The sequence below is a fragment of the Haloplanus sp. XH21 genome (assembly GCF_023276355.1).
Classification (GTDB): domain Archaea; phylum Halobacteriota; class Halobacteria; order Halobacteriales; family Haloferacaceae; genus Haloplanus; species Haloplanus halobius.
This window is the reverse complement of sequence record NZ_JALLPL010000001.1, coordinates 1,615,338-1,668,658: the sequence shown is the minus strand read 5'-3', so window position 1 is coordinate 1,668,658 and position 53,321 is coordinate 1,615,338. Positions and strand designations below refer to the sequence as shown.

General features: G+C 65.6%; 62 protein-coding genes (2 of these 62 cut by a window edge). 33 read left to right on the top strand and 29 right to left on the bottom strand.

Features of this window, described 5'->3' with window-relative positions; all coding sequences use genetic code 11:
* Positions 1 to 90, bottom strand: partial view of a DUF5827 family protein gene (locus MXB53_RS08620; RefSeq protein ID WP_248896970.1) — the 5' portion only. 192 nt of this gene lie to the left of the window's left edge; only the first 90 of its 282 coding nucleotides appear in the window; the start codon lies at positions 88 to 90; its stop codon lies off the left edge, out of view.
* Between the two features lie 71 nt (positions 91 to 161).
* Entirely contained in the window at positions 162 to 761 is a 600-nt protein-coding gene (gene sod / locus MXB53_RS08615; protein ID WP_248896969.1) for a superoxide dismutase, read from the bottom strand.
* Between the two features lie 121 nt (positions 762 to 882).
* Here sod and MXB53_RS08610 point away from each other — a divergent pair, with 121 nt between their 5' ends.
* Positions 883 to 2,073: an MFS transporter gene (locus MXB53_RS08610; RefSeq protein ID WP_248896968.1), complete on the top strand. Its 1,191-nt coding sequence runs from the start codon at positions 883 to 885 to the stop codon at positions 2,071 to 2,073.
* Here MXB53_RS08610 and MXB53_RS08605 read toward each other — a convergent pair.
* On the bottom strand, positions 2,052 to 2,702 hold the full coding sequence (locus MXB53_RS08605) for a DJ-1/PfpI family protein (RefSeq protein WP_248896967.1): 651 nt from the start codon (positions 2,700 to 2,702) through the stop codon (positions 2,052 to 2,054). The two genes, MXB53_RS08610 and MXB53_RS08605, sit on opposite strands and share 22 nt — an antisense overlap.
* A 74-nt stretch (positions 2,703 to 2,776) precedes the next feature.
* Between MXB53_RS08605 and MXB53_RS08600 the strand changes: the two genes are divergently transcribed.
* Genes MXB53_RS08600 through MXB53_RS08590 form a run of 3 tightly spaced genes read left to right on the top strand, consistent with a single transcriptional unit; the run spans position 2,777 to position 5,534 of the window.
* Positions 2,777 to 4,000, top strand: coding sequence for an HD domain-containing protein (locus tag MXB53_RS08600; RefSeq protein ID WP_248896966.1), 1,224 nt, complete (start codon positions 2,777 to 2,779; stop codon positions 3,998 to 4,000).
* Positions 4,001 to 4,031: 31 nt separating this feature from the next.
* A complete protein-coding gene (locus MXB53_RS08595; protein ID WP_248896965.1) occupies positions 4,032 to 5,045 on the top strand; it encodes an amidohydrolase family protein in 1,014 nt (337 codons plus the stop codon).
* 36 nt (positions 5,046 to 5,081) lie between these two features.
* Positions 5,082 to 5,534: a universal stress protein gene (locus MXB53_RS08590; RefSeq protein ID WP_248896964.1), complete on the top strand. Its 453-nt coding sequence runs from the start codon at positions 5,082 to 5,084 to the stop codon at positions 5,532 to 5,534.
* On the opposite strand, the gene MXB53_RS08585 is transcribed toward MXB53_RS08590, so the two are convergent.
* Positions 5,531 to 6,463: a biotin--[acetyl-CoA-carboxylase] ligase gene (locus MXB53_RS08585; protein ID WP_248896963.1), complete on the bottom strand. Its 933-nt coding sequence runs from the start codon at positions 6,461 to 6,463 to the stop codon at positions 5,531 to 5,533. The two genes, MXB53_RS08590 and MXB53_RS08585, sit on opposite strands and share 4 nt — an antisense overlap.
* Positions 6,460 to 8,295 carry an acetyl-CoA carboxylase biotin carboxylase subunit gene (locus MXB53_RS08580; RefSeq protein WP_248896962.1) on the bottom strand — a complete coding sequence of 612 codons (1,836 nt, stop codon included), beginning with the start codon at positions 8,293 to 8,295 and terminating at the stop codon, positions 6,460 to 6,462. The genes MXB53_RS08585 and MXB53_RS08580 overlap by 4 nt, the downstream gene beginning before the upstream one ends.
* A 95-nt stretch (positions 8,296 to 8,390) precedes the next feature.
* Here MXB53_RS08580 and asd point away from each other — a divergent pair, with 95 nt between their 5' ends.
* On the top strand, positions 8,391 to 9,425 hold the full coding sequence (asd, locus tag MXB53_RS08575; RefSeq protein ID WP_248896961.1) for an aspartate-semialdehyde dehydrogenase: 1,035 nt from the start codon (positions 8,391 to 8,393) through the stop codon (positions 9,423 to 9,425).
* A gap of 9 nt (positions 9,426 to 9,434) precedes the next feature.
* Here the strand turns inward: asd and MXB53_RS08570 are convergent, their stop codons facing one another.
* Positions 9,435 to 9,614, bottom strand: a complete 180-nt coding sequence (locus tag MXB53_RS08570; RefSeq protein ID WP_248896960.1) for a hypothetical protein — start codon at positions 9,612 to 9,614, stop codon at positions 9,435 to 9,437.
* 91 nt (positions 9,615 to 9,705) lie between these two features.
* Between MXB53_RS08570 and MXB53_RS08565 the strand changes: the two genes are divergently transcribed.
* Positions 9,706 to 10,338 carry a CFI-box-CTERM domain-containing protein gene (locus MXB53_RS08565; RefSeq protein ID WP_248896959.1) on the top strand — a complete coding sequence of 211 codons (633 nt, stop codon included), beginning with the start codon at positions 9,706 to 9,708 and terminating at the stop codon, positions 10,336 to 10,338.
* 15 nt (positions 10,339 to 10,353) lie between these two features.
* On the opposite strand, the gene MXB53_RS08560 is transcribed toward MXB53_RS08565, so the two are convergent.
* The 6 genes from MXB53_RS08560 to MXB53_RS08535 all read right to left on the bottom strand — a co-directional run bounded on the left by MXB53_RS08560 (position 10,354) and on the right by MXB53_RS08535 (position 17,966).
* Positions 10,354 to 10,899, bottom strand: a complete 546-nt coding sequence (locus tag MXB53_RS08560) for a hypothetical protein (protein ID WP_248896958.1) — start codon at positions 10,897 to 10,899, stop codon at positions 10,354 to 10,356.
* The gene (locus tag MXB53_RS08555; protein ID WP_248896957.1) at positions 10,889 to 11,326 is read right to left on the bottom strand and encodes a hypothetical protein; all 438 of its coding nucleotides are present in this window, start codon (positions 11,324 to 11,326) and stop codon (positions 10,889 to 10,891) included. The genes MXB53_RS08560 and MXB53_RS08555 overlap by 11 nt, the downstream gene beginning before the upstream one ends.
* Positions 11,327 to 11,379: 53 nt before the next feature.
* On the bottom strand, positions 11,380 to 13,101 hold the full coding sequence (locus tag MXB53_RS08550) for an Nramp family divalent metal transporter (RefSeq protein ID WP_248896956.1): 1,722 nt from the start codon (positions 13,099 to 13,101) through the stop codon (positions 11,380 to 11,382).
* A gap of 203 nt (positions 13,102 to 13,304) precedes the next feature.
* Positions 13,305 to 13,688 carry a cyclophilin-like fold protein gene (locus MXB53_RS08545; RefSeq protein ID WP_248896955.1) on the bottom strand — a complete coding sequence of 128 codons (384 nt, stop codon included), beginning with the start codon at positions 13,686 to 13,688 and terminating at the stop codon, positions 13,305 to 13,307.
* A gap of 128 nt (positions 13,689 to 13,816) precedes the next feature.
* Positions 13,817 to 16,828, bottom strand: coding sequence for an FAD-binding and (Fe-S)-binding domain-containing protein (locus MXB53_RS08540; protein WP_248896954.1), 3,012 nt, complete (start codon positions 16,826 to 16,828; stop codon positions 13,817 to 13,819).
* A 214-nt stretch (positions 16,829 to 17,042) separates the two neighbouring features.
* Positions 17,043 to 17,966 carry an acetamidase/formamidase family protein gene (locus tag MXB53_RS08535; RefSeq protein ID WP_248896953.1) on the bottom strand — a complete coding sequence of 308 codons (924 nt, stop codon included), beginning with the start codon at positions 17,964 to 17,966 and terminating at the stop codon, positions 17,043 to 17,045.
* Positions 17,967 to 18,303: 337 nt separating this feature from the next.
* Here MXB53_RS08535 and MXB53_RS08530 point away from each other — a divergent pair, with 337 nt between their 5' ends.
* The 6 genes from MXB53_RS08530 to MXB53_RS08505 all read left to right on the top strand — a co-directional run bounded on the left by MXB53_RS08530 (position 18,304) and on the right by MXB53_RS08505 (position 23,502).
* Positions 18,304 to 19,617 (top strand): urea ABC transporter substrate-binding protein, encoded by a 1,314-nt coding sequence (locus MXB53_RS08530; RefSeq protein WP_425601198.1) that lies wholly within the window; start codon positions 18,304 to 18,306, stop codon positions 19,615 to 19,617.
* A gap of 9 nt (positions 19,618 to 19,626) precedes the next feature.
* Positions 19,627 to 20,508: an urea ABC transporter, permease protein UrtB gene (gene urtB / locus MXB53_RS08525; RefSeq protein WP_248896951.1), complete on the top strand. Its 882-nt coding sequence runs from the start codon at positions 19,627 to 19,629 to the stop codon at positions 20,506 to 20,508.
* A 1-nt stretch (position 20,509) separates the two neighbouring features.
* The gene (locus tag MXB53_RS08520) at positions 20,510 to 21,607 is read left to right on the top strand and encodes an ABC transporter permease subunit (protein ID WP_248896950.1); all 1,098 of its coding nucleotides are present in this window, start codon (positions 20,510 to 20,512) and stop codon (positions 21,605 to 21,607) included.
* Entirely contained in the window at positions 21,604 to 22,365 is a 762-nt protein-coding gene (locus MXB53_RS08515; RefSeq protein ID WP_248896949.1) for an ABC transporter ATP-binding protein, read from the top strand. Before MXB53_RS08520 ends, MXB53_RS08515 begins: the two co-directional genes overlap by 4 nt.
* An 8-nt stretch (positions 22,366 to 22,373) precedes the next feature.
* A complete protein-coding gene (locus MXB53_RS08510; RefSeq protein ID WP_345779724.1) occupies positions 22,374 to 23,072 on the top strand; it encodes an ABC transporter ATP-binding protein in 699 nt (232 codons plus the stop codon).
* Between the two features lie 61 nt (positions 23,073 to 23,133).
* Positions 23,134 to 23,502 (top strand): VOC family protein, encoded by a 369-nt coding sequence (locus MXB53_RS08505; protein ID WP_248896947.1) that lies wholly within the window; start codon positions 23,134 to 23,136, stop codon positions 23,500 to 23,502.
* A gap of 99 nt (positions 23,503 to 23,601) precedes the next feature.
* Here the strand turns inward: MXB53_RS08505 and MXB53_RS08500 are convergent, their stop codons facing one another.
* Complete coding sequence (locus tag MXB53_RS08500; protein ID WP_248896946.1) at positions 23,602 to 24,516, bottom strand: HpcH/HpaI aldolase/citrate lyase family protein; 915 nt, start codon at positions 24,514 to 24,516, stop codon at positions 23,602 to 23,604.
* Positions 24,517 to 24,754: 238 nt separating this feature from the next.
* On the opposite strand from MXB53_RS08500, the gene gatE reads away from it, so the two are divergent.
* From gatE to MXB53_RS08485, 3 genes are all read left to right on the top strand, one after another.
* On the top strand, positions 24,755 to 26,623 hold the full coding sequence (gatE, locus tag MXB53_RS08495) for a Glu-tRNA(Gln) amidotransferase subunit GatE (RefSeq protein ID WP_248896945.1): 1,869 nt from the start codon (positions 24,755 to 24,757) through the stop codon (positions 26,621 to 26,623).
* Positions 26,624 to 26,646: 23 nt separating this feature from the next.
* Positions 26,647 to 26,943, top strand: a complete 297-nt coding sequence (locus MXB53_RS08490) for a phosphatase PAP2 family protein (protein ID WP_248896944.1) — start codon at positions 26,647 to 26,649, stop codon at positions 26,941 to 26,943.
* A 309-nt stretch (positions 26,944 to 27,252) separates the two neighbouring features.
* Entirely contained in the window at positions 27,253 to 27,684 is a 432-nt protein-coding gene (locus MXB53_RS08485; RefSeq protein ID WP_248896943.1) for a MaoC/PaaZ C-terminal domain-containing protein, read from the top strand.
* Here MXB53_RS08485 and MXB53_RS08480 read toward each other — a convergent pair whose 3' ends face one another.
* Positions 27,685 to 28,452: an RNA methyltransferase gene (locus MXB53_RS08480; RefSeq protein WP_248896942.1), complete on the bottom strand. Its 768-nt coding sequence runs from the start codon at positions 28,450 to 28,452 to the stop codon at positions 27,685 to 27,687.
* A complete protein-coding gene (locus tag MXB53_RS08475; protein WP_248896941.1) occupies positions 28,449 to 29,027 on the bottom strand; it encodes a DUF8114 family protein in 579 nt (192 codons plus the stop codon). The genes MXB53_RS08480 and MXB53_RS08475 overlap by 4 nt, the downstream gene beginning before the upstream one ends.
* Before the next feature lie 94 nt (positions 29,028 to 29,121).
* On the opposite strand from MXB53_RS08475, the gene folP reads away from it, so the two are divergent.
* The 4 genes from folP to MXB53_RS08455 all read left to right on the top strand — a co-directional run bounded on the left by folP (position 29,122) and on the right by MXB53_RS08455 (position 32,684).
* A complete protein-coding gene (gene folP / locus MXB53_RS08470) occupies positions 29,122 to 30,267 on the top strand; it encodes a dihydropteroate synthase (protein WP_248896940.1) in 1,146 nt (381 codons plus the stop codon).
* 120 nt (positions 30,268 to 30,387) lie between these two features.
* A complete protein-coding gene (locus tag MXB53_RS08465) occupies positions 30,388 to 31,065 on the top strand; it encodes a 6-hydroxymethylpterin diphosphokinase MptE-like protein (protein ID WP_248896939.1) in 678 nt (225 codons plus the stop codon).
* 144 nt (positions 31,066 to 31,209) lie between these two features.
* Positions 31,210 to 32,145 (top strand): RsmB/NOP family class I SAM-dependent RNA methyltransferase, encoded by a 936-nt coding sequence (locus tag MXB53_RS08460; RefSeq protein ID WP_248896938.1) that lies wholly within the window; start codon positions 31,210 to 31,212, stop codon positions 32,143 to 32,145.
* Complete coding sequence (locus tag MXB53_RS08455; RefSeq protein WP_248896937.1) at positions 32,142 to 32,684, top strand: DUF7122 family protein; 543 nt, start codon at positions 32,142 to 32,144, stop codon at positions 32,682 to 32,684. Before MXB53_RS08460 ends, MXB53_RS08455 begins: the two co-directional genes overlap by 4 nt.
* Positions 32,685 to 33,121: 437 nt before the next feature.
* Here the strand turns inward: MXB53_RS08455 and MXB53_RS08450 are convergent, their stop codons facing one another.
* A complete protein-coding gene (locus MXB53_RS08450) occupies positions 33,122 to 33,346 on the bottom strand; it encodes a hypothetical protein (RefSeq protein WP_248896936.1) in 225 nt (74 codons plus the stop codon).
* 64 nt (positions 33,347 to 33,410) lie between these two features.
* Between MXB53_RS08450 and MXB53_RS08445 the strand changes: the two genes are divergently transcribed.
* Together MXB53_RS08445 and MXB53_RS08440 are read left to right on the top strand one after the other, a co-directional pair.
* The gene (locus MXB53_RS08445; protein ID WP_248896935.1) at positions 33,411 to 33,644 is read left to right on the top strand and encodes an alpha/beta fold hydrolase; all 234 of its coding nucleotides are present in this window, start codon (positions 33,411 to 33,413) and stop codon (positions 33,642 to 33,644) included.
* A 48-nt stretch (positions 33,645 to 33,692) separates the two neighbouring features.
* Positions 33,693 to 34,907: a cation:proton antiporter gene (locus tag MXB53_RS08440; RefSeq protein WP_248896934.1), complete on the top strand. Its 1,215-nt coding sequence runs from the start codon at positions 33,693 to 33,695 to the stop codon at positions 34,905 to 34,907.
* Here the strand turns inward: MXB53_RS08440 and MXB53_RS08435 are convergent, their stop codons facing one another.
* Positions 34,908 to 36,443: a DUF790 family protein gene (locus MXB53_RS08435; protein WP_248896933.1), complete on the bottom strand. Its 1,536-nt coding sequence runs from the start codon at positions 36,441 to 36,443 to the stop codon at positions 34,908 to 34,910.
* A gap of 239 nt (positions 36,444 to 36,682) precedes the next feature.
* Between MXB53_RS08435 and MXB53_RS08430 the strand changes: the two genes are divergently transcribed.
* Positions 36,683 to 37,069: a hypothetical protein gene (locus tag MXB53_RS08430; protein ID WP_248896932.1), complete on the top strand. Its 387-nt coding sequence runs from the start codon at positions 36,683 to 36,685 to the stop codon at positions 37,067 to 37,069.
* Here MXB53_RS08430 and MXB53_RS08425 read toward each other — a convergent pair.
* Positions 37,066 to 38,415 carry a DEAD/DEAH box helicase gene (locus MXB53_RS08425; RefSeq protein WP_248896931.1) on the bottom strand — a complete coding sequence of 450 codons (1,350 nt, stop codon included), beginning with the start codon at positions 38,413 to 38,415 and terminating at the stop codon, positions 37,066 to 37,068. The two genes, MXB53_RS08430 and MXB53_RS08425, sit on opposite strands and share 4 nt — an antisense overlap.
* A 52-nt stretch (positions 38,416 to 38,467) precedes the next feature.
* Here MXB53_RS08425 and MXB53_RS08420 point away from each other — a divergent pair, with 52 nt between their 5' ends.
* Both MXB53_RS08420 and MXB53_RS08415 read left to right on the top strand, forming a co-directional pair.
* Entirely contained in the window at positions 38,468 to 38,632 is a 165-nt protein-coding gene (locus MXB53_RS08420) for a hypothetical protein (RefSeq protein WP_248896930.1), read from the top strand.
* Positions 38,633 to 38,682: 50 nt separating this feature from the next.
* Positions 38,683 to 39,804 carry a pyridoxal phosphate-dependent aminotransferase gene (locus MXB53_RS08415; protein ID WP_248896929.1) on the top strand — a complete coding sequence of 374 codons (1,122 nt, stop codon included), beginning with the start codon at positions 38,683 to 38,685 and terminating at the stop codon, positions 39,802 to 39,804.
* Between the two features lie 242 nt (positions 39,805 to 40,046).
* Here MXB53_RS08415 and MXB53_RS08410 read toward each other — a convergent pair whose 3' ends face one another.
* Both MXB53_RS08410 and MXB53_RS08405 read right to left on the bottom strand, forming a co-directional pair.
* Complete coding sequence (locus MXB53_RS08410) at positions 40,047 to 41,228, bottom strand: redox-regulated ATPase YchF (RefSeq protein WP_248896928.1); 1,182 nt, start codon at positions 41,226 to 41,228, stop codon at positions 40,047 to 40,049.
* Between the two features lie 79 nt (positions 41,229 to 41,307).
* Positions 41,308 to 42,159, bottom strand: coding sequence for a polymer-forming cytoskeletal protein (locus MXB53_RS08405; RefSeq protein ID WP_248896927.1), 852 nt, complete (start codon positions 42,157 to 42,159; stop codon positions 41,308 to 41,310).
* Positions 42,160 to 42,253: 94 nt separating this feature from the next.
* Between MXB53_RS08405 and MXB53_RS08400 the strand changes: the two genes are divergently transcribed.
* Positions 42,254 to 42,451, top strand: coding sequence for a DUF5800 family protein (locus tag MXB53_RS08400; RefSeq protein ID WP_248896926.1), 198 nt, complete (start codon positions 42,254 to 42,256; stop codon positions 42,449 to 42,451).
* Here the strand turns inward: MXB53_RS08400 and MXB53_RS08395 are convergent.
* From MXB53_RS08395 to MXB53_RS08370, 6 genes are all read right to left on the bottom strand, one after another.
* Positions 42,448 to 43,173, bottom strand: coding sequence for a dolichyl-phosphate hexose transferase (locus MXB53_RS08395; RefSeq protein WP_248896925.1), 726 nt, complete (start codon positions 43,171 to 43,173; stop codon positions 42,448 to 42,450). The genes MXB53_RS08400 and MXB53_RS08395 overlap by 4 nt on opposite strands.
* 42 nt (positions 43,174 to 43,215) lie before the next feature.
* Entirely contained in the window at positions 43,216 to 43,965 is a 750-nt protein-coding gene (locus MXB53_RS08390) for a ribonuclease H-like domain-containing protein (RefSeq protein WP_248896924.1), read from the bottom strand.
* Positions 43,966 to 44,027: 62 nt separating this feature from the next.
* Positions 44,028 to 44,177 (bottom strand): hypothetical protein, encoded by a 150-nt coding sequence (locus MXB53_RS08385; RefSeq protein ID WP_248896923.1) that lies wholly within the window; start codon positions 44,175 to 44,177, stop codon positions 44,028 to 44,030.
* Positions 44,178 to 44,481: 304 nt separating this feature from the next.
* Complete coding sequence (locus MXB53_RS08380; protein ID WP_248896922.1) at positions 44,482 to 45,321, bottom strand: VOC family protein; 840 nt, start codon at positions 45,319 to 45,321, stop codon at positions 44,482 to 44,484.
* A 30-nt stretch (positions 45,322 to 45,351) separates the two neighbouring features.
* Positions 45,352 to 45,843, bottom strand: coding sequence for a DoxX family protein (locus MXB53_RS08375; RefSeq protein ID WP_248896921.1), 492 nt, complete (start codon positions 45,841 to 45,843; stop codon positions 45,352 to 45,354).
* A complete protein-coding gene (locus MXB53_RS08370; protein WP_248896920.1) occupies positions 45,843 to 46,544 on the bottom strand; it encodes an SDR family NAD(P)-dependent oxidoreductase in 702 nt (233 codons plus the stop codon). Before MXB53_RS08370 ends, MXB53_RS08375 begins: the two co-directional genes overlap by 1 nt.
* 62 nt (positions 46,545 to 46,606) lie before the next feature.
* Here MXB53_RS08370 and MXB53_RS08365 point away from each other — a divergent pair, with 62 nt between their 5' ends.
* The 5 genes from MXB53_RS08365 to MXB53_RS08345 all read left to right on the top strand — a co-directional run bounded on the left by MXB53_RS08365 (position 46,607) and on the right by MXB53_RS08345 (position 49,749).
* Positions 46,607 to 46,948, top strand: a complete 342-nt coding sequence (locus tag MXB53_RS08365) for a winged helix-turn-helix transcriptional regulator (protein WP_248896919.1) — start codon at positions 46,607 to 46,609, stop codon at positions 46,946 to 46,948.
* A gap of 16 nt (positions 46,949 to 46,964) precedes the next feature.
* Positions 46,965 to 47,258 (top strand): SUI1 family translation initiation factor, encoded by a 294-nt coding sequence (locus MXB53_RS08360; RefSeq protein WP_248896918.1) that lies wholly within the window; start codon positions 46,965 to 46,967, stop codon positions 47,256 to 47,258.
* Between the two features lie 218 nt (positions 47,259 to 47,476).
* Positions 47,477 to 48,169, top strand: coding sequence for an SOS response-associated peptidase (locus MXB53_RS08355; RefSeq protein ID WP_248896917.1), 693 nt, complete (start codon positions 47,477 to 47,479; stop codon positions 48,167 to 48,169).
* Between the two features lie 183 nt (positions 48,170 to 48,352).
* Positions 48,353 to 48,736 carry a DUF5805 domain-containing protein gene (locus tag MXB53_RS08350; protein ID WP_248896916.1) on the top strand — a complete coding sequence of 128 codons (384 nt, stop codon included), beginning with the start codon at positions 48,353 to 48,355 and terminating at the stop codon, positions 48,734 to 48,736.
* 38 nt (positions 48,737 to 48,774) lie between these two features.
* Positions 48,775 to 49,749 (top strand): tyrosine-type recombinase/integrase, encoded by a 975-nt coding sequence (locus MXB53_RS08345; RefSeq protein WP_248898092.1) that lies wholly within the window; start codon positions 48,775 to 48,777, stop codon positions 49,747 to 49,749.
* Positions 49,750 to 49,849: 100 nt separating this feature from the next.
* On the opposite strand, the gene MXB53_RS08340 is transcribed toward MXB53_RS08345, so the two are convergent.
* A complete protein-coding gene (locus MXB53_RS08340; protein ID WP_248898091.1) occupies positions 49,850 to 50,194 on the bottom strand; it encodes a cupin domain-containing protein in 345 nt (114 codons plus the stop codon).
* Positions 50,195 to 50,314: 120 nt separating this feature from the next.
* Between MXB53_RS08340 and MXB53_RS08335 the strand changes: the two genes are divergently transcribed.
* The gene (locus tag MXB53_RS08335) at positions 50,315 to 51,232 is read left to right on the top strand and encodes a thiamine-phosphate synthase family protein (RefSeq protein WP_248896915.1); all 918 of its coding nucleotides are present in this window, start codon (positions 50,315 to 50,317) and stop codon (positions 51,230 to 51,232) included.
* Between the two features lie 38 nt (positions 51,233 to 51,270).
* Here the strand turns inward: MXB53_RS08335 and MXB53_RS08330 are convergent, their stop codons facing one another.
* Positions 51,271 to 51,900 (bottom strand): halocyanin domain-containing protein, encoded by a 630-nt coding sequence (locus MXB53_RS08330; protein WP_248896914.1) that lies wholly within the window; start codon positions 51,898 to 51,900, stop codon positions 51,271 to 51,273.
* 95 nt (positions 51,901 to 51,995) lie between these two features.
* Here MXB53_RS08330 and MXB53_RS08325 point away from each other — a divergent pair, with 95 nt between their 5' ends.
* Positions 51,996 to 52,424, top strand: a complete 429-nt coding sequence (locus MXB53_RS08325; protein WP_248896913.1) for a universal stress protein — start codon at positions 51,996 to 51,998, stop codon at positions 52,422 to 52,424.
* On the opposite strand, the gene MXB53_RS08320 is transcribed toward MXB53_RS08325, so the two are convergent.
* A complete protein-coding gene (locus MXB53_RS08320; protein ID WP_248896912.1) occupies positions 52,421 to 53,020 on the bottom strand; it encodes a response regulator transcription factor in 600 nt (199 codons plus the stop codon). The two genes, MXB53_RS08325 and MXB53_RS08320, sit on opposite strands and share 4 nt — an antisense overlap.
* Before the next feature lie 267 nt (positions 53,021 to 53,287).
* Here MXB53_RS08320 and MXB53_RS08315 point away from each other — a divergent pair, with 267 nt between their 5' ends.
* A protein-coding gene (locus MXB53_RS08315) for a winged helix-turn-helix domain-containing protein (RefSeq protein WP_248896911.1) crosses the window boundary here: on the top strand, positions 53,288 to 53,321 show its start. It continues 302 nt past the right edge of the window; 34 of the gene's 336 nt are visible here — the first part of the coding sequence; its start codon is at positions 53,288 to 53,290; the stop codon falls past the right edge of the window.

Here is a 53,321-nt window from a genome sequence, read left to right as displayed (position 1 = left end):
GGTGTACATCTGATCCGGATCGAGCAACTCCTCGGGAGTGTAGAACTCACAGGGGAAGATGTCCTCGAACGACTCCTTGGGACGTGGCATGGTGAGCAAGAGGCGGGCGAGTGGCTAAACGGTTGTCGTCGGCGTCGCGAAAAAAATCGTGCGGGTTGTCGCTACTCGAACAGCTCGACGGCTTCTTCGTAGCGGTCGGCGGGCTCCTCCCAGTCGACGACCTCGAAGAAGTTGTCGACGAAGTCGCCGCGGGCCGGGCCGTAGTCGTGGTAGTAGGAGTGCTCCCAGACGTCGAGCGCGAGGATGGGGTGGGAGCCCCAGAGCGCGCCCTGGTCGTGCTTGTCGACCACGACGTTACGAAGCTGGTTCGAGAAGCTGTCGTAGACCAGCAGCGCCCAGCCGCCGGCCGCGCCGGCAGCGGCTTCGAACTCGCCCTTCCAGGCTTCGTAGGACCCGAAGTCCTCCTGGATGCGGGCCGCGAGCGCACCGCTCGGCTCGCCGCCACCGTTGGGCGACATGCAGTTCCAGAAGAGGTCGTGCAGGATGTGACCGGAGCCGTTGTGGGTGACGTTGCGCATGGCACCCGGCGAGGAACCGAAGTCGCCCTCGTCGCGGTTCGCTTCGAGGGTCTCCTCGGCACTGTTCCAGCCGTTGACGTAGCCCTGGTGGTGGGTGTCGTGATGCCAGTTCAGCACCTGTTCGGAGATGTGCGGTTCGAGCGCGTCGTAATCGTACGGGAGTGGGTCGAGTTCGTAGCTCATGAGATAACCTCCACTGAAATAATCGCTCGGCACGCTGTTAAACTTTGAGGAAAGGTACGCTAACACGCCACATTCGATCGGATGGACAGGGCCTTATGCCGGGGCGGCCGACGGCGTGACGATGCGTGGATGGCGCGGGGTCGGACTGGTCTCGGGATGGCAAGCCGTCGCCAGCCTCTGCTTTTATGCTATCTTCGCCGCGACGGCGTTCGTCAGGACCGATTTCGGTCTCTCGCGGACCCTCGTCGGCGTCACGATCACGGTGACGATGCTCGGCTACACGCTGTTGCTCTTTGCGATGGGTGCGGCCGTCGACGGCTACGGCGAACGCTCGGTGATGATCGGCGGACTACTGGCGCTCGGCGTCGGCGCCGTCGGCGTCGCCGTAGCTCCCTCCTATCCGGCACTGCTGGTCGCCCTCTTGTTGATCGGCGGCGCGTACGCGACGGCCATGCCCGCAACCAACCGCGCCATCCTCGCGGTGGCGCCCGCAGGACGGCGAAACTTCGCGATGAGCGTCAAACAGGTCGGCGTGACCGTCGGCAGCGGTGTGGGCGCCCTGCTCATCACGATGGCGGCCGCGACCCGCTTCGGCTGGCGCGGCGGGTTCTGGGTCGTCGCGGCCGTCGCCGTCGCCGTCACGGCCGCCTTCGCCTACGGCTACCGTCTCAGCGGTGGAACCGGAAGCGTCTCACTCCCCGACGTTCGGGGGCTGGCCGCCCGTCCCGACTACCGCGCGCTGACCGCCGCCGGCTTCTTTTTCGGCGCCGCCATCTTCACCACGACCGGCTACGTCGTTCTCTATCTCACGGAGTCGATGCGAACCGCGGCGGGCCTGGCCGGTGCGGTCCTCGCGCTGGTGCAGTTGACCGGGAGCGTCGGCCGACTCGGCGGCGGCGCACTCGCCGACCGCCTCCCGGTCGGCGGGGCCCGAGCGAGCGCGCTCGTCCTCCTCGGGCAGTCCGTCCTCGGCGCTTGCTGTCTGGTCGTCGTGACGCTCGTCGAGTCGCCGGTCGCCGCCGCCGTCGGCTTCGGCGTTCTCGGTCTCTTTCTGTTCGGCATCCCCGCCACCTACTACGCCTGCATGACATCGCTCGTCCCCGCCGACCGCGTGGGTGAGGCGACCGCTGGCGGCCAGCTCACGATCAACGCGGGCGGCCTGCTGGCGCCGCCGGTCTTCGGCTACCTCGTCGACACCGGCGGCTACGCGGCTGGGTGGCTCACGCTCGCCGCTGGCGTCGCCGTCGCAGCGCTCCTGATCGCGCGGCTCACCCAACTGACCGACGCCGCTCACGACGAACGGGCTCGCTGACGGTCGTACTCCAGCCCCGTCGCGACGGTCTCGGCCGTCTCCTCGTCGACCAGGCGCTCGATCAGGTGGAGCGCCAGGTCGAGGCCCGAGGTGATCCCGCCGGCGGTCACCACGTCGCCGCCGTCACCGGACTGCGTCCGGTTGCCCGAGGGATGTCGTCCCTCGACGTCGACGACGCGAGCGTCGACCACCGTCGCGTCCGTCGATCTGAGGTCGTCGAGCGCGTCCGCGTGTGTGACCGCGGGTCGCCCGTCGAGGACGCCCGCGCGGGCGAGCAACATGGCGCCGGTACACACCGATGCGAGCGTCACTCCCGCGTCGTGGAGACGGGCCAGCGTGTCGGGGAGGACACCGCGTTCGGCCTCCGCCCACGCGCCCGTCGGGCGGCGGTCGTTCCACCCACCGCCCGGAACCACCGCCACGTCCGGCGGGTCGGCCACCGAGAGCGTGCCGTCGGGTGTGATCCGAAGCCCGTGGGCCGCCGTCACCGTCTCCTGCTCGTCGAGCGTGACGAGCGACGTCTCCAGCGGTGCGCCCTCGTCGGCCGCCATCTCGAACGCCTCGAACGGGCCGATAGCGTCCAGTTCGTCGAAGCCGTCGTAGACGATGATCGCGATGGTCGTGGTCACGGCCGTCCTTGGGACCGAGCCACCATAGCCGTCCCGCCCGGACGTATATAACCCATCCCGGCAAAGGTGGGCGTATGGCGACGATCAAGGACAGCGTCCACGACCACATCGAGGTCACGGGCGTCGCCGAGGCCCTGCTGGACACGCCGGCGATGCAGCGCTTGCGGCGTGTCCGACAGCTCGGCACCGTCTCGCTGGTCTACCCGTCGGCCAACCACACCCGCTTCGAACACAGCCTGGGCGTCTACCACCTCGCCAGCGAGACGCTCGATCATCTCGGCGTCGCGGGCCGGACGGCCGAACGCGTCCGCGCCGCCGCCCTCCTCCACGACGTCGGCCACTCCCCGTTCAGCCACAACGTCGAATCCCTCCTCCATCGCTACACGGGGAAGTACCACGACGATGTGACCGACCTGCTCGCCGACGGACAGGTGGGTGCCATCCTCCGCGAACACGGCCTCGACCCCGACGCCGTGGCGGACCTCGTCGCCGGCGAGGGCCGCTACGGCCAGCTCGTCTCCGGCGAACTCGACGTCGACCGGATGGACTATCTCGTCCGTGACGCTCACCACACCGGCGTTCCCTACGGCACTATCGACCACGGCCGGCTGGTCCGGGAGCTCACCTTCGTCGACGGCGAACTCGTCCTCGCGGCAGGCAACGTCCAGACCGCCGAGAGCCTCCTGCTCGCGAGAGCGCTCATGAACCCGACCGTCTACCAGCACCACGTCGCCCGGATCGGCAAGGCGATGCTCCGCCGAGCGACCGAGCGCCTGATCGAAGACGCCGACGCCGACCCCGAACGAGTGCGACGCTGGGACGACGCCGACCTGCTCGTGGCGCTCCGGCAGGCGGACGCCACTGCGGCCCTCGCCGACCGCCTCTCGACGCGTGACCTCTACAAACGGGCGGTGTGGGCGGAGATCGACGACGTGCCCGATTCCCTCCGCGACGCGGATCACGACCGCCTCCACGACCTGGAGCGGGACATCGCGGCGGCCGCGGACCTCGATCCCGACGCCGTCATCATCGACGTGCCGCCCCCGCCGGAGATGCGCGAGTCGTCGTCGCGGGTCGTCGTCAACGGGGAAATCCGCCGACTCGACCGCCAGTCCCCGCTGGTGAGCGCGCTCCGCGTCGCCGGCCGCAACCAGTGGCGGCTGGGCGTGTACACGCCCGCGGCGGCGGTCGACCGGGTCGGTCACATCGCCGTCGAGACGCTCGGCCTCGACGTCGACGGCGCGCCCATCTCGGAGGTGCGCCGCGGCATCGACGCCACGCTCGACGAGTTCGGGTAGTTTCAAGGGTCGCGCCGCCCCCTACGTCGGTATGCACGTCGAGGGAACCGTCCTCCGCGGTCCGGAGTTCGAACCCGTGGAGGGTCGCGTCGTCGTCGAAGACGGCCGGATCGTTGCGGTCGAGGAGACGACGACCGACTCGGACGCCATCGTCTGTCCCGCCTTCGTCAACGCCCACACGCACATCGGCGACTCCATCGCCAAGGAAGCGGGCGCGGGACTCTCGCTCGACGAACTCGTCGCGCCGCCGGACGGTCTCAAACACCGACTCCTCCGGACGGCCTCCCGTGAGGCGAAAGTGACGGCCATGCGCCGGTCGCTCCGATTCATGCAGCGGTCGGGGACGGCCGCGACCATCGAGTTCCGGGAGGGTGGCGTCGAGGGCGTTCGGGCGATCCGGGACGCGCTGGACGGCCTGGACATCGAGGCCGTCGTCCTCGGTCGGGAGACGGTCGAGGCGATGGAAGCGGCCGACGGTTTCGGCGCGAGCGGTGCCCGCGACGCCGACTTCGAGGAGCGACGCGCCGCGACCCGAGCGGCGGACAAGCCGTTCGGCATCCACGCCGGCGAGCGCGACTCCCACGACCTCGATCCGGCGCTCGACCTCGATCCGACCTTCCTCGTCCACGTCGTCCACCCCGAACCCCACCACCTGTTGCGGATCGAAACCGAGGGCGTCCCGGTCGTAGTCTGCCCGCGGTCGAACCTCGTCACCGACGCGGGGACGCCACCCATCGCCGACCTCCTCGAACGCACGACCGTCGCGCTCGGCACCGACAACGTGATGCTCAACAGCCCGTCGATGTTCCGTGAGATGGAGTTCGCGGCGAAACTGTGCGACGTCTCCGCTACCGAGGTGTTGCGCATGGCGACCGTCAACGGCGCGACACTCGCGGGCCTGAACTGCGGGCTGATCGAACCCGACCGCGAGGCCAAACTGCTGGTGCTCGACGGCGACTCCGACAACCTGTGTGGGGCGCGCGATATCGTCCGGGCGGTCGTCCGTCGGGCGGGCGTCGACGACGTGATGCGAGTGATCCTGTGACGAAGAGTTATGTGGCGTGGTGTGATAGCACCACGCATGGGCGCGTACGACCGCATCCTCGTCCCGACTGACGGGTCCGAGGGCGTCGATCGAGCCATCCGCCACGCCATCGACCTGGCGCAAACCCACGGCGCGGAGGTTCACGGTCTCTACGTCCTCAGCACGGACACCTACGCCGGCCTTGCGATGGAGTCGTCCTGGGAGAGCGTCGACCAGTTGCTCCGGGAAGATGCGGAGGCGGCCGTCCACCGGATTCGGGAACTCGCGGACGACGAGGACGCCGACATCCCCATCGAGACGGCCATCGCCGAGGGGAAGCCGAGTCGGGAAATCGTCCGCTACGCCGAGGACCAGGACTGTGATCTGGTGGTGATGGGAACGCACGGGCGAGGCGGCATCGACCGCCTCTTACTCGGGAGTGTCGCCGAATCCGTCATCCGCGCGTCCTCGATTCCGGTGACGGCCGTCCCCGTCGAACGCGAGGACTAGGCCGGTCGGAGGTGTTCGCAGTCGCCCGCGTGGACGACCCGCTCTCCCCCGTCCGTACGGATAACGAGCGCGCCCGGGAACCGCACGTCGACGGCCGTTCCTTCGACGGCGCCGCCGGGCGTCTCGACGCGGACGCGGCGCCCGAGCGTCACCGCGTGGTCGCGCCACGCCGGCAGCACCGACGCCGGCTCCGTTCGGTACTCGTGAAACGTCTCGATGACGCGCTGGCAGAACCGGCGACGGTCGTCGTCTCCGCCCGCCGCCCGGACACTCGTCGCCGTCTCCGGAAGGTCGGTGGCAGCGATGTCGACGTTCGCCCCTACGCCGGCGACCAGCCACGAGACGCGGTCGGCCTCGCCTTCCATCTCGGTGAGTACGCCCGCGAGTTTCCGCTCCGACCCCGCCAGCAACACGTCGTTGGGCCACTTTATCACCGCGTCGACGCCCGCCTCCCGACAGGCGCGGGTGACCGCCACCGCCGCAACGAGCGTGAACAGCGGCGCGTGTGCGGGCGGCCGATCGGGCCGGACGAGGAGGCTCGCCCAGACGCCGCCGGACGGCGAGACCCAGGGGCGATCCAGCCGTCCCCGCCCACCGGTCTGTTCGTCCGCGACGACGACCACGTCGCTCTCGCCCGCCGCCGCCAGTTCCCGCGCGCGGTCGTTCGTGCTCGGGAGTCGCTCGTGATACTCGATGGTGTAGGGGGCATCGAGACCGAACTCGATGGCCGCGGCGCCGTAGTCGGGGACTGCCCGGACGACGTAGCCGTCGGCGCCGCTCTCGATGTCGAACCCGGCGTCGCGGAGCGCCTCGATGTGCTTCCAGACGGCCGCGCGGGAGACGTCGAGGGCGTCCGCGAGCGCCGGCCCGGCGACGGGGTCGTCCGCATCCGCGAGCGTTCGGAGCAGTCGCCGTCGCGTGCCAGTCATTCGATGACGACCAGGGGGTCGCCCATGTCGACGCTCTCGCCCTCGTCGACGAGCACCTCCGCGACGGTGCCGCCGGAGTCGGCGACCACGTCGTTTTCCATCTTCATGGCTTCGAGGACGAGGACGACATCACCGGCGGACACCTCGTCGCCGGGAGCGACCTCGACCGACAGGATCGTTCCCTGCATCTCGGCGCTGATTCGCTCGCCCTCTGCGGTGCTGACGGCGCTTCCCTCGTCGTCCGCGGTGGCGACGTCGGGGCGGTCCATCCCGCCACCGTCGGCGCTGCCGCCGGTCGGGATGGCGGGCGCGCCCCGTTCCTCCAAGTTCACCTCGAAGCGCTTGCCGTTGACCTCGACGGTGAACTCGCGTTCGGCGACATCGGCCGCGTCGTCCGCGGCCGCGGACTCCGTCGGCCCCCAGCGCTCGACGGCGCGGTCGATGCGCTCGGGGTCGAGTTCCTCGTCCAGATAGTTCGTGGTGTGGGTGCCCGACGTGAATCGCTCGTCGGTCACCATCAGGCGGTGGAAGGGAATGACGGTGTGAAAGCCCTCGATGTCGAACTCGCGGAGGGCGCGCTCCGCCCGGGCGAGACACTCCTGGCGGTCGCCCGCGTGGACGATGAGTTTCGCGATCATGGAGTCGTAGTCGCCACCGATGTCGTCGCCCTGGCGCACCGCGTCGTCGACGCGGACGCCGATACCGCCGGCAGGGTCGTACGTCGCGAGCGTCCCCGTCGCGGGGGCGAAGTCGTTGGCGGCGTTCTCGGCGTTGATACGGAACTCCATCGCGTGGCCGTCGATTGCGATCTCGGACTGGTCGAAGCCGATCTCCTTGCCGGCGGCGACCCGGAGCTGTTCTTTCACGATGTCGATGCCCGTGATCTCCTCGGTGACCGGGTGTTCGACCTGGATCCGCGTGTTGACCTCGAGGAAGTAGAACTCGTCGTCGACGGCTTCGCCGTCTGCCCGCGGGCTCTCCGAGCTCGCGCTGCCCTCCACGAGGAATTCGACGGTACCAGCGTTGGTGTAGTCGGTGTCGGCGATCCCTTTACGGGCGGCCGCGCCGATGCGCTCGCGGAGGTCGTCGCTCAGCGCGGGGCTCGGTCCCTCTTCGATCACCTTCTGGTGGCGGCGCTGGAGCGAGCAGTCCCGTTCGCCGAGATGGCGGACGTTGCCGTGGTGGTCGGCGATGATCTGCACCTCGACGTGGCGCGGCGCCTCGAGGAACCGTTCGAGATACACCGAATCGTTGTCGAAGTAGGCCTCGCCCTCCCGTTTCGCCGCGGCCAACTGGTCCTCGATCTCGTCCTCGCTCTCGACGATCTTCATCCCTCGACCGCCACCGCCGCCTTCGGCCTTGATCGCGATGGGATAGCCGTGTTCCTCGGCAAACGCCTCGACGTCCGCGGGACCCTCGATGGGTTCGGACGTCCCGGGGACGACCGGTACGTCCGCGGCCGACATCACGCGCCGAGCTTTCGTCTTCTCGCCCAAGCGCTCCATGGCCGTCGCGGGCGGGCCAATCCAGGTGACTTCGCTCTCCTCGACCCGTTCGGCGAACGACGCGTTCTCGGCGAGAAAGCCGTAGCCGGGGTGGATGGCGTCGGCGTCGGCCTTGCGAGCGGCCTCGAGGATCGCCGCTTGGTCGAGATACGAGTCCGCCGCCCGCGCCGGCCCGACGTTGTACGCCTCGTCGGCGTAGCGAACGTGACCCGCGTGCTTGTCGGCCTCGCTGTAGACGGCGACGGTTCGGACCCCCAACTCTTCGCAGGCGCGCATGACGCGCACCGCGATCTCGCCCCGGTTGGCGACGAGAACCTTGCGGAACATACACAGCCATACGGCCAATCCCCCTGTTAGTGTGTCGGTGGATGACCGGCTCAGAATCCAAACGGCCTTATGCGAGTGACCCACACGGCTACGTAATGTCAGTACGAGTCGGCATCCTCGGTGCGACCGGTGCGGTGGGACAGCGATTTATCCAGCTACTCGATGGGCACCCGACCTTCGAACTCGCGGCGCTCACGGCGAGCGACGAGAGCGCGGGCAAGCCCTATCGCGAGGCGGCGAAGTGGCGGGTCGACACGCCGATTCCGGTCGACGTCGCCGAGATGACCGTCCGCCGGACCCATCCCGACGCGGTGCCGAACGACGTGGATCTGCTGTTCTCGTCGCTGCCGTCGAGCGTCGCGGTCGACGTCGAGGAGTCCTTCGCTCGCGACGGCTACGTCATCTCTTCGAACTCCTCGAACGACCGCCTCGCCGAGGATGTCCCGCTGACGATCCCGGAGGTCAACCCCGGACATCTCGACCTGATCGAGGTCCAGCGAGACGAGCGCGGCTGGGACGGCGCGCTCGTGAAGAACCCGAACTGTTCGACCATCACGATGATCCCGCCGCTCGCGGCGCTCGATCAGTTCGGTCTCGAACGGATCGATGTCTCGACGCTGCAGGCCGTCTCCGGCGGCGGCTACTCCGGCGTCACCTCCATGGAGATCATCGACAACGTCCTGCCACACATCGGCGGCGAGGAGGACAAGATGGAGACCGAATCCCGCAAACTGCTCGGCGACTTCGACGGCGCCGAACTCACGTGGCACGATGTCGACATCGCGGCGTCGTGTAACCGCGTGCCGACGCTCGACGGCCACCTGGAGAACGCGTTCGTCGACCTCGCGGACGATCCCGAACCGGGCGAAGTGGCCGACGCCATGCGGGAGTTCCCCGGTGTCGACCTGCCGAGCGCGCCCAACCAGCTCATCCACGTCTTCGATGATCCCGAACGACCCCAGCCCCGCATGGACCGCATGCGCGGCCAGGGGATGCAGATCTGTGTCGGCGGCGTCCAGGCCACGACCCACGGTGTCAAGTTCAACTGTCTCGCTCACAACACCATCCGCGGCGCCGCGGGGGCGAGCCTCCTCAACGGCGAACTGCTGGTCGAGAACGGCTACCTCTAACGCCTCGCCTCACTCCAGCAGCCGTGCCTCGGTGAACCGCAGATACGCGAAAAACGAGAGCGCCAGCAGCAGCGTCCCCGCTGGCAAGAACGCGCCCTCGTAGACGAATTTGAGAGTGGCGAGGACGGCGGCGACGATGATCGTCCGAAAGAGGAGGACGCTCAGGAAGACGGTCGTCGATCCGGACACGTTCGGATCTGTTGGACACGCGCGGTCAAAAGCCCGCCGCCAATCCGCCGGGAAACCAACGCTCATTACGCTGCCCGTTCGTGTGCGATGTATGAGCACGGACGACAGGTCGGACGTCGAGGCGAACGCGGGGAGCGGAACCGGCGCAGATGGCGATACGGCGGACCTTCCGCCCGCCGAAGTCGGCGTCGGTGACGGGCGCGAGAAGCACGTTCTCGTGCGGACGGCGGACGGGTCGGTGTTCGAACACGGCGATGTCTATCTCCGCTACTCGGAGACGGAGTTTCTGGTCTCGGCGGATCCCGAATTCCTGGCGGCCGAAACGAAGCGCTACCGGAAGGAGAACCTCTCCCGGGTAGAGATCACCCAACACCACTCGATGTGTTTCATCACCACCGCCACGGCCGGCTCGGGGCGGACCCTCGACTCGCTTCGAGGATTCCGGGCCGACGTGATGCGGCCGACCCGAACCGGGCGGGCGTTGCTCCGTGTTTACGAGCGGGTCAGTCCGCCGATCGCAGCGACGGTCGACCGGAATCCGGACGCGGCGCCGACGCGTCTCGTCCGCTGGCTGGTCGAACGGTGTGGGACCCTCGCCGACGACCGCCGGGAGGCGACGACGGCCACCGGTCGCGCGTCGCGGTCGGTCGCGCTGGTCGTACTCTACGTGGTCGGCGTCTGTCTCGCCGCGCTCGCACACGGATGGCTGCGACTTCTGGAGTAACTCCCGGTCCCGAGGTCACCGGAAGAATCGCCGCACGTTCTCGCGCGGCCGGAACCGAGCGCCGGATTCGACGCGCACCTCGAAGGATCGATCCGCGGCGATGTCGTGGAGCGACGAGGCGAGCGCGTCGGCGTCATCGAGCTCGTGGAGGCGATACGCGTGCGAGACGGCCGACTCGGCGGCCGGATAGACCGTCAGTTTGGGCCGACTGAACGAGCCACCCCGTGAGAGCACCACTCGATCGATCGCGTCGTAGTTGTACCAGTAGACACTGTCTCCCTGCAGCAACACTTCGTCGAGACCGTGCACGTCGTACACCGACTGCATGGCCTTGGCCTCACGACGGTGTTTTTTCGCGCCGAGGCCGAACATCGGCGTGATGTAGCTGTACTCGACGATGTGGAGGCCGTCGTTCGCGAAAAACAGGTCGGCGAGTCGGAGCGGGAACGAGCCAGCCATCCCGAAATGAATGCACAGTTCGGTCTCGATGTCGGTCGAGGGGAGATCGTCGAACTCCGACGGGTCGACCGGCTCCGCCTCCGCCTCCGGGTTAGACGCCATCGTGGTCACTCTCCTCGGTTCGGTAACCCATGTACCCGAACAGACACGCCCCGAGTATAAATAGGAACCCGGAGAAGACGTTGACTTCCATCGCGACGTAGATGCCGATGGCGAGACCGACGATCGCGGTCGCGACGGAGACCCGCAGTCGCAGGGAGTACGACTCCGTCGATTCGCCGGTTCGCTCGTCGACGTGATCGCTCCCGACCCGCCGTTCCCCGATGTACGTCACGATCATGACGAGGAGGCTCACGACGACGATGGCGGTTCGCGTCCCCGGCGACAGCTCCGTCCCGTAGGCTCGCTGTAAGATGATCGGAATGCCGATCACGACCAGTCCACCCAGATAGACGAACAGGCGATGGGAGACTAGATACCGCAACAGGACCCCGAACCGGGGGTCCGAAGACTGGGCTTTGGATGCCATAGGCTCACTTGGTGATGCCAATAAATAAAAACGGTTGGTCGGTTGCCGATGCGCTACGGGAGGAAGCCCTTGGCGGCGTCCGCCCCCTCAACCGTCCCGGAGGCGTTGACTTTCGCCGTTGCCGAGCGGTACATCGTGTAGATCTGCACGACGAGCGCGAAGACCCACAGCGCGTAGCCTCCCGGTCCGCTGCCGACGACGCCGATCGTCGTGCTGAAGGCATCGAGACCGAGTCGGGTGACGAACGTGTTCCCGATGAGGAGAACGCTGAAGTACCCGAAGAAGCCCGTTGCCCACCACATCGCAGCGATGCGGCCCCAGCCGGGCTGGGTGTGTTCGGGCATCCGCGTCGTGTTCAGGATGACGGTCAGGGCGTTGTACGGCCACATCATCACACCGGCGATGGCGGCACCGATGACCAGCAGGATCCACGGCTGCTGGAACTGACCGGCGATGATGATGATACCCCAGAGCGTGAAGCCAGTGAGGAGCCCGAGGAACGTCTGCGGAAGACTCCACCCGGCCGCGCGGCCGTACCCTTCATAGAGGATGTCCACGCTGTTGCGGACGAACACCTCGACCTGGGCGTACTGCGTGCTGAACAGGGCGACGAAGATCACCAGGTACAGCAGCTGTTGCTGGATGACGCCGAGTTCCGGAATGATGACGTTGAGCCACATGTTGATGGCCCCCTGGTCGGTCCCGGACGCGTACTCGGCGGAGATGGTCATGGCGATGGTCGCCACGACGAGCAGGCCGATAACGAACGTCAGGAAGTGCTCCTGCTGGGTGACCTTCCACCACTGTTTCCAGCGCTTCAGGTTTTTCTCGGTCGGCTTGAACGTGAAGCCGCCGTGGACCTCTTCGGGTTCAGCGCCACGGAGCGGGTTCTTCACGCGACCCTGGTAGGATCCCATGCCGTACCCCTTCTCACGGGCCCAGACACCCTGGGCGAGGTTGGTGTATCCACCGGCGCCCGCGTACGCGAGGCCGCCGAGGAAGGTCGCGATGTTCATGTCCGGCGGCAGCGCGCCGAAGTTGACGGCGCCCGCGGGCACGTTCGAGAGCTGGCCGATGGAGCCAGCGATGAACATCAGCACGATGGCGCCGAAGATGGCGACGAACATCAACACGAGCTGGGCCTTCTCGATCGCGTTGTAGACGATCGGTCCGGCCTGATAACTGAGCCAGATGACGATCATCGACACGACGCCGATGATCCACCATTCGCTGCGCGGGACGATGCCGGTCCACGCTGCGAACACTTCCGAGGAGCCAGCCACCCAGCCGGGCCACCCGATGTGGAAGAACCCGGCGATCAGGAAGAACCACGGCCAGATGCCATGGAGGCGGTCGTAGCCACGGAAGATACTCTCACCGGTGGCGATCGTCCAGCGCTGGAGTTCCGTGTTGATGAAGAACTGGGTGATCACGCCGACCCAGAAGGCCCAGTACAGGCCCCACCCGTTCTGAGCGATGAGCGTCGGCCAGAACATCGTCTCGCCGCTCCCGAGCGACGCACCGAGCATGATGGCGCTCGGCCCGACGATGTGGGACACCTTCGGGACTTTCGGCATTTCGTACTCCCGGAAGCCCCATTTGCCGTCCGTCTCGGGATAGTCGCTCGTCTCCGGGGCGACTTCCAGCGAGTCGTAATCAACGTCGCGATACACCGATGCACGATACTGTTCACCGACTTCGGCGGTTGCGAATATGTCGTCGTCCGTCAACCCGCCGTCGGTTTCTACTGTTGGTTCGTCGTGGTCGTCTGTCATAGTCTCCCCTGGTTCTGTGGGATCATACTTCGTGGGTCATGCTACCATCGTCTGTGCGATCCATGTTATCCAGGTTTGTCATATCATAAATAATCATCGATGCATGACATTGGGGTTATCTTTTCATAGCGACACTTCGATATGAGGAACTAAACCGTCGAGAGAGGCGTTTTACGCCGGCAGAGGGAGAAGACAGCGACGTGTCAGTCGTTCGCGATGCGAACCGATGCGGCCGCGCCATCGGCGAGGCGTGACAACGGTAATATATCGTCGATGCGCGCGACGACGTTCACCGGCGACGCCGCGCGGGGTTCCGATCCCGTACTCGCCGGTGTCGGTCCCCAGAACAGACACAGCGCCGACCCCTGCGGCCAGTAGGCGATCGTTCCCGGTTCGACCTCGGCCCGTGGATCCTCTGCGGGGACATCGACGGGGGTGCGAAAGTAGAGTTCGTCGCCCCAGCGCGTGCCCGTCCCCTGGAGCGGCAGCGCCTCGGCGATCGCGCGACGCGTCTCCGGACTCTCCTCGACCCACGTGGCGTCCATGTCCGTGCCGTCGACGGTGACGACGATATCGGGTTCCGACATCGGACGGAGATCAGCGCGAGCGCAGAAATAGTTGCGGGAAAAATCGGCGCGCCGGCGCGCCTCATGGATTCGTCGGAAGTCATCCGAGATTCTCGCCGGGGCGGTCCGTCGAAAACTGCTGGACTCGATCAGTCCAGCGCGTCCGCGAGCTTCTCGACCGGGTGCGGCGGGTGATCGCCGTACTCGTCACCGAGCTGCGACCGGCAGGAGGCGCCGGGCGCGGTCACCACATCGCCCGGGCTCTCGTCGACTTCCTCGAACAGGAGACTGCCGATGGCCTGGGAGATGTCGTAATGCTCCTCGTGGTAGCCGAAGGAGCCGGCCATCCCACAGCAGGTCGTGTTGAGCGGGTCGACGTCGTAGCCCGCGCCCTGCAGGACGCCGACGGCGTGGTGGTCCTTGTTGGTCGCCTTCTGGTTGCAGTGCCCGTGGTAGGACAGGGTCTGCTGTGGCGGGCCGAAGTCCGTCGCTTCGGTCAGGCCAGTCACGTCTGCGTACTCCATGATGCCGTAGGCGGCGTCCGAGACGGCCTCCACGGCATCTCCCGAGAGCAGATCACGGTACTCGTCCTGGAACATGACGGCGTCGGAGGGTTCGATGAACACGACCGACCAGCCGTCCTCGACGTCCGACTCGAGCGCGGAGACGTTCGTCTCGGCGCGCTCACGGCTCAGGTCGAGCATACCCGACGAGAAGGCCGCCCGCCCCGAGGGCGCCACGTCGTCCGGGATGCGGACGTAGACGTCCGCAGCCTCGAGGACGCGGATCGCCGCCTTCCCCGCGTCGGGGTAGATGTAGTTGGTGTAGGTGTCGGGGAACAGCAACACCTGATCGTTGGCCTCGCTGGGGGCGACCTGACACCGACCGCGACGCTCGAACCACGCTTCGAGGCTCTCGCTCGCGAAGGTGGGGAGTTCGCGCTCGCTCGAGATGCCGATGGCCTCTTCCATCACCTTACGCGCGCCCGGAATCTTGGGCGCGATGTTGGAGACGGGCGCGAGCATCGAGCCGATCTTCGACAGCGTGTCGATGTTGGCGAAGACGCGTTCGCGGAGGCTGATTCCCTCTTCCTGGTGGTACTGGTGTTTGACCTCCGTCTTGAGTTTCGCCATGTCGACGCCGGTCGGGCAGTCGCTCTTACAGCCCTTACAGCCGACACAGAGGTCCATCACTTCCTCCTGGAAGCGGTCGGAGTAGATTTCGTCCTCGTCGAGTTCGCCGCTGATGGCCGCCCGGAGCATGTTCGCGCGGCCACGCGTGGTCTGAATCTCCTCCTCGGAGGCGCGGTAGGTCGGACACATGACCTCCGAGTCGGTCTGTCGACAGGTTCCACAGCCGTTACACAGTTCGACGAGATGCGAGAAGCCGCCCTCGTCGTCGAAATCGAGCGTGGTCTGGGGTTCGACCGACTGGTAGTCCGCGCCGTAGCGGAGGTTCTCCCGCATGTCGGCGCCGACGCCGCGCTCGGAGTCCGGACCGATGTCCTCGGGCCCGTCGCGGTAGACGACGTTGCCCGGGTTCATCTGCCACTCGGGGTCGAACGCCGTCTTCAGTTCCTTGAACGCCTGCCAGAGTTCGTCCCCGTACATCTTGGGGTTGAACTCCGTGCGCGCCATCCCGTCGCCGTGTTCGCCCGAGAACGACCCGTAATGGTCGAGCACCAGATCGGTGACGTCCTCGGTGATGGAGTGCATCTTCTGGATGCCCTCGTTCTCCTTGAGGTTGAGGATGGGCCGGATGTGGAGCGTCCCGCTTCCGGCGTGGGCGAAGTAGGCCGCGGACGTGCCGTGGTCCTCCAGAACCTCTTCAAATTCGAAGACGTACTCGGAGAGCTCCTCCGGCGGCACCGTCGCGTCCTCGATGAACGGGTACGGCTTGGGGTCGCCTTTCATCCCCATGAGCAGGGGAATCGCCGCCTTTCGGAGCTTCCAGATGTCCGCCTGGTCCTCCTCAGTGTAGGCCTCGATGGCGTGGAAGGCGTCGCCGTTCTCGACGAAGTACTCGTTCGTCTCGGCGATGGCCTCCTCGAAGTCGTCGACGAGTTCGGAGTCGAACTCCAGCATCAGGGCCGCCTTCGTCCCTTCCGGGATCATCTCGACGTACTGGGCGTACTCCGTCGAGTCGGCGGCCAGGTCGAACACTTCGTCGTCCATCAACTCCACCGCGCCCACGTCGAACTGGAGCGCCTCGGGCACCGCCTCCATCGTTTCGACCAGATCGTCGAAACAGTAGAGCACGAGCGCCGTCTCCTCGGGCAGCGTGACGAGGGAGACTTCGGCCTCGACGATGACGCCGAGCGTCCCCTCCGCGCCGACGAAGAGCTTGGAGAGGTTGATGACCTCGTCGCCGTCCTCGTTCTCGTAGATGACCTTCTGCAGGTTGTAGCCCGAAACGGAGCGTTTGAGGTCGGGGAACTTGTCCTCGATTTCCTCCTCGTGGTCCTCGACGAGACGGCGGACCGTCTCGTAGATCCGGGCCTCCAGGTCGTCGTCCTCGACTTTCTCCTCCCACGCACTGCTGTCGAGGACGATCTCCTCGGTGTGGATCAGCGACCCGTCCGCGAGGACGACATCGAGTTCCTCGGTGTAGGCGTCGGTGATGCCGTAGCGCACGGAGTGTGCGCCGGTGGAGTTGTTGCCGATACCGCCGACGATGGTCGACCGGTTCGACGACGCCGGGTCCGGCGCGAACTTCAGCCCGTACTGTTCGAGGTGGTTGTCGAGGTGGTCCTGCACGACGCCGGGCTGGACGACCGCTCGCTGGGCGTCCGTATCGACGTCGACGATGTCGTCCATATACCGGGTGAAGTCGATGACGACACAGCCCGGTCCGACGGTCTGTCCGCCGAGCGAGGATCCCGTCCCGCGCGGCAGGATCGGCACGCCGTGTTCGGCGGCCATCTCGACCGTGTGTTTCACGTCACTGATGTTCCGCGGCAGCACTACCCCGGCGGGTTTCGCCTGATAGATGCTCCCGTCCGTCGCGTACAGTACCTGCGCGTACTCGTCGAAGGAAACGTCCCCTTGCACACCCTCACGGAGGTCCTCGGCGAGCGCCTCGTACTCATCCGCGTCCGGATGCTCATGGCCCAAGGCGTCGGCCGAGGTCTCTAGTTCCGTTGATCGTTCATCAATGGCCATGTACGTCCCACTGGCCCCACCTAATTTAAGTCCTGCGCTAGCCGGTCACACCCAACTCGTCGCCGTCAGGCTATTGTACACGAAAGATGCACCGGTATTATTGCCGGGAGCGATAGAAATCGACCCATATATTCACGTAATGTTGCCGGAATCGACACACGGCGAGCGGGTTGAAATGAACGGCGAATGAGTCCGGAAAAAATGGTATTCGTGACTACAGGTACGACTTGTCGATGCCGGCGCCGATAGTGTAGTTCGGGTCGACCATGTTGCCCAGTCGAACGTGTCCGACCTGCGTCAGAAGCATATACGCCTCCATCTGGTCGAAGCCGTAGTCGTCGGCAAGCCAGTTCACGAGGTCCGTGTACGCCGCGCGCGCGGCGTCCTCCATGGGACGGACGCTACCGATGCTCATGATGAAGTCGTCGGACTCCAGGCGCGGCCATTCGAGTTCCCAGTCTTTGATCAGGTCGACGGTAATCGTGGTGTTGGTGGGGTGCTCGATGGCGACACCACAGAGTTCGCCGTCGCCCTGTGCGGCGTGACAGTCGCCGAGGTAGACGTACCCGCCCTCGACTTCGACGGGCAGATAGATCGTGTTGCCGGGGCGCACGTCCGGCAAGTCCATGTTCCCGCCGTGTTTGAATGGCGTCAGTGCGTTCACCGAGTCGATTTTCGGCGACGTGCTGATGGTGCCGATGAAGGGCTCGTAGGGGATGGTGATATCGTCGTTCCAGACCGTCCCTTCCGTCGTGACTTCGAGTTTCTTGACGATTTCCGGAAGCGGGTCGTGGAGCATCGCCGTCCGGTCCGTGGCCGACAGACCGCCGAAGTTGGGCACCGTACAGGTCGTCCCTCGGGGCTGAGATCCACGCGGTTCGATCTCCTCGATGGTGATCGCCAGCGCGTCGCCCTCCTCGGCGCCCTCCACGTAGATCGGACCGTTCTGGGGGTTGAGATAGTCGCCCAGCACCTCGCTGGGCAAGTCGTCCTCCGTCTCGATGGCGCCCTCGAAGGCGTCCTCCGTCTCGACTTCCACGGTGTCACCCGGTTCGATCTCCAGTACCGGATCGAAATACGGGCCGACCGTGTAGTGGTAGCCGTCCTGTTTCGCTTCTGTTAATTGGTGTGTCGTCATGTCGATCGGTACTGAGTGGATTGGCGGTCTAATTAAAAGTGTCGTCGTGGACAATCAGGCACCGAAACCAGCTATTAGAACGTATTGTCCAGTTATGAGGCGATTTTCCAGCGTGCTCATCTTCTAAATTCGCCGGTGGGCCGATTTGTACGTATCACCGGAGGGAAACCATAATGAATGATCAATCTTTCCTTCGAGGTAAGTAGAATTATTAATCCTTTTATTTCGGATTATCGTGGAACTGGCGGGCGCTATCTCGGAGATAGCTCCTCGAACTGTCGGTGTATCCTGAGAAATATATATATACTATGAATGTACCACGAATGGTAGGTGCAGTATGACAGAAGCCAACGACCCCAAAAAGTCAGAGAATAGAAACAATACGTCGAGGTCGACTCGGCGACGGTTCCTTCAGGCGTCGGGTGCGGCGGGTGCAGTCGCTCTTACCGCCGGTTGTTCGGGCATCACCGGCGGCGGCGGTTCGGACACGCTCAAGATGGGCGTCCTCGAGGACCAGTCGGGCAATTTCGCGCTCACGGGCATCCAGAAGTACCACGCACAGAAACTGGCCGTCGAGGAGATCAACGAGGAGGGTGGGATCAACGGGCAGGAGATCGAGATGATCGCCCCCGACCCCCAGTCGGACAACCAGCGCTACCAGGAACTCGCACGCCGGCTCATCAGTCGGGACAACGTCGACGTTCTCTTCGGAGGGTTCGCCAGCAGTTCCCGAGAGGCCATCCGCCCCATCGTCGACGAGAACCAGCAACTGTACTTCTACACCAACCAGTACGAAGGTGGCGTCGCCGACACGTACACCTGGTGTACGGGCGCCGTCCCCGAACAGCAAATTTCGACGACACTGGAGTTCCTGACCAACGAGTTCGGGAACGATATCTACACCATCGCGGCTGACTACAACTTCGGACAGATTACGGCCGCCTGGTACCGAAAAATCGCCAACGAAATCGGCGCGAACGTCATGAACGAGGAGTTCATCCCCCTCAATGTCTCCCAGTTCGGGTCGACCATCAACCGGATTCAGGACGCCGACCCGGACCTCCTCGTGACGCTTCTGGTCGGTTCGAACCACGCGTCCTTCTACAACCAGAAGAACGCCGCCGGCCTGGACGTCCCCATGTCGACGACAGTCAACATGGCGCAAGGCTACGAACACAAGCGGTTCGACCCGCCTGCGCTTGCGGACATGTACGTCGGCGTCAACTACATGCAGGAGATTCCGACCGAGCGAAACCGGAACTTCGTCGACCGGTTCTACGACCGCTGGCCAGACGCCGACTACGTCGGTCAGATGGCGCAGAACTCCTACTTCACGACGTACCTCTACAAGAAGGCCGTCGAGAAGGCGGGCACCACGAATCAGGACGAAGTCCAGAAAGTGCTCGACGAGGAGCCGATGACGGTCGAAGCACCGGAGGGAACGGTGACCACCGACCCCAAGACCCACCACGTCACCCACCAGATTCGACTGGCCCGCGCCGACGAGAACCACGAAATTAGCTTCCAGAACCAGCAGGCCGTCGAACCGTACTGGCTCCGCCAAGAGCCGTACCCCGGCGTTGACCTGACCGAGGTCATCGGAACGAGCGAGCAGGAGCCAACCAAGCAGTTCACGCCGCAGGGAGTCTAACCTCACACGATGGCATCGATACTCCCGCAACTGCTCAACCTCCTCCTTCAGTTCCTCGACAGCTTCGGCTTCCTCGTGCTGTCGGCGATTGGGCTAGCTATCATCTTCGGTATGATGGGAGTCATCAACCTCGCCCACGGGGAGTTCATCACCGTCGGAGCGTACGGCACTGCACTCAGCTTCAACGCCGGTATGCCGCTCCCCGTCGCGATGCTCATCGGCGTCGCGCTGACGACGGTGTTCGGCATCATTCTCGAACTGACCGTCATCCGTCGGCTGTACGGGCGTCTGCTCGATTCGATGGTGGCGACGTGGGGAATCAGCCTCATCATGATTCAGGGGCTCCGAATCATCTTCGGGTCCTCGCTGTCCAGTATCGGGACGCCGCTCGGTACCATCCAGTACGGGCCGTTCTCGTACTCGACGTACCGCATCCTGCTCGCGGTGGCGAGTCTGGCTCTGCTCGGACTCCTGTACTGGCTGTTCACCCGAACGACCTTCGGCACCCGCGCCAGAGCGACGATTCAGGACGAGGAGATGAGCCGGTCGCTCGGCGTCGACACCAACCGAATGTATCTGCTGACGTTCGGCCTTGGTTCGGCACTCGCCGGCTTGACCGGTGCGCTGTACGCGCCGACGATGACGCTCGTTCCCGGGATGGGTTCGACCTTCCTGGTCGAAGCGTTCGTCACCGTCGTCGTCGGCGGCGCCTCGGTGCTAGTCGGAACCACCACGGCCGGCGTCCTCCTCGGTTTCATCAACGCTGTGTTCTCGAATCTCTTCGGCACGTTCGCCGGTCGAATGGCGCTGCTCGTGACGACAATACTCGTGATCCGCGCGCTCCCGCGCGGTATCACCGGACTCCTCGACCAGATACGGGGAGGTGCCTGAGATGGCCGGTGAAACCACGAGTGGTGTCGACCACACGACATCGGACGGCGTCGTTGCGCGCGCCCGAGACGCGCTCGAGGGACCGAACACCCTCGGGAACGGACGGACCTTCTGGGCCGCACTCGCGGTGCTCGTCGGTCTACTCCTCGTCTATCCGATGCTGCGCTCGTCGTACTACGTCTCGAACACCGCCTACCTGCTGGTGTCGGCGTTCCTCGGGCTGAGCCTCTGTCTCGTCTGGGGGTACACTGGCATCTTCAGCTTCGGTCAGGTGGCGTTCTACGGCGTCGCTGGCTACACGTTCGGCGTCGTCAGCATCAACGTGACCGGTCCCATCGGGACCGTTGCCGGCCTCCTCGTCGGCATCGGCGTCTCCGGTACCTTCGCCTTCCTCGTGGGATATTTCATGTTCTACGGGGGGGTGAGCGACGTGTACGTCGCCATCATCACACTGGCGGTCACGCTCGTGTTGGGCACGTTCATGGGACAGACCGCCGGCGATAAGTGGGCCATCGGAGAGGCGCGTCTCGGTGGCTTCAACGGGATGACCGAAATCCCCAGCCTCGCACTCGGCGTCGGCGACACCGCCATCACTATCACCGACACGGCGTTCTACTACTTCGTCGTCGGAACGCTGTTGCTCACCTACCTTGGACTGCGCGTCCTCGTCAACAGCAACATCGGATACGTGATGGTCGGTATCCGAGAGAATCAGGAACGGACGGAACTGTTCGGCTACGACACCCGCCGAGTCAAACTCGGCGTGTTCACCTTCGGAGGCGTTCTCGCCGGATTCGGCGGCGTCGTCTACGCTTCGTGGGGGAACTACATCGACCCGAGCGTGTTCGGACTGACGTTCGCCGCACTGCCCATCATCTGGGTAGCCACCGGCGGGCGCAAGTGGCTCAGCGGAGCCATCATCGGGACGTTCGCCGTCTCCTTCATCTCACAGAAGCTCTCGGTGTTCGGCGGCCAGTTCTCGATGGTCATTCTCGGTGGACTGCTGTTGTTCGTCATCCTGGTGCTTCCGGAGGGGTTCGTCCCCCAGATACACCGGCGAGTCCGTGAGCGACTTTCCGATGGAGGTGACTCCTCGTGACCGCGAGCGAACGCGGCACGGACGCCACGGCGGCCGGTGACGCCCTGCTTCAGACCGACGGCCTCACCAAGCGATTCGGCGGCCTCGTCGCCGTCGACGACGTGAACCTTCGCATCGAACGCGGCGAGATTCGGTGTCTCATCGGCCCGAACGGGGCTGGCAAAAGCACCTTGCTGAAACTTCTCGTCGGGCAGCTCACGCCGTCCGAGGGGAGGATACGGTACAAGGGCAACGACATCACCGACCTCTCGCAACACGACCGCGCCCGGACCGGCCTGAGCATGAAGTTTCAGGTGCCGGCCGTGTACGGCGAACTCAGCGTTCGACAGAACGTCCACATCCCGCTCCAACGAGAGGTCGACCGGAGCCGAATCGACGCGGCTATCGAGGACACTCTCGATAACTTCAACCTCCTCGACGAGGCCGACACCCGCGTCGACAACCTCTCGCACGGACAACAGCAGTGGCTGGAGATCGCCATGGCGTCGGCGCTCGACCCCGACCTGCTCCTGTTGGACGAACCCGCCGCGGGCATGTCCATCAAGGAGACGGAACGCACCGCCGAGTACGTCCACCGCCTGAACGAGGAGCGAGACATAACACTTCTGGTCATCGAACACGACATCGACTTCGTGCGGTCCATCGCGCAGTCGGTGACGGTGCTCCATCAGGGCGAAGTGTTCGCCGAAGGCACCATCGAGGAAATCGAGAACGATCCCGAGGTTCGCCGCATCTACCTCGGGGAGGTGCGCGAATGAGCGATCCGATGCTCACGATGGACGGCGTCGATGTCTCCTACGGCAACACGCCCATCCTTCGGGATATCGACCTCTCGATAGGGAGCGGCGAGACGGTCGGTATCATGGGTCGCAACGGCGTCGGCAAGACCACGCTGATGAAGACGGTCATCGGCCTGCTCTCGGCCGACGAGGGAACCATCCGCTACCGCGGCGACGACGTGACCGACCTGTCGGCCGACCGCCGCGCCCGCCTCGGGATGGGCTACATCCCACAGGGGCGCGACGTGTTCCCCGACCTCACGGTCGAACAGAACATCAAGATGGGCCTGACCATCAGCGAACACAAGTCGGAGAAACTCGTCGACGACGTGTACGAGTATTTCCCCCGTCTCGAAGAGCGTCGCAGTCAGAAGGCGGGGACGATGAGCGGGGGCGAACAGCAGATGCTCGCCATCGGGCGCGCACTCGCCGGCAACCCCGACCTGCTCTTGCTTGACGAACCCTCGGAGGGCATCCAGCCCTCCATCGTCCAGCAGATAACCGACGACATCGCCCGCATCAGCGACGAGTTCGGCGTGACCGTACTGTTCGTCGAGCAGAATCTGCAGGTCATCCGTGAACTCTCCGAGCGGTGTTACGTCGTCGACAACGGTCGAATCGAGACGGAACTGACCGAAACCGACCTCGAGGACGCGGACGCCGTCGCGGACTACCTCGCGGTCTGAGGAGTCCAGCGACGCCGACTCAGTATCTTTTTGTCCCGGCGAAGCCGTGCTTGGGACACGGATGAACTTCATTCACGTCTGCCTGAACGTCGCGGACGCGGACGAATCGATCGCCTTCTACGAACAGTTCGGCTTCGAGGAGTCGTGGTCCTTCGAGACGCCCGATGGCGAGACGGAGAACCGCTACGTTGCCGACCACGACGGCGTCGAGATTCAGCTCTCGGAGACCGAAGGCGAAACCGAGTTCGAGCAGGGGACCGCCTGGGACCACCTCGCCATCGGCGTCGACGACGTCGACGCGGTGTTCGAAGACATCGATCACTACGGCGTCGTCGAGGAACCGGGCGACCAGCCCGCGGCCGGCGCCCGCACCGCGTTCGTCGAGGACCCCGACGGACACGTCGTCGAACTCGTCGAGTCACTGGACTGATCGCGACGACGGATCGCCGTAACGGTTTTTTTTCCGACGGTGTGCGCCGCTATCCAGTGAACCGATAAAGAAGAGGAGTCGAAAGAGCGCGGAGCCGCGTTACAGGATGCCGGCCGCGCGGGCCTTGGCGACGATATCCTGGGCCATCTTGTTGGTGGCCTCGTCGACCATCTGGCCGTCGACGGAGACGGCGCCCTTGCCTTCCTCCATCGCCTCGGCGTAGGCCTCGACGATCCGTTCGGCGCGTTCCGCCACTTCGGGGTCGGGGGCGAACACTTCGTTGCCGATTTCGATCTGACTCGGGTGGATGACCCACTTGCCGTCACAGCCGATCATATTGGCGTTGCTGGCGGACTCACGGAACCCTTCGGGGTCGTCGATGTCGGCGTACGGACCGTCCATGCAGGGTAGGCCGGCGCTCTTCGCGGCCGCGTTACACTCCGACAGCGCGTGGTGCCAGTAGTGTCCGGGGTACTCCGGGAACTGACCGATGTCGAGTCCGGGCGTCCCCATCGCGGCGGAGTAGTCGCCGGGGCCGAAGATGATCGAACTCAGGCGGTCGGAGGCGTGGGCGATGTCGTGAACGTTGTGCATCCCCTCGCCGTCCTCGATCTGGGGTTCGAGACCGATGCCGCCCACTTCGAGGTCGTTGTTCTCCTCGACCTGCGTGAGCAGGTTCTCGACGGTGTGAATGTCGCTCGGTCCCGCCACCTTCGGGACGATGATGTCGTCGATGTATTCGCCCGCCTGGCCGACGACTTCGATGATGTCGTCGTACCACCACTTCGTGTCGATCCCGTTCATCCGGAACGAGAGGATCTTGTCGGACCAGTCGTGTTCGTGGGCCGCCTCGATGAGCGGTTCTCGGGCCTCGGCTTTCGCGTTCGGCGCCACGGAGTCCTCCAGGTCGAGGAAGACTTCGTCGGCGTCGCTTCGGGAGGCACTCTCCATGAAGTCGGGGTCACTGGCCGGCGTCGCGAGCTGCGTCCGCCGGAGTTCGACGTCGTCAGACATGTTCTTCCACCACCGGATAAAGATTCATCAGACCGCATAAAGATTCCTTAGTTTCCGTATTTTCGGGGTCTGACGTGCAGGTTTTCGTCCGTTGTCGACAGCCCGGCGTCGGGCCGCATATAGGGGGTATCGGAAGTCACGTCGATTCTCGCCGTGACGGGCCGGCGAGAATCTCTGGACAGTTACGAGAAGCCCTAATACTGAACGCTTTTAGGCCCGCCGGGCAGACGTACGGGCGATGAGCGAGTACGATTACGAGACGCTCGGGCTGGTCGCGGGGCTGGAGATTCACCAGCAACTCGACACCGCGACGAAACTGTTCTGCGCGTGCCCGACGGAGCGTCGGGAACCCGAGGAGTCGGTGCGGTCGTTCTCTCGGTATCTCCACCCGACGAAGAGCGAACTCGGCGAACTCGATCAGGCGGCCGTCGAGGAGAGTCGCGTCGACCGCGAGTTCGAATACCTCGCCTTCGACACCACCTGTCTCGTCGAGGAGGACGACGAACCGCCCCACCGGATCGACGACGAAGCGATCGACGTGACCCTCCAGATCGCCGACCTGCTCGATATGACCGCCGTCGATCAGGCCCACGTGATGCGGAAAATCGTCGTCGACGGCTCGAACACCTCCGGCTTCCAGCGCACCGCGCTCGTCGGCCAAGACGGTCAGATCGAAACCGACGAGGGCCCCGTCGGCATCGAGGACCTCCTGCTCGAAGAGGAGAGCGCCGGCCGCGTCGCGGAGTTCGACGGCGGCGTCCGGTACAGCCTCGACCGACTGGGCATTCCGCTGGTCGAAATCGGCACCAAGCCGGACATCCGCTCGCCGGACCAGGCCCGCGACGCCGCCGAGCGCATCGGCATGCTGCTCCGCTCGACCGGATCGGTCAAACGCGGCCTCGGCACCATCCGCCAGGACGTCAACGTCTCCATCGCCGAGGGCGCCCGCGTCGAAATCAAGGGCGTCCAGGCGCTCGACCAGATCGACGATATCGTCCGTCTGGAGGTGGGCCGGCAGGTCGAACTCCTCGATATCGCCGACGAACTCGCCGACCGCGACGCCAGCGTCGGCAACACTCAGGACGTGACCGACGTGTTCGAGGACACCGACAGCGGCGTCATCCGGAGCGCGCTCGATTCCGGCGGGCGCGTGACCGCTGTCCCGCTCTATGGCTTCGACGGCCTCGTCGGCCACGAAATCCAGCCCGACCGTCGGCTCGGCACCGAACTCTCGGACCACGCCAAGCGCCACGGCGCGGGCGGCATCTTCCACACCGACGAACTGCCAGCCTACGGCGTGACGGGCGCGGAAGTGACGGCACTCCGCGACGCGGTGGACGCCGGCGCCACCGACGCCGTCGCCATCGTCGCCGACGACCCCGAGACGGCCGACCTGGCCATCGACGCCGTGGCCGACCGCGCGCGGACGGCCATCGAGGGCGTCCCCGAGGAGACCCGTGACGCGACGCAGGAGGGGACGACCCGCTATCTGCGCCCCCTGCCCGGCGAGGCGCGGATGTATCCCGAGACGGACGTCCCGCCCGTCGAACTCGACCCGACCGAGGTCGAGACGCCCGAACTCCTCACCGAGAAGGTCGAACGCTATCAGGCGGAGTACGACCTCGATCCGGGTCTGGCCGAGCAGGTGGCCTACGGCCGCCGGATGCCGCTGTTCGAAGAGGCGGTCGAGACGGGCGTCGGCGCCACCTTCGCCGCTGGCGTCCTCGAAGGGACGCTGACCGAACTCCGCCGCGACGACGTGGCCGTCGAGAACCTCACCGACGACCACCTGCTCGCCGTCCTCGAACTGGTCGAGGCGGGCGACTTGGCGAAGGAAGGGGTCGACGAGGTGCTCGCGACGCTCGCGGCCGGCCCCGACCTCACCGCCGAGGCAGCGGTGGAGGAAGCGGGACTCTCCGGCGTCTCCGAGAGCGAGGTCCGCGAGGCCGTGGTCGAGGTGGTCGAACGCAACGCCGACCAGATTGCCGAGGAGGGGATGGGCGCGTTCTCCGCGCTCATGGGCGAGTGCATGGGCGCGCTCCGCGGGAAGGCCGACGGCGAAATCGTCAGCGACGTGCTCCGCGAAGAGATCGGCAAACGGACCTGACGCCACCCGGCGGGGGCCGATTCGTGAATCGAGCACTGGGGCTCTTCGATCTACTGCAGTCGGCGCCGTGGCCGCTCGTCGTCCTATTTGGGATCGTGTCGCAACTGGGCGACGTGTGGTTTCTCCTCTCGCTCGGGAGTGTGCTCTTCCTCGTCGGTGCCGACACGCTGGGTGTCGACCGCCGCCGTGGACTGTTCGTCTTCGCGCTCGGCATCGCAGCCGTCGTCTTCGTCGAAGTGATCAAAGCCGCCTTCGCGCTCCCGCGGCCGCCGGGCTTTCCCAGCGGGCACGCGCTCGGCGAGCGACTGGCCCGACGGTGACCGGCTTCACGTCGAGTCCAGTTCCCTCGGGGAGGGGAACTCGGCCACCACGGCGTCGATGTCGCCGCTGGTACGAATAGCCGCGGCGTCGGCGACGACACACCCTCCGTGACATCCAAGCCGACACTGGCGAGCGCGGACTGCGTGTCGTGGCGGGGTTCCTCGGTGAGGGCGACACAGAGGACGCCCCTATCTCTGGAGTTCGAATACAAACCCACGCCATCGCCGCACCGATAGTTCATATCGCGACATCCGATATACGTCTCGAGAGCAGAAATCCATTTCACGCGGGGTACCCTCGACCGACCGATGACGGTCTTTCTCGACGACATCGACCGCTGGGACGGCGAGTCACACGGCACCTACGCCGTCCGGGAGGCAGAGATCATCGAGTTCGCCGAGCAGTACGACCCGCAGTGGTTTCATACGGACCCCGACCGCGCGGCCGACTCCATCCACGGCGACCTGATCGCCAGCGGGTGGCACACCGCCGCGATGTCGATGCGGCTGTTCGTCGACGGCTTTCTGGACGAAACGGCGACGCTCGGCGCGAAGGGCCTGGACCGCCTCCGCTGGCCTGAACCGGTCGTTCCGGGCGACGAACTCACGGTCCACTCGACCATCCACGGCGTCGACGAGGAACGCGAGGACTACGGCATCGTTCGCTGGGGCGTCGACACGACGGCCGGCGAGAAAACGGTGCTCAGCACCGAGGCACTGGTGCTCGTCGCACGATCGTAACTACCAGCGGTCGGGTTCGTCGTACTCCGCCAAGAGTTCGTTTCGATGCTCCAACTGCCCCGTCGCCCGGCGCAACACGCCGAGCAGGGTGTGTATCTCGCGGTCGGTCGGGTGGGCACGGCCGACCAGGCGGCGGATCAACCGACGCGTCTTGTCGCGTTTGATCTCCTTGTAGCCGCTGGCGTCGAGGAACTCGGCGACGTAGTCGTGGAACCGTTCGATGTCCGCCTCGTCGGCGCGTTCGTGTTCCACGTCCGGCAGTTGCGTCTCCTCGACGGTCAGATCGCGGAGTTCGTAGAGGAGGATGGTCGCGGCCTGCCCCAGATTCAACACCGGGTAGTCGGCGCTCGCGGGGATGGAACACACCTCGTCTAAGCGCGCGAGTTCCTCGTTGTCGAGGCCGCGGCCCTCGCGGCCGAACACCAGCGCCGTCGGCGCGTCGACGGTCCGCAGGCTCTCGGCGAGTTCCCGCGGCGTCTTGAACGGGAAGCGGACGTGACGACGGCTATCCTCGCCCGTGATCGCCGTACAGCCGACGGTGTGGTAGTGCTGCACCACCTCGTCGAAGGTCACCTCCTCGGCGTTGGGGAGGACGTCCTCGCGGGCGTGGCCGGCGAAGCCGTACGCCTCGCCGTCGGGGTCGAGTTCCGGCGGATTCACCAGTTTCAGCTCCGTCAGCCCGAAGTTCTTCATCGCGCGGGCGATGGTGCCGACGTTGCCCGGCGTCTCGGCGTCGACGACGACCACGACGGGGGTGCTCGCCGTCATCGCGACGGGTAGTCGGCGCCGAGGTCGACATCGTCGAGGTCGATGTCGTCGCCGTCGTCCGTCTGTTCGCTGTCCTCGCCACCCTTCCGGAGGTCGATCTTGCGGCCGTCGAACCCCTCGTTCAGCCGCTGTTGGATCTCCTCCGGGCTCGGCGGTGACGGGAGCGACTCGGGGTCGGTCTCGACGTGATCGAGGCCGCCGTAGTCGTCGGGCGCGCGGCCGCCGCCGTGGAACCACTCGTGGAACCGATCGCGGAACGCCGGTTCGCCGCGGTAGGCTTTCCCACCCTGCTCGCGGTACCAGTAGAGGAAGTCCGCCTCGTGGGCCTCACAAAGCAGGATTTCGTCGCCGGGCTCGCCGTAGACGATGGCCGCGGGGGTACACCGCTCGATGGCTCCCTCGCCGTGGACCAGATAGCAGGCGTCGCAGGGCTCCTCGACGAGATGCGTCAGCCGAACGAGCCGTTCCCGTGGCTCTTCGGGGATCTCGTCGAGCGGTTTGAACTCGCCGTCGGCGGTGAACACCTCGCTTTCCTCGAAGCGCCAGCCGCGAAGCCCGACACTGACCTTTGCCATTAGCCGGAGGTAGCGCCCGGGCGGATAAAAAGAGCGTGTCTTCGGGGGCGAGACGACCGGTCGACATATGGTGATCGCGTCCCGACGAGGCGCCATGCGAGATGTGGACGCCGCGGGACTCGGTATCGGCGACGACTACCCACCTCGGATCATGGGGGTGCTGAACGTCAGCGCCGAATCGCCGTACGAACCCAGCGTCTTCGACGATCCGGGCGCGGCGGCGGCCTACGTCGACGCAGAACTCATCGACGAGGGCGCCGACGTCGTCGACGTGGGACTGGAGTCCGCGAACAAGCGCTTCGAGGTGCTCTCCGCGGAGGAGGAACTCGACCGCCTCGACACCGCAGTGGCGGCGATGCAGAGCGTTTCCGGCGACGCGGTCTTCTCCATCGAGACGCGGTATCACGAAGTCGCGCAGGCGGCCCTCGACGCCGGCTTCGACATGGTCAACGACATCTGTGGCTTCGCCGATCCGGAGATGCCCCGGGTCTGTGCCGAACGCGATGTGGCCGTCGTGAAGATGGCGAGTCCGCCCGACCTCACCCGCCCGGGCGCCGTCGAACACGTCGACGACATCTACGCGGCCTTGGAGCGGGAGGGCCTCACCGACAAGACCATCGTCGACCCCGCGTTCGGCGGGTGGAGCGAGGCGAAGACGCTCGCAGACGACCGGGAGACGTTCGACCGCCTCCGCGAGTTTCGCGCCCTCGATCGGCCGATCCTCGTCTCGATCAACCGCAAGAACTTCCTCCGCGACATCGCCGGGCGCTCGACCGAGGAAGCCCTGCCCGTGAGCCTCGCGGCCACCGCGATGGCCGTCGAGCGCGGCGCGCACGTGATCCGCACACACGACGTACAAGAGACGCGGGACGCCGCCCTCGTCGGCGACGCCTTCACGCGGGACCGCCTCCGGACGACCACTGGCGACGTGACCGTCGAGGAACTCGACGTGACGAGCGTCGGCGAGATGGAGCGTCACCTGACCCGTGTCGGCGGCGACGCCGACGCGGCCCGTCAGGGGACGACCCGCGTGTTCGAACTCGCGGGGCTCACGCCGGGGGACTGCGACGCCTTGGTCGACGCCGCCCGCGGGACGACTGCACTCGTCGCTGGCACCGGCGACCGACGGCTCCTCGCGGGGACGCCCGCAGACCTCGCCACGGTCGTTCGGGCCGCGTCGGGGCGCTCCGACGGCCTCGATGCGGCGCTGTCTGCCGTCGAGTCGGTGGCGAACCGGTGAGGCGCCTCCACCCGATATAAGAGAAAGCTTATGCCGGACGCTTCGCAAACGCCGACGTGGAAGCCGGCTCGGCACTCGGGTAGGGGTACTTGGTGCCGCTCCGGCTGTTGTGGCCTTATTATGGAGTACCAGACGTGGAACCCCGTGTACGAACGCATCCTCGACGACTTCGGCTACGACCGCGTCGCTGATGAGCGCGCTCGCGACCGACTCGCCAGATACGTCGACGCGTTCGACGAATCACGTCTCGACCCCGTGGCCGGGACGACGGTCGCCGTCGCGGGCGCCGCGCCCTGTCTCGACGACGACGCCGATGTCGCTGCGGCTGCCGATCTGGTGTTCGCCGCCTCGTCGGCGGCCGCTCGGCTCCGTGACCACGGCGTCGACGTGGATCTGATGGTGACGGACCTGGACAAAACACCCGGCGTCGCCCGCGAACTCACCCACGAGGGAACGCCCGTCGCCGTCCACGCCCACGGCGACAACGTACCCGAACTCGATCGGTGGGTGCCGCGACTGGACGGCGATCACGTGTTGCCGACCACGCAGACCGAACCGAAGGGGCCGGTCGTCAACTACGGCGGGTTCACGGACGGCGACCGCGCGGCGTTTCTGGCCGACGCGTTCGGCGCCGCTGCCCTCCGGTTTCCGGGATGGGCGTTCGACGACCCGACCGTCGACCCGGCCAAGCGAAAGAAACTCGCGTGGGCCGAGCGCCTGCTTCACTGGCTAGAACGCCGTCGCGGCGAGCGGTTTGCGATCCTCGACGGCCGGCGAGCGGCGATCGATATCCTCTGATACGGTTTATTGGAAGTCAGTCCCGGTGGTTCGCTGGACCGTCCCAGAGAACCACCGGTAAACAGTTACAATAATCCGTATGACACCCGCGAGATGAGCCACGGGTCGAAACCCACTAACCCGCCGCCTGCGAAAAGGCGGGCGATGACTCCGCTGGAGCGGTATGAGTCGCTTATCGACGATTTCGACGCGTTCAGAGAGGCCTGCGATCGGCCCCTGCCCTCCGTCGTGCGCGTCAACCCCATCAAGGCGAACGTCGAGCGCGTGCGGGCGGCGTTCGACGCCGGGGGTATCGAGTACGAACCCGTGGGTTGGCACCCGAGCGTGTTCCGACTGCCAGAGGATTCGCCCGGACTGAACTGGCCCCACGCCCACGGCTGGATCCACGGCCAGGAGGAGGTGTCCAATCTCCCCGCTATCGTGCTGGAGCCCGACGCCGGCGACCGGGTGTGGGACGCCTGCGCCGCGCCCGGCGGCAAGACGACACAGCTCGCGGCGCGGATGGACGACCGCGGCTTCCTGGTCGGCAACGACAACAACCTCGGCCGCCTGTCGGCGCTTCGGCACAACGCCGAGCGCCTCGGGGTGACGAACCTCGTCGTCACCAACCAGGACGCGCGCAACTTCTCGCTGAAACCGCTCGGCGGCGGTGGCAGAGACGAGCCACGAGGCGTCGACGAGTTCGACCGCGTACTGGTCGATGCGCCCTGCTCCTGTGAAGGAACGATCCGCAAGAACCCCGACGCCTTCGAAACCTGGAGCCTCGATCACGTCCACAGCGTCGCGGGCGTCCAGAAGGGCATCCTCCGGCGGGCGATCCAGGCGACCCGACCCGGCGGCACCGTCGTCTACTCCACCTGTACCTTCGCGCCAGAGGAGAACGAGGCGGTCCTCGATCACGTCCTCGGCGAAGAGGACTGTCGCCTCGTCGACTTCGACGCACCCCTCGACGGCGTTCCCGGCGTCACGGCGTGGCAGGACGAGACGTACGATCCGAGCGTCACAAAGGCGCTCCGCATCTATCCGCACCACAACGACACGGGCGGGTTCTTCTGTGCGAAACTGGAGGTGACGGCATGAGCGACGGCGACGACGCCGGTACGAGCGACGGCAACGACGGATCGACGTTCGACCGCCTGCCCGCAACGGCGGCCGAGCGAACGGTGGCCGGTCGCGCGACCCGCGCGGCGGTGATCGAGTGGTGGACCGACCGCTTCGGCGTGCCGACGTCGACGTTCGAGGGCTACACCTTCTGGGAGAAAGGCGCGGGCAAGATCTGGTGTTTCGCCGCCGATCTGCCGACGCCGACGGACGTCGAGGGCATCGGAATGACGTTCCTGCGGACGCGCCAGGAGCACTGGAAGCCGACGACGAACGCCGTCCAGCGGTTCGGACAGGAAGCGACCCGGAACGTGATCGAACTCGATCCCGGGGACGCGAGGCGGTTCATCGCGGGTGAGGATCTCGACCCCGAATGGGACGGCGACTGGGGCTATCTCGTCGTCGCCCACGAACTCGCAGGCGATATCGAACCCATCGGCGTCGGGTTGTACGTCCACGACGAGTTGCGGTCGGTGGTGCCGAAAGGGCGACGGGCGGAGTTATCGTCGCCGGAATAGGACAGCGGATGGTCGAATATTCGCGGATCGGGCTCAGCGGTGGTGCTGAATGGAGGGCGCGTATCTCACACAGATATCCCTCTCGTTCAGTGAGTTCGGATCGTCAATACGGACCCACGAGGTCGTGTTGGCCCGCTCGGAGCATCAGACACAAACGGCTCGCACCCGAAACTACCACGATGCGAACGTCCACCGCCGTCATGACCCTCGGGATTGTACTGTTCGTGATCCCCTTCCCGGGAACGTTCACCCTCGGGGGGGTAGTCGCTCTCTTCGGCGCCTTCCTTCGTTGGTTTGGCGTCTGAACTCCACCTCTCGCCGTAAGCACGGAACTGATGTCGATGGATTTCTCGGCAGTCAGTGGATGGGCATTCTACCAGAGTCGTGTCCACCCTGCTGCTACGCGTCCCTCAAGTGTACCTCTGCGACCTGGCCCGCTAATCGTACTCTTCCTCGTCGCGATGCTGGTCCGGGTTCGCGGTCTCGCGCGCGTCACCGGACTCGTCGTGGTAGCGGTCCTCCTCCTTGTCGCGGGCCTCCGGTGGAAGTTCACTCTCCTCGACCTCTCCCTCGCGGCCGTCGAATTCTTCGGGTTCCGGTGCGCCATGGGGAGTCTCGTCTTCAGCAGTCGCTCTGTCGTTACTGTCTGGAGAGTCAGTCACGGCCCGTTCTTGTCTCTTTTCAGAAAAAGATCTTGGGGTGTTTCTAAGCCCTGTGCAGCGTCGAATGTCGCTCGGTCAGGGCGATTTCGGCGAAGCGGAACCACGGCCCACCTCCACGGATAACTCACTCACCGACGGCGAACAGGGCAACATTTTCCCGACCGACGTGGGCGCGTGGCTGGAAGACGCGATCCCCGACGCGGAACACGTCCCCTTCGAAGAGAGCGGGCACTGCCCGTTCTGGGAGGAAGCGACGGCGTTCAACGAGGCAGTTCGGACGTTCGTCGAGGAGCGGTGAAACGGGTCCAGAAACACCTATCATTCTCCGTCGAGACGATGGGCAACGGTGGTCGAACTCAACCTCCTCGTGACGGCGGGCGTGTTCCTCTGTCTGCTCGCGGCCGCCGGTGCGCTCGCGCTCCGACTGGAACAGTCCGTCATCCCGGCCTACATCGTCGTCGGCGTCCTCGTGGGGCCGTTCGCCCCGTCGCTGGGCGGCGTCTCCCTCACGCTCGTCGACAACCCCGACACCGTGCGGTTGCTCGCCGAACTCGGCGTCGTCCTCCTCCTGTTTTTCGTCGGCCTCGAACTCAGCCTCGAACAACTGTTCTCGAACCGGATCCAGTTCCTCCGTGCCGGCGCGGCCGATGTCGGGATCAGCCTCCCGCTCGGTCTCGTCCTCGGTCTCGCGTTCGGATTCACCTGGCTCGAAGCCGCGTTCATCGCGCTCATCGTCTTCAACTCCTCGACGGTCATCATCGCCAAATCGCTCACCGACCTCGGATGGATCGCCGGTCCCGAGAGCCAGGCCATCCTCGGCGTCATCGTCATCGAAGACATCCTCACGGCACTCGGCTTCGCCCTGCTATCGGTCTTCCTGCTCGGCGGCACCGACCTCTCGACCGTCGCCCTCTCCATCGGCCGGTCGCTGCTCTTCCTCGTCGCCCTGCTCGCCGCCGCGTACTACGGTGCTAGCGTGCTCGACCGCCTGTTCGGGACGGAGTCCTCCGAGATATTCCTGGTCGGCGTCCTCGGCGTGGGCGCCCTCGTCGCCGGTGCAGGACTCATGGTCGGCGTGAGCGAGGCCGTCGCCGCCTTTCTGGTGGGGACGGCCTTCGGCCGAACGCAGCACACCGACCGCATCCAGCGACTCATCGCCCCCAGTCGCGACCTCTTCGCCGCGATGTTCTTCTTCCTCATCGGTCTCCAGACGAACCCGGCGCTGCTCGCCGGCGCGCTCGGCTTCGTCGTCGCCGCGGTCATCGTCACCACCGTCGGCCAGTTGGTGAGTGGCTTCCTCTCCGGGCGGGCGTACGGACTGGACCGCCGGCGGTCCATCCGAATGGGGTGTGCCCTCACTCCGCGCGGGGAGTTCTCGCTCGTCATCGCGGCGTTCCTGGTGACGGCTGGCACGACGCCGGCGCTCCGCGAGACGATTCCAGCCTTTACCGTCGGCTACGTCCTCCTGACGAGCATCCTCGGGACGGTGCTCATGCGCAACGCCGACGGACTCAATCGGTTCGTGGACCGGCTCTGGCCGGCGGCCGGAGGCGAGGGCTGATCAGCCGTCCCGCTCTCGGAGCGTCCCGCCGCTCAGCCCCTCCCACGACACACGGAGTCCCACCCGCGAGAGGACGGCGCTCGTGTCGCCGAGGCCGTAGTCGTCGAGGATCGCTTCGGCCTCGTCGAGGGTCTGGCCGGCGTCGAGGCGGTCGGCGAGTGCGTCGAGCACCGCCGGACGGACGAGCGTCCGCCCCACGCGGTCGTGCTCCGGAAACGTCACCGCTTCGAGGGCGTCGACGCTCACGCCGTGCTCGGCCGCCAAGTCGTCCAGCGAGACGACGTCGGCCTCGGGTACGAGTTCGTCGGGCAGTTCCCCGGCGGCGTCGGCCACCAGCTCGCGTTCGTACGTCCGGAGCGCGTCGACGATGTCTTTCACGCGGACCGATCGCTCGTAGGTGATGGCGCGGTGGTCGCGCGCCTCGATCTCGTCGCCGACGCCGAGCGAGGCGTCGACGGCGACGAGCAGCGTCTCGTCGTCCACGTCCTCGAGTTTCGCGAGTTTCGACTCGACGTACTCCGGCGTCCAGAACCCGGCGATTTCGAAGTACACCCGGAAGGCGGGCGCGTCGGTGTCGGTCCCGGCTGGCCGGTACTCGAAGGCGAAATCGGGGATCATGACGCTCGCGCCCGCCGCCAGGGGTTCGGGTTCGCGGATCAGCGTCCAGTCCAGGTCGAGCGCGGAAAACCGGGCGGCGAACTCCCGTTCGACGCCGCTGTCGTAGGTGGGTTCGGCCACGGGGTCGACCCCGGGGACGCTCACGTCGTCCTGGGTGAGGACGAGTTCGCGTTCGGTGCCGCGGTCGTCGACGGTGGCTTCGAGGCGCCACGACGCCGTCTTGGCGACCGAGCGAAGCAGCCGGGCGAAGGCGGTGCCGTAGCGGCGGGTGCGCCGAAACAGGTGATCGGGCCCCGTGACGACCACCTCGCGGGTCTCCCCCTCGGCGCGGCGCACCTCGTACATAAGGCCGAGACGTTTGACTGCCGACACCAGCGCCTTGGGTTCCGAACTCCGAATGCGCACTTCGACGGCGTCGAACAGCGCGGTCTGGGCGAGCGACAGGTCGTACTGTTCGAGGAGTTCGTCCGGACTCCACCGGGGGGCGAAGTCGACGAGGATCTGTCGCGCCTCCCGGTCGGCGTAGAGCGAATCGTCGACGGCGTCGGTCTCGCCGTCGAGGCCGAGACGGTCGGTCGCGCGGGCGAGCGCGCGGTCACGGTCTGATTCGGTGACGACGCCCACCGACTCGGCGGCCTCGAACGCGACACGGCGGGCGCGTTCCGGCGGGACCGCGGCCTGCGTCTCGAAGGCCGCGTCACGCTCACACAGCGCCGCGAACCCGCGCACGAGTTTGAAGTGACCGGCCTCGGGTTCGAGGGCCGCGAGCGCCGCCTCCAGGTCGGCCCGTGGTTGCCCGACGTGATCCGCGAACGTTCCGATGACGCGGGCGGCCAGCGGCCGGTGTTCGCGCTCGGCAAACTGCGGGTGATACCCTCCGCCCGCCCGCGACACCCGGAGGAGGTCTTTCGTCAGCATAGCCGTCACTCGGGGCCGAGAGACTATAGTAGCCTTTGTAAGTCACCGCACACCGGATCGCCAGACAGTACGCGATCCGGTGTGCAAACAGTTCCAAACGCGACTATACTATGGTTTATTGGAAGTCGTCAGAGATTCACGCGGATACGGTCCGCGAGAATCTCTGGACAGTTACGAGAATTCCTATAAAGGAAGGCGGGAGGGCAACGCTCTTGTCCGTCGGCGGGATGGGTGGGCGTATGAACCGGCGTGGCGCGCTTTCGGCGGTCCTCACCGGCATCGCGGCACTCGCTGGCTGTACCACTCGGTCGGCGACGGGGCCCCGAACGCCGCCGACCCCCGGCGAACCGACGGCGTCTGGCGAGGGGTCCATGTCCGTCACCGACCTGAACGTCGAGGAAGCCGCCGAGGGTCACCTGCGGGTGCTGGCGACGGTCACGAACCGCTCCGAGGCGGAACGGACCCGGACGCTCCGAATCCGCGTCACCGTCGGGGAGACCCGGACGACGCAGCGTCGGGACGTGACGGTGCCCGCGGACGACGAGCGAGAGGTGGTTCTGGTGTTCGAATCCGTGGCCTACGCCGACTTCGCCAATGGCGGCTCGCTCGGCTCGCAACTCAGCTAGCGTCGCCGATCGGCCACCCGCTCCTCGGCGGTGTCGACGCTCACGACTTCGTAGAGGATGGCGCTCCCGCCGTCGGATTTGGGACGGAGGATCCGCCCGAGACGCTGGGTGAACTCGCGTTCGCTCCCGCTCCCCGAGAGGACGACGCCGACGTTCGCGTCCGGCACGTCCACCCCTTCGTTGAGCACGTTCGCGGCGACGACGCGGGTGTACGTCCCCTCGCGGAACCGGTCCAGGATGGATCGGCGCTCGTCGGTCCCCGTCTCGCCCGTGATGGCGGGCATGAGGAAGCGCTCGGAGAGGCGGTAGACGAGGTCCGTGTGCGCGGTGAAGACGAGACACCGGTCGCCGCGGTGGCGGTCCAGGATCCGCGCGAGGGCGTCGACTTTCCCGTCGGCGTTCATCATGATTTCGCGGGCCTCCTGTTTGGCCAGGAGCGCCTCCCGTGCCTGCGGGTCGCGCCCCGACCGCTTGACGAGCTCCTGGTAGTCGCTCCCGCTGTCGAGTGACAGTCCCGATGTCTTGAGGTAGTCAACGAAGGTGCCCTGGGCCTCGTCGTAGGCCTCGCGCTCCGCCGGCGTGAGTTCCACGTCCACTTGCCGGAGCTCGTAGTCGGCGAGGTGGTCGCCGGCCAGGTCGTCGACCGAACGGTCGTACACCACCGGCCCCACGAGGTCCTCGACGACGGCGTGGGCGCCGTCGGGGCGCTCGAACGTCGCGGTCAAACCGAGGCGGGCGGGGGCGGCGAGCAGGCGCGCCACGTCGCGGTAGCCCTCGCCGCCCAAGTGGTGGACTTCGTCGAAGACGACGAACCCGAACCGGTCGCCGATGTCCTCGGCGCGGAGATATGCGGAGTCGTAGGTCGACACGGTGAGCGGTTCGAGCGTCTGCTCGCCGCCGCCGAGTTGGCCGACCGGCACGTCGAACTCCGTTTCGAGTTCGCGTCGCCACTGCGTCAGGAGGTCGACCGTCGGGACGACGACCAGCGTCGGTGTCGCGAGCGCCGCCATCGCGCCGATGGCGATGACGGTCTTGCCGCTCCCGGTGGGGAGTTCGAGGACGCCTCGACGGTCGTTCGCCCGCCAGGCGTCGAGGGCCGCCGTCTGGTAGTCACGAAGGTCGTAGGAAGTCGAAAGAGCAAGCGTCGGCAGGGCGAGAACGCGGTCGGTGTAGTCGACGCCGGCCTCGTCGAGAGCGGCGCGGAGTTCGCCGTACCGATAGGCAGGCGCCCGAAGCGTTTTGCCGCGGTCGTCGACGGTCACGCCGGGGAGCGCGTCCGGGTCCAGCGCGTCGCTGTCGCCGTCGAGTCGTATCGTGCCGTCCTCGAACCGGCAGACGAGGGTCACGCAGCCACGTTGGAGGGGTGGAACTATATGCCCTCCGTCCCCGGGGCCGAACATGGCATCCGACGACGAACTCGAAGACGAGGTGGCGGCGTTTCTCGATGTCGCCGAACGCGTCTACGACGAGTACGACGACGGCTACATCGACGCCGACGCGGCGCTGTCGCGACTCGGCGACCACGTGTCCGACCTGCGCGACGCCTACGAGGGCGACGAGTAGCGTGATACGAGACGGGAACACCTATGCCGGGCGCGGACCGGTGGTAGCACATGTCCGAGTTCGCCCAGCGCGTCGAATCGATTTCGATCAGTGGCATCCGCGAGGTGTTCGAGGCGGCCGGCGAGGACGCCATCAACCTCGGCCTCGGCCAGCCGGATTTCCCGGCGCCGGCCCACGCCCGCAGCGCGGCGGTCGACGCCATCGAGGCCGGCGACGCCGACGCCTACACCGAAAACAAGGGGGTTCGCCCGCTGCGGGAGGCCATCGCGGCGAAACACGCCCGCGACCAGGGCGTCGATGTCGACCCCGGCGACGTCATCGCGACGGCTGGCGGGAGCGAAGCGCTCCACCTCGCCCTCGAAGCCCACGTCGACGCCGACGAGGAAGTCCTCGTCCCCGACCCCGGCTTCGTCTCCTACGACGCGCTGACGAAACTCACCGGCGGGACGCCCGTCCCGGTCCCGCTGCGCGAGGACCTGACGCTCGATCCCGAGGCCGTCGAAGCGGCCATCACTGACGAGACGGCCGCGTTCATCGTCAACAGCCCCGGCAACCCCACCGGCGCCGTCTCGACCGAGTCGGACGTGCGGGAGTTCGCCCGCATCGCCGACGCATACGACGTGATCTGTGTCTCCGACGAGGTGTACGAGGGCTTCGTCTTCGACGGCGAGCACCACTCGCCGATGACGTACGCCGACACCGACAGCGTCGTCGTCGTCAACGGCTGTTCGAAGACGTACTCGATGACGGGCTGGCGGCTGGGATGGGTCACCGCCTCCACCCGGCGCATCGAGCGAATGCTCCGCGTCCACCAGTACATCCAGGCCTGCGCCTCGGCGCCCGCCCAGTACGCGGCCGAGGCGGCGCTGACGGGACCCCAAGATGTCGTCGACGAGATGGCCGAGACGTTCGAACGGCGGCGTGACCTCCTGCTGGACCGCTTCGACGAGATGGGCCTCGACGTGCCCACGCCGGAGGGAGCGTTCTACGCGATGCCGCGGGTCCCCGACGGGTTCGTCGACGCCTGTCTCGAACGGGGCGTCATCGTCGTCCCCGGCGAGGCCTTCGGCGCCAACGGTGCCGGCCACGCCCGCATCTCCTACGCCACCGACACTGACACCCTGCGGGAGGCGCTGGACGTGATGGACGGCGTCGTGACCGACCTGCGCTGACTACCCCAGCCCAACGATTTTCGGGCGACACACCCACCTCACACCATCCCCTCCAGACGCCGCTTCGTCGCGGCGCTCGGTGCTGCCGCCCTTGGGACCGTAGCCGGATGCACTTCGACCTCGGCGCGCGCCTTGAGTGAGGGAATAAACGCAAATAAACTCGTGTCACTGGCGTGAACGCTACGTTAAACTATCCACGCGCCGTGAGTTTATCTCCCCGCTGACGATTCGGATAGCCCCTCCTATCGCGCCGTGCTGACGATTTTGATCACGTCTCCCTCCTCGAGTTCGTGATCCTCGCCGATGCGGCGGTCGCTACGGGCGTCGACGGCGTGGAGATACCCTTCGCCGATGTCGGAGTGGATAGCGTACGCCAGGTCCGGCGGCGTCGACCCGCTCGGCAACAACACCGCGTCAGGCAGGACGTTCCCGCTCCCGTCGGTCCATCGAGTTTCGTTCTGGACGGGAAAGACCGTGATTTGGTCGAGCAGGTCGTAGACGGCGGTGTCGATGGCCTCCTGAATCCCGGTGCCGCCGTGGTCGGCCATCACCTCGCGGATACGCTGGAGTCCCTCGCGCTGGGAGTCGGTGATGTCGCCGACGATGTCGAAGTCCGGGTCGCCCGGGTCGTAGTCGACGGCGCCGGCCTCGCTCGCGGTCCGCAAGGCGAGTTCGCCGTCCGCCGTCGCGGGGATGACGGGCTTGTCCGTTGCGCGCAGGCGCTCGATGTTCTCCGGTGGGGCGATGTCGGCCTTGTTGGCGACGACGACGAGGGGTTTGGTGCGTGCCCGGATCTTGCGGGCGAGGTCGGCCCGGTGGTCGTCGGTCCACTGCATGGGGTCCTCGGGGTAGTTCAGTTCGCGGAGGCTGGCGGCCACGTCGGCGACAGTGGCGCCGAAGCCGGTGAGCATGTCCGTCAGCGCCTCGTCGATGTCGAAATCGGGGGAGCGTGACTTGCGCTCGACGGACTCCCAGTTACGGTCGATGATGCCCGCGAGCCACTGGTCCATCTCGCGTTCGATGAAGTCCACCTCCTCCACGGGGTCGTAGGTGCCCACCTCGACGGGTTCGCCCTCGGCGTTCGTGCCGCCGGAGGCGTCGACCACGTTGAGGATGGCGTCGGCGTTGGTGAGTTCGTCGAGGAACTGGTTGCCGAGGCCCTTCCCCTCGTGGGCGCCAGGAACCAACCCGGCGACATCGAGCAGTTGGACGGGGACGTAGCGCTTGCCGTCGTGACAGCGCTCGTTGCCACACCGCTCGTCGAGCGCGAGACAAGGACAGTCGGTGCGGGCGTGGGTCACCCCGCGGTTAGCGTCGATGGTCGTGAACGGATAGTTCGCCACGTCGACCTCCGCCCGCGTCGCGGCGCGATAGAGGGTGGATTTGCCCGCGTTCGGTTTCCCGGCGAGCGCGAGAGAGAGCATACCGGACGTGGGCGAGTCGGCGGGAATTTACTTTCGGTCCGTTGAGACGGCGGGTCGGCCGGAGTGGCTATCCCGACGGTCACTCCGCGTCGCGCCCGTCGTCGGTGCGGAGGATCTGCATCTCGCCGCGCGAGCGGATCGAGCCGTCGACGACGGCGTCCTCGTGGAGCTCGAGGTCGGCACACGACACGTCACCGAGGACGCGCACCCCGGGTTCGAGGCGGACGGTGCCGCCGCGCGTGGTAACGTCCCCGTGGATGCGGGTGTCGTCGCCGACGGAGATGTCGCCCCGAGCGCGCAGACTGCCGAAGACGTTGTTGTCGGTGCCCATCTCGATGGATCGGGCGCGGAGATTGCCGTGGAGGCGACAGCCGTCGCCGACGGTGGCGGGCGTCGAGACGCGCCAGGCGTCGTCCGAAATGTCGCTGCCGCGGGGGATCACGAGCGGGTCGTCCGGGGCGTCGCCGGACAGCGCGTCGGCGATCTCCTCGGCGGCGTCGGCCTCGCCGACTCGGAGGAGCTGTGAGAGGACGATGAAATAGAAGACGAGCGTCGGCACCGGGTTCCGGATGACGATCCAGCCGTTGGCCTCGAACCCCTCGTCGATTTCGACGTCGTCGCCGATGTCGAGGTCGCCGGAGACCATGAGTTGGCCGCCGATGTGGACGCGTTCGCCGAGGTAGGCGTCGTCGCCGACGAGGACGTTCCCGGCCACGTCACACCACATGTCGAGGCGGCAGTCGCCTTCGGCCTCGATGTCGCCGCCGAAGCGGACGCGTTCGCCGCCGACGACGTTCCGGCCGCGGACGCCGAACTCGACGGTACTCTGGCCGCCAACGATGACGTCGCCGTCGGTGACGAGGTCGTGTTCCTCGACGGTCGTCCCGTCGGGGATTTCGAGCGCGTCGAGCGGGTCCCTCCCGAGTGACACGCGCGTGTGTTGACGACACTAGTATTAAAACCGCCGTCAGACGGCCGTCCGACGGAAGGGCAGCGTTTTTTGTACGCGCCCACTACCGCCGTACATGACTGTTCTCTCCTTCGACGAGCAGGGTGTCGATGTCGTCTACGAAGGCACCGAGTTCCGCCTCGACAAAGAACTGATCGAGAACGCGGTCGGGAAGAACTACCCCGACGTGACCGACCACGAAGTGCTACAGATGGTCGAGAAAGAGCCCACGCTCACGGGCGAACCCCGACGGATCGGGGATATCGTCCACTAGGTGCGGTCGACGCTGTCGGTCGGTATGAGGCCGCCGATGTCCCGATCCAGTCGCTCTTCGATACCGATCCGGAGAATGGATTTCGCGATGGCGGCGCCGCCGCGGAACGGATCGAGTTTCGTCTCGCCCGCCCGCTCGCGGTAGTCGATGGGCACCTCGGTCGCGCGGTAGTTGCGCGCGACGGGGCGCATCAGGAGTTCGGCCGACAGCCCCGTGTTCTCGGTCCACTCGATGCGCTGCAGCAGGTCGCGGCGGTAGGCACGCATCCCGGTCGTCACGTCGTGGAGACGGCGGCCGAGGAGGAGGCTCGCGAGGGCTGCGAAGGCGCGGTTGCCCAGGCGGTTCAGCCGCGGCATCGTCTCGGGCCGGGGTGTGATGCGGTCGCCGCTCACCACGTCGTACCCCTCGTTGATGCGGTCGAGGAAGTCGGGCAGGCGCTCTATCGGGTAGGTGTCGTCACAGTCGGTCGTGACGACCACCGGACGATCCGGCGTGAGCACGGCCTCGCGGACGGCGACGCCGTAGCCCTGTGGCTCCTGTTCGATGACGGTCGCGCCCATCCCGCGGGCGATATCCGGCGTGCGGTCGCTCGACCCGTCGACACAGACCACCTCGGCCTTGCCGTCGGTCACGCGGTCGATGTCGGCGAGCACACTGCCGATCGCTTCTTCCTCGTTGTACGTCCCCATCACGACGGCGACGTCGTCGAACGTGTAGTCCATATCTCCACCAGCGGACCGTCTTACTTGAGTGTTTAGGTTTGCCTAAAACGTCGCGTTCGAGGGGCAGACAGCTTCGTGGAGACGGGCGGTAACGTGGTCGGCGAGACGGGCGAGGTTCTCGGTGTCCTCGCGGTTGTACGAGACGAGCGTCTCGAGAGCGGCCTCGTCGCCGCGTTCGTACTCTCGCCAGAGCCGAACGGCGTCCTTCCCGGAGAGGTCGGGGCGGTCGCGGTCGATGTCGATTTCCTGTTCGATGGGTTTCAGGCCGCCCGTGAGGTCGAGACGGCGACAGGGGTACATGAGGTCGAGGTGGGGCGCCGTGATCTCGACGTCGAACGATTCCTCGAGGAAGGGCACGTCGAAGCGAGCGCCGTTGAACGTGACGATAAGGGGGGCGTCCGCGAACTGCTCGCGAAGCGCGCCGGCGGTGAGGTCGTCGCCGCGAATCAGGGTGTCGACCGCCCCGTCGCGGTAGAAACTCACCGTCGTCACGTCGTTGCGGTCGGCGTCGAGCCCCGTCGTCTCGATGTCGAAACACAGGGCGTCGTCACGGAAGTTCTCGTAGAGTCGCCAGCGCTCGCCGGAGGGGAACGAGTCGTCGAAAAAGCGGGCGTTCCCCCGGCTGAGGTGGTCGGTCGCCAGGTCGACGAACTCGTGGATGCGGTCGGCGGTGGTCGGGCCGACGACGGAGCCGTCGAACTCCTCCCAGTGAGTGATGCCGGCTTCCCAGAGTCGGCGCTCGGTCGTCTCGCCCACGCCGCGTATCGGGATGAAACTGTTCTCGATGCGCACGAACGTCCGTGCGCGGTGGGGAGGCAAAAAGCTCGCGTCCTGGACACACCGACGCCGGTGCGTTAGTCCAGGTTCGAAATCGCTTCGTCGACATCGAAATCGGCCGTGGTCTCGGACCCTTCTTCGCTCCGGTCGACTTTCTCTTGGTCCTCGTCGATTTCGACGTCCGCTGCCTCGTCTTCGGTGTACTCGGTGTTGACGCCCCAGGGCATGTTATCGTGCCTCCGCTCGACCGTCGCCGGCGAAATCGCTCGCGTCGGAACGACCCGCTCCGTTCGTGATCCGGTGATCCATTGGTGGTTTCCCTACCGGACGTAGCGATATATCTGTTGGGATGGGACATCCGCGCTAACCGGCGCTCTGCGTCGACCCTGACTGACTCAGACACTCAGCGAGAGCGAGAGCACTCATAGCCAGCGCCGCTACGCATCTCGGTTACAACCGATTGAGGTGAGAAGTTCAACGTGAACTGCCTCCGCGGAGGCTCAAACGAGGAAGAAACGGTGGAACGACGAGTTAGGTCTCGGTTCGGAATCGAATCTCGATCTCGTCTGCATCCCTGACTACGATACCCTCATCCGTTTCGGTCACGGTAGATTGGCTCCCAACGAGTCGATCTCGAAGCGCGTCGAGTGCCTGTGTCTCTGGAAGGACCACCTCGAACCAGGCTAATCCTCGGCCGTTGCTTGGCCCCGTTCGATGGTGCCACGTGTTCGCCCCGATGTGATGGTGGTACTCTCCGGCAGACACGAAGTGCGCGTCTGGCCAGGTTGCTTGCACCTCGAACCCGAGGGTGTCTACGTAGAAGTCCCTGAATGCGTCAATCGAGGAGACTTCGAGATGGACATGGCCGACGTCTGTGCCCGGCGGTGCCCGAGCATCACCACCACCAGCGGCTTCGATCCTATCGAGATCGAGTCGGTCGGAGCCGATTCTGATCTTCCCATTGTCGTCGATGGACCACTCGTCGCGGGGGAAGTCCCGGTAGATCTCAACGCCATTCCCCTCGGGGTCTGTGAGATACAGCGCCTCGCTGACGAGATGGTCAGACGCACCACCGAGCTGCCAGTGCTCTCGTATCCGACCGAGCGCGTCACCGAGCGCCTCACGTGAGGGCACTCTGAATGCATTGTGGTAGAGCCCAGTTGCAGCTCGGTGACGCTTCAGGGCATCTTCCGCTCCCTCCAGGACGAGCAGTGACGTGTCGTCAACCCCGAGAACGGCGGTCGTGTCGTCTAGGCGGAGCACACTGAGGCCGACGACATCCCGGTAGAATCCGCTCATCTCATCGAGGTCGGCGACGCGAAGCGCTGTCCGGCCGATACGTGTTCCTTGCGGGAGTACGTCTGTAGTCATTGATACTATGAAAATAAACGCGAGCGCTACTTATTCGTCCCTGCCTCTCGACTGAGACGAGTCAGCGGAGCGGTCCTCTTGGTCGAACAGTACCCCTTCGATCGAGAACGCTCCAGGGCCACTCAGGACGAGCGCTACTGCGATCACGGTTAGCGTGAGCGTCAGTTCGATACCGTTACTCGTGACCGGATACCCATTGGGAAGATGGTACAGGACTGTCGCGACGAGCATGTCGATGGCGATCACCGCGCTTGCGAGTCGAACGGCCAAGCCGACTAGCAACAAGATACCGCCGACAAGTTCGACGAGACCGACCCCCCACGCAGCAATCGTGGGGAGTGGAACGCCGAGGCTCGCCAAGAACCCTGCGAAGCCCGAGATACCCATCGGTTTCGGTCCGACTCCGAAGACTTTGCCGACGCCTGCGATAAGCATCGGGATCCCGAGGGCGAGTCGAACGAGGGGCAGACTCCACCGCGTAGTCGTCTCGGATGACAGTTGGCGTGATACGGTCTGGGCCATTATTCCACCAGCTCCGGCTGACCGCCAGTCATCTGGACGATCTGGCCCGTTACACCCTCATTCGAGAGCAGGTGGACCACTTCATCGACGACCGACGTAGGGGCCGTCCACTCGGAGAAGTCGGCGTCCGGCATCGCTTCGCGGTTCCCCGGCACGTCGATGAGGAACGGGGCGATCGCGTTGACGCGAGCATCGAGCTCGACATCGAGCGACTCGGTCAACGTCCGGACCGCACCCTTCCCCACGTTGTAGGCCAGCGTGCCCGACACCGGATCGATCGCCCGGTCGGAGCTGAACAGCACGATACTACTGTGTTCATTGAGCTGGTCCGCGAACGCCTTGACGGTCAGGAATGCCGTCGTTGCGTGGCGACTGAGAGCGGATTCAAATGCGTCGCCATCGGTTTCGTTGATGCCGCCCATCGAGAACCCGCCAGCGAGGCCGACGATGTGGTCGACCGAGTCGTGTTCCTCGGTGACGGCCTCAGCGAACGCTTCGACCGCCGCTTGGTCGGTAAGATCGACTCGGTGGTATGACACCGCATCGGCGTACTCAGCGCGGCTTTCGACAGCATCTCTCTCGGTCTCGGTAACGTAGGTGCCGATCACACCGGCGCCCTGGTCAACGAGCTGGTCCGTCACGTATGGGCCTATGTTGCCGGTCGCACCGGTCACAAGCACCGTCGCGTTTTGTAGTTCCATTACATTACCAAGTAGGCTACCAAATCTATATATACTTCAGGCAACAATAATCTAACCAAGTAATGGCGACACAACCACCGACGTCCGAATCCGACATCGAGCAACGGAATGCAGATGTTTGTAATGTAGTGGGATCGATCGAGGAGATCGGTTCGAAGTGGAAGCTCATCGTCCTCAACGACCTGCGAGACGGCGAAAAACGGTTCAACGAACTCAAGCGATCGACGGGGGCGAGTTCGTACACCCTCTCGCGCGTGCTTGACGACTTGGAGGACGAAGAGCTCATCGAGAACCGAAAGGAGTTCGAATCGCCAGTCGCGAGCTATTACAGCCTGACTGAGAAAGGTGGCGCGCTCTGTCCCGTCTTCGACGTGTTAGACGAGTGGGGCGACGAGTGGCTCTGAATTCGGGGGTCACCACATGACAGACAACAAGTCATTCGAGGATGTCGATGTCCCTGAGGACCCGCTCGAAGATCTGGACCGTGCGACGCAGCAGTTGACTGCCCGGACCGAAGAGCGTCGGTATGGCAAGAAAATGGTCATTGTCGAGGGATTCGAAGGCGACACCGACCTCGAATCACTCGCTTCGGAGCTGAAATCCGCACTCGGAACCGGTGGCACGGTCAAAGGAGACCACATCGAACTGCAGGGCGATCACGAGGAGCGTGTCCGTGAACTACTCAAAGAAAACGGGTACACCGTCAAGGGATGACTCTCGTGCTGAACACGAGTGCACTGACCGATTTTGATGTCTTGGATACGTCGCGGGACTGCACCGATCACGTCAGCGGTGACCTGTAAGCAAACGCCGAACGGTTCGATATAGCGCCATATACTTTATAGACCCCGTCACTCACGAACCGCGCGAGACGGCGATGGCGTACTCGACTCAGCCGACCCGTTTATCCCGACACCGGCCAAAGCGACGGTATGTGCGGGCGGTACACCCTATTCACGCCGGCCGAGGAACTAGCCGAACGCTTCGGGACGCGGACCCCGACGTTCGATCCGCAGTACAACTGCGCACCAGGGCAGTCGCTGCCGGTCGTCACCGGCGACGACCCCGACCGAATGGCCCACAAACAGTGGGGACTCATCCCCGAATGGGCCGACAGCGCCTCGACGGACCTCATCAACGCGCGGGCAGAAACCTTGACGGAGAAGCCGAGTTTCGCGGAGTCGGTCGAACACCGCCGGTGTCTCGTCCCCGCGGACGGTTTCTACGAGTGGGTCGACCGCGACAGCGGCACGCGACCGTACCGGGTCGCGTTCGCGGACGACCGCCCATTCGCGATGGCGGGGATCTGGTCGCGGTGGCACCCCGAAACCCGTCAGACCGGGCTGGGAGAGTTCACCGGCGGGCCTGCGTCCGACGACGCCGATCCGATCGATTCCTTCGCCATCGTGACGACGGAACCGAACGGCCTCGTCTCTGACCTGCATCACCGGATGGCCGTCATCCTCGATCCGAGCGAGGAGTCGACGTGGCTCCACGGGTCGCTCGACGAGGCAGTCGAACTTCTCGACCCGCCGGACATCGATCTGACGGCCTCCCCCGTCTCGCCGCGAGTGAACGATCCGACCGTCGACGACCCCTCGCTGATCGAACGCGCGGACGCGTGATCGAGTCGAACCGGGGTGTAAATTATATTTGTGAAGAGGATGCCACTATGAGTAGAATATCAGCCCCTCTCTCACAAATAATAGTATTTCACGGGGGAGAAAGCAGTACTAGATCTACGAATAAAGACCCTTATTTCCCTCAGTGGGACTACTTTGAAGTTCCCGGCAATCGAGGGGGCGCATATGGCAGACGACGCCGACAGCGTCGCGGTGAAGACGTACGTGCCGAAGTACCAGAAAGAACGCTGGCGCGAACACGCCGACCGCCTCGGGATGAGTCAAAGCGAGTTCGTCCGGACGATGGTCCAGGCCGGACGCGGAGATTTCGAGATTCCGGAGCGGACACCCGGCACCAAAGACGGGGCTGAAGCGGCCTCTTCGGGGCTCGAACCCCGGGTGAAAGACGCCCTCGACCCGGATGACCACCGTTCCTGGGACGACCTCGTTTCAGCCCTCTCCGACGACATCGAGGATCGCCTGGAAGAGACCCTGGAGACGCTCCAGGAGGCAAACGTCGTCCAGTACAGCGGCCGCCACGGCGGCTACACGCTTCGGGAGGAACCGTGAGCGACGTTGACGACCCTGTGGGTTACTTCCTACAAGACATGACCTACCACGGCAAGACCGACCGCACCCGGTCGGCCTACGAACGGGTCTTGCGGGACTTCGAGACGTTTCTCGCCGACGAGCGCGGGGTCGACACGCCCGGCGCGGCCGAACACCGGGACTGTATGGCCTGGATTCACCGCCTTCGGGGCTCGGTCGCCGAAAGCACCGTCGCCACCTACGCCGCCTATCTCCACCGGTTCTACGCCTACATGGTCCAGGTCGGCACGTTCGAATCCAATCCGATGACCCTGGTCGCCGAGGAGATGGACGAACGGATCAACACCGATCCGACTCGCCGGGAGATCACGGTCCCCGAGATGCGGCAGTTCCTCGCCGGAATCGATCACCCTCTCGACCGTGCGCTGCTGGTGACGATGCTCAAAACCGGCATTCGGGTGGGTGAACTCTGTAATCTCGACCTGCGAGACCTCTCCCTACCGATAACGCGGGAGACGCTCGACATCCCGATCCGCCCCCAGCTCGACGGCCGGGGCGACGCGCTCTTCGTCGCGGCGGACCACGCCGTCGGCGACGTGAGCGAGGGCGAACGCCGGACGGCGGCGAACAAACGCAAGCGAGCGACGGTAATCCCGGTCGACGAGGAGCTCCGGACAGCGCTCGTCCGGTGGCTAGCGATCAGGCCCGATCCGCGCTCCGACGCCGACCCACTCTTTCTCAGCACGGCGGACAACTGGGGAAAACGCGTCACACCCCACGTCGTCCACCACACCGTCGAGAGCCACGCGCGCGAGCGTGGATGGCACCGCGACGGCGGTGGGGCCGAGGAGAACGTCACGCCCCACTACTTCCGACACTTCTTCACGACCCACCTCCGGGACCGTACCGGCGACCGTGGCATCGTCAAATACCTCCGTGGCGACGTGGCCAGCGACATCATCGACACCTACACCCACGACTGGGGTGATCGCGTCCGTCACACGTACGAGGAAAACATCTACCGATTGACGTGAACCGGTGGTTTGGGCGAGTGGATAAACTTCATGCCGCTATACAGAATCTGCGATGATAGGTCTGCGTGGGTCCTGTCGATATCGGCCGCTAGAAGGCCCTTCAGTCCCGATCCGTCCAGAAGTCGAAGTCGCGCCCGGGGGCGAAAACATCGAGGCCGAGGGCGCGTTCGTCGCCCGTGTTCTCGACGCGATGTGACTCCCAGGCCTCGAGATGGACGGAGTCGTACCGCTCCAGGGTCACGTGGTCGTCCTCGGTGTACACCGTGAGTTCGCCCTGGAGCACCAGACAGACCTGTTCGTTCTCGTGGTCGTGCATCGGCGAGGAGTGACCGGGTGGTTTCTCGAACCACTCGAAGCTGAACCGGTCGCTACCGGCCATCGACACCCGGCGCCAGTTCTCGTCGGGTTCGTACGTCTCGGCGTCGTCGAAGGAGACGGGCTGCATGCTCGTCGCGAGGCAGCGGTCCATCTAAAGGAGTTCGAAGCGCGGCCGAGGCGACGGGAATAGTATAAAATCCCAGCGGCGAGAGAGGCGACGTATGAGACGTGAGCGGACGGTGACAGCGTGACGCTGCAGTTACCGAGCGAGATCGTCGTCGAGCGGTTCCTGCCGACGGTCCGGTCGATGTTAGCCGCTGAACTGGCGGACCGTGAGTTCTCTCAGCGAGAGATCGCCACTCGTCTCGGCATCTCGCAGGCGGCCGTGAGCCAGTACCTGTCCGGGGAGCGGCGTGGCGAGGAGCGGTTCGCAGAGCATCCCCGGATGCAGGCGACGATCGAACGGATCGCCGACGGGTTCGACGACGGGACGATGGACGACTACGAGGCCCTGGCGGAACTGCTGGAACTCGTCCGCGCGTTCGAGGATCGGGGGCCGATCTGCGCGGTTCACGAGGAGGAGATGCCCGCGCTGGAGGGCCTGGGCTGTGATCTCTGTGTGCGCGGACGCGACCCGTCGGTACAGACGGAGCGCGAAGTACTCGCGAACGTCCGTCGCGCAGTCCGGCAGTTTTCGAACACACCGGAAGTGGCAGTTCACGTTCCGAACGTCGGGACGAACGTGGCGATGGCGCTGCCCGACGCGAGCGACGAGACGGATGTCGCCGCGGTCCCGGGGCGCATCCACGCCATGCGCGGCGGCGTCAACGTCCCGTCGAATCCGGAGTTCGGGGCGTCACACCACGTGGCGACGACACTGCTCACCGCCACGAGCGCCGATCCGTCGGTCCGCGGAGCGATCAACTTGGCCACGAGCGACGCGGTACTCGCTGCCATCCCGGACGACATCGACGCCGTCGCGTTCGACGCCGCGTACGACGACCGGGGGGAGCGTCTCACCGAGGCGTTCGAGACGTACGGCGGCGTCCCGCAGGTCATCTACCACGAGGGCGATTTCGGTATCGAACCGATCACCTATGTGCTCGGGACGAGTGCGGTCGACGCCGTAGAGACGGCCACAGAACTGATCGAACGGGGTGAGTGAACGACTGCGGGGCCGCGACTCGGCCGAGGCCGAGCGGCTCAGGTGCTCTCGAACTCTTCGCCGTAGTCGCCACCGTAGCGGATGAAGAAGTACGCGAGCGCGAGGACTGCGACGAGCGACCCCGTCAGCGCGACGACGAGGGACTTCGCGCTGTCGGGAACGGCGGGACCGCTGACGCCGCCTCCGCCTCCGCCTCCGCCACCACCGCCACCGCCGGAGTCGGGGATCGCCCCGACGACGACGACGCCTTTCATGCCCATGGCCTGGTGGGGTGAGCAGTAGTATTTGGTGACGCCCTCTTCTTCGAAAGTCTGCTCGAAGGTGAAGCCCGCTTCGCCCGTGAGGTCGCTCTCGAAGTCGCCGCCGTCGTCGACGACGTTGTGCTGACCGCCCTCGCCGGTCCACTCCCAGACGACGGTCGTTCCGGGATCGACCTGGACGGCCGGCGGGTCGAACGCGAACGCCCCGCCGTTGCCCTCGGCGCCGACCATCACCGTCACCTCGTCCTGGCCGGTCGCGTCGGTCACCTCGCTGTAGTTCCCCACGTCGCTCATCCATCCGTCGAACGACGGCTGGGCCGCGACGGTTCCGGCGGCGGCCGCCGTGGCCGTCGTGCCCGCGACGGCGGTCAGCAACCCGCGCCGGGAGACGGAACGATGACTACCCATACCGGCGGTTACGCGCCATCCTACGAAAACCTGACTATCCCGGCCGGGGAGAATCGACCCCTACGCTTACGGTGTCGTCGTACCCACCCTGTGGCATGACGAAACGACTGCTCGTTCCCGTCGACGGATCGGACCCCGCAGACGCGGCGCTCGAGTTTGTCCTCGACGAATATCCGGACGCCGAACTCACGATCATCTCCGTCGTCGATCCGACGGACGTCGGATTCGGCTCCATCGAGGCGGCGCCGAGTACGTTCGACCGCCTGAGACAGAAGTCTCAGGAGCGAACGGAGCAGGTCCTCGAAGAGGCACGAAAGCGAGCGGAGGAACGGGGCGTGTCGGTCGAGACGGAGACAGTCGTCGGCATGCCGTCCCGAGCTATCGTCGAGTGGGCGGAGGACAACGACATCGACGGGATCATCATCGGGAGCCACGGGCGAGAAGGAGTCACGCGCGTCCTGCTCGGCAGCGTGGCCGAAACGGTCGTCCGTCGGTCTCCCGTTCCGGTGACGGTCGTTCGCTAGCTCCCGCTCGAATCGGCCGACTTGTCGTTGGATAGCTCCCGGAACGCGACGGAGAAATCGGTGTCGTCGAACTCCTCGACGGTGGTATCGATCTCCTGTTCGATGGCGTCGAGCTGGCGGAGGAGGTCCTGATACTCCTCGCTCTCTTCGAGTTCGTGGGGCGTCTTGGCCGCTTCGAGCGTCACCTTCTTCTCGACGAGCTGGAACTTGTGCTGGAGGTTGTCGTCGTAGGAGTTACGGACGACCATCCGCTCGACCGTCCGGACGAGTTCGGGCTGATCGACGGGTTTGACGAGGTAGTCGTCGATCGCCATCTCGACGATGTCGAACCCGGGGTCGACGGCGGTCACCATCACGATCCGGACATCCAGACCGCGCTCCTCGACGGCTTCGACGACTTCGTCGCCCGAAAGCCCGGGCATGCGCCGGTCGAGCAACAGCACGTCGATGTCCTCGTCCAGCATCTCCAAGGCGTCTTCACCGTTGTAGGCGGTGCGAGCCTCGGCGACTTCGTCGATCCAGTAGGCGTAGAGATCGGCGAGCGACTGCTCGTCGTCGACGATGAGGACGGTCGCGTCCGAGAGCGTAGTGGTCATGGTCGTGAGATCGGAACGGAGCGTGCGGCCGCCCGCCGAACGAACTGCCGCTGTAGGCGAGTGGCGGGGTTCGTCCGCCGACGTTCGATTGACCAAAATTACTCGACCGGTATATACCTATTGGCCGCATATCAGCGCGGATATCGTCGGCCGCGAGTCTCGCCACCGCTCCCATCCGTCGATCAGCAGCCCCTTGCCGCGACCGAGATGTGGTGGGCGGCCGACAGTACGATTTATTGTGGATGGGCGTATCTAAAATGATAACGAATGGACGGAACTGAACTGCTTCGGGTTCTGGGCA

What these genes read in the sequence shown, in the direction of transcription:
- MXB53_RS08520 (WP_248896950.1), top strand. Translation starts at nt 20,510, where the DNA reads ATGGCCGGTGAAACCACGAGTGGTGTCGACCACACGACATCGGACGGC.
- MXB53_RS08365 (WP_248896919.1), top strand. Translation starts at nt 46,607, where the DNA reads ATGGCGACACAACCACCGACGTCCGAATCCGACATCGAGCAACGGAAT.
- MXB53_RS08320 (WP_248896912.1), bottom strand. Translation starts at nt 53,020, where the DNA reads ATGACCACTACGCTCTCGGACGCGACCGTCCTCATCGTCGACGACGAG.
- MXB53_RS08375 (WP_248896921.1), bottom strand. Translation starts at nt 45,843, where the DNA reads ATGGCCCAGACCGTATCACGCCAACTGTCATCCGAGACGACTACGCGG.
- MXB53_RS08500 (WP_248896946.1), bottom strand. Translation starts at nt 24,516, where the DNA reads ATGTCTGACGACGTCGAACTCCGGCGGACGCAGCTCGCGACGCCGGCC.
- MXB53_RS08535 (WP_248896953.1), bottom strand. Translation starts at nt 17,966, where the DNA reads ATGACGACACACCAATTAACAGAAGCGAAACAGGACGGCTACCACTAC.
- MXB53_RS08555 (WP_248896957.1), bottom strand. Translation starts at nt 11,326, where the DNA reads ATGGCATCCAAAGCCCAGTCTTCGGACCCCCGGTTCGGGGTCCTGTTG.
- MXB53_RS08540 (WP_248896954.1), bottom strand. Translation starts at nt 16,828, where the DNA reads ATGGCCATTGATGAACGATCAACGGAACTAGAGACCTCGGCCGACGCC.
- MXB53_RS08480 (WP_248896942.1), bottom strand. Translation starts at nt 28,452, where the DNA reads ATGACGGCGAGCACCCCCGTCGTGGTCGTCGTCGACGCCGAGACGCCG.
- MXB53_RS08345 (WP_248898092.1), top strand. Translation starts at nt 48,775, where the DNA reads ATGACCTACCACGGCAAGACCGACCGCACCCGGTCGGCCTACGAACGG.
- MXB53_RS08415 (WP_248896929.1), top strand. Translation starts at nt 38,683, where the DNA reads ATGTCCGAGTTCGCCCAGCGCGTCGAATCGATTTCGATCAGTGGCATC.
- MXB53_RS08610 (WP_248896968.1), top strand. Translation starts at nt 883, where the DNA reads ATGCGTGGATGGCGCGGGGTCGGACTGGTCTCGGGATGGCAAGCCGTC.
- MXB53_RS08430 (WP_248896932.1), top strand. Translation starts at nt 36,683, where the DNA reads ATGAACCGGCGTGGCGCGCTTTCGGCGGTCCTCACCGGCATCGCGGCA.
- MXB53_RS08400 (WP_248896926.1), top strand. Translation starts at nt 42,254, where the DNA reads ATGACTGTTCTCTCCTTCGACGAGCAGGGTGTCGATGTCGTCTACGAA.
- MXB53_RS08350 (WP_248896916.1), top strand. Translation starts at nt 48,353, where the DNA reads ATGGCAGACGACGCCGACAGCGTCGCGGTGAAGACGTACGTGCCGAAG.
- MXB53_RS08325 (WP_248896913.1), top strand. Translation starts at nt 51,996, where the DNA reads ATGACGAAACGACTGCTCGTTCCCGTCGACGGATCGGACCCCGCAGAC.
- MXB53_RS08560 (WP_248896958.1), bottom strand. Translation starts at nt 10,899, where the DNA reads ATGGCGTCTAACCCGGAGGCGGAGGCGGAGCCGGTCGACCCGTCGGAG.
- MXB53_RS08370 (WP_248896920.1), bottom strand. Translation starts at nt 46,544, where the DNA reads ATGGAACTACAAAACGCGACGGTGCTTGTGACCGGTGCGACCGGCAAC.
- MXB53_RS08455 (WP_248896937.1), top strand. Translation starts at nt 32,142, where the DNA reads ATGAGCGACGGCGACGACGCCGGTACGAGCGACGGCAACGACGGATCG.
- MXB53_RS08330 (WP_248896914.1), bottom strand. Translation starts at nt 51,900, where the DNA reads ATGGGTAGTCATCGTTCCGTCTCCCGGCGCGGGTTGCTGACCGCCGTC.
- MXB53_RS08435 (WP_248896933.1), bottom strand. Translation starts at nt 36,443, where the DNA reads ATGCTGACGAAAGACCTCCTCCGGGTGTCGCGGGCGGGCGGAGGGTAT.
- folP (WP_248896940.1), top strand. Translation starts at nt 29,122, where the DNA reads ATGCGAGATGTGGACGCCGCGGGACTCGGTATCGGCGACGACTACCCA.
- MXB53_RS08485 (WP_248896943.1), top strand. Translation starts at nt 27,253, where the DNA reads ATGACGGTCTTTCTCGACGACATCGACCGCTGGGACGGCGAGTCACAC.
- MXB53_RS08385 (WP_248896923.1), bottom strand. Translation starts at nt 44,177, where the DNA reads ATGCCCTGGGGCGTCAACACCGAGTACACCGAAGACGAGGCAGCGGAC.
- MXB53_RS08355 (WP_248896917.1), top strand. Translation starts at nt 47,477, where the DNA reads ATGTGCGGGCGGTACACCCTATTCACGCCGGCCGAGGAACTAGCCGAA.
- MXB53_RS08510 (WP_345779724.1), top strand. Translation starts at nt 22,374, where the DNA reads ATGCTCACGATGGACGGCGTCGATGTCTCCTACGGCAACACGCCCATC.
- MXB53_RS08410 (WP_248896928.1), bottom strand. Translation starts at nt 41,228, where the DNA reads ATGCTCTCTCTCGCGCTCGCCGGGAAACCGAACGCGGGCAAATCCACC.
- MXB53_RS08360 (WP_248896918.1), top strand. Translation starts at nt 46,965, where the DNA reads ATGACAGACAACAAGTCATTCGAGGATGTCGATGTCCCTGAGGACCCG.
- MXB53_RS08545 (WP_248896955.1), bottom strand. Translation starts at nt 13,688, where the DNA reads ATGTCGGAACCCGATATCGTCGTCACCGTCGACGGCACGGACATGGAC.
- MXB53_RS08380 (WP_248896922.1), bottom strand. Translation starts at nt 45,321, where the DNA reads ATGACTACAGACGTACTCCCGCAAGGAACACGTATCGGCCGGACAGCG.
- MXB53_RS08460 (WP_248896938.1), top strand. Translation starts at nt 31,210, where the DNA reads ATGACTCCGCTGGAGCGGTATGAGTCGCTTATCGACGATTTCGACGCG.
- MXB53_RS08420 (WP_248896930.1), top strand. Translation starts at nt 38,468, where the DNA reads ATGGCATCCGACGACGAACTCGAAGACGAGGTGGCGGCGTTTCTCGAT.
- urtB (WP_248896951.1), top strand. Translation starts at nt 19,627, where the DNA reads ATGGCATCGATACTCCCGCAACTGCTCAACCTCCTCCTTCAGTTCCTC.
- MXB53_RS08590 (WP_248896964.1), top strand. Translation starts at nt 5,082, where the DNA reads ATGGGCGCGTACGACCGCATCCTCGTCCCGACTGACGGGTCCGAGGGC.
- MXB53_RS08595 (WP_248896965.1), top strand. Translation starts at nt 4,032, where the DNA reads ATGCACGTCGAGGGAACCGTCCTCCGCGGTCCGGAGTTCGAACCCGTG.
- MXB53_RS08565 (WP_248896959.1), top strand. Translation starts at nt 9,706, where the DNA reads ATGAGCACGGACGACAGGTCGGACGTCGAGGCGAACGCGGGGAGCGGA.
- MXB53_RS08580 (WP_248896962.1), bottom strand. Translation starts at nt 8,295, where the DNA reads ATGTTCCGCAAGGTTCTCGTCGCCAACCGGGGCGAGATCGCGGTGCGC.
- MXB53_RS08585 (WP_248896963.1), bottom strand. Translation starts at nt 6,463, where the DNA reads ATGACTGGCACGCGACGGCGACTGCTCCGAACGCTCGCGGATGCGGAC.
- MXB53_RS08550 (WP_248896956.1), bottom strand. Translation starts at nt 13,101, where the DNA reads ATGACAGACGACCACGACGAACCAACAGTAGAAACCGACGGCGGGTTG.
- MXB53_RS08340 (WP_248898091.1), bottom strand. Translation starts at nt 50,194, where the DNA reads ATGCAGCCCGTCTCCTTCGACGACGCCGAGACGTACGAACCCGACGAG.
- MXB53_RS08505 (WP_248896947.1), top strand. Translation starts at nt 23,134, where the DNA reads ATGAACTTCATTCACGTCTGCCTGAACGTCGCGGACGCGGACGAATCG.
- MXB53_RS08600 (WP_248896966.1), top strand. Translation starts at nt 2,777, where the DNA reads ATGGCGACGATCAAGGACAGCGTCCACGACCACATCGAGGTCACGGGC.
- MXB53_RS08445 (WP_248896935.1), top strand. Translation starts at nt 33,411, where the DNA reads ATGTCGCTCGGTCAGGGCGATTTCGGCGAAGCGGAACCACGGCCCACC.
- MXB53_RS08475 (WP_248896941.1), bottom strand. Translation starts at nt 29,027, where the DNA reads ATGGCAAAGGTCAGTGTCGGGCTTCGCGGCTGGCGCTTCGAGGAAAGC.
- asd (WP_248896961.1), top strand. Translation starts at nt 8,391, where the DNA reads ATGTCAGTACGAGTCGGCATCCTCGGTGCGACCGGTGCGGTGGGACAG.
- MXB53_RS08395 (WP_248896925.1), bottom strand. Translation starts at nt 43,173, where the DNA reads ATGGACTACACGTTCGACGACGTCGCCGTCGTGATGGGGACGTACAAC.
- gatE (WP_248896945.1), top strand. Translation starts at nt 24,755, where the DNA reads ATGAGCGAGTACGATTACGAGACGCTCGGGCTGGTCGCGGGGCTGGAG.
- sod (WP_248896969.1), bottom strand. Translation starts at nt 761, where the DNA reads ATGAGCTACGAACTCGACCCACTCCCGTACGATTACGACGCGCTCGAA.
- MXB53_RS08465 (WP_248896939.1), top strand. Translation starts at nt 30,388, where the DNA reads ATGGAGTACCAGACGTGGAACCCCGTGTACGAACGCATCCTCGACGAC.
- MXB53_RS08530 (WP_425601198.1), top strand. Translation starts at nt 18,304, where the DNA reads ATGACAGAAGCCAACGACCCCAAAAAGTCAGAGAATAGAAACAATACG.